The following is a 47,962-nucleotide window of genomic DNA, read 5'->3' on the forward strand; positions in this document are numbered from 1 at the left end:
GCGCAGGAACCTGCGGCCGTACGCGGTTCGCGTCGGGCGCGGGACTCGGTGGCGCCGCGTCCGCGTCCGGCGCCGCCGCCGGGACTTCCGCCGTGCGGCGCGCCGACGGCGGAAGGTGCGGGTCGGCGGGACCGGTCAGGCGGGTGGCGGGGTTCGGCGGCGGGGGGACCGGGCGGTGGCGGGGCGGCGGCGGGGTCGTGGCCTCGCCGTCCCGCGCCTGTGGCTGCTGCTGCCGGGGGTGGAGAGTGGGGAACGGAGACGCCGGGGGTTCTCCGTTGTCCACTCCGGTGCTCACCCGGCGCCCCCTCGTATGACCTGTACCTGCGCGGCTTGCGCGTCACTCTACGGGGTAGCTGGGGCCTACGGTTCCCACGGGCCGCGCACCGCGGCCCTACCGCTCGGTAGGACCGTTCTGGCAAGCTGCCGCACATGTCAGAGCGCGCAGCCGACCGCACCCGGTACGACCGGGCCACCGCCCACCTCGACGCCCCGCTGGCCGTCGTCGACCTCGCGGCCTTCGACGCCAACGCCGCCGACCTGGCGCGGCGGGCCGCGGGCAAGCCGATCCGGATCGCGACGAAGTCGGTGCGCTGCCGTGCCCTGCTGGAGCGCGCCCTCGACCACGACGGCTTCTCCGGGCTGATGTCGTTCACGCTCGCCGAGTCGCTGTGGCTGGCCAGGGCCGGCTTCACCGACGTCCTGCTCGCCTACCCCTCGGCGGACCGCGCCGCCTACGCCGAGCTGGCCGCCGACCCCAAGCTGGCCGCCGCGGTCACGGTGATGGTGGACGACGTGGCGCAGCTCGACCTCATCGACGCGGCCCGCGGCGCCGGCACCGAGACGGTCAAGGTCTGCCTCGAACTCGACACCAGCCTGCGCAAGCTGGCCGGCCGGCTGCGCATCGGGGCGCTGCGCTCCTCGCTGCACGACCCGGAGCCGCTGGCGGCGCTGGCCCGTACGATCACCGCCCGGCCGGGCTTCCGGCTGGTCGGCATCATGGCGTACGAGGGGCACATCGCCGGGGTCGGCGACGCGGTGCGGGGACGTCCTGTGCGGTCGCTGGCGATACGGCTGATGCAGTCCGCGGCCCGTAAGGAGCTGGCGGCGCGCAGGGCCGAGGCGGTACGTGCGGTGCGGGCCGTCGAGCCGGGCCTGGAGTTCGTCAACGGCGGCGGCACCGGAAGCGTGCAGAGCACCGCCGCGGAGGCGGCGGTCACCGAGATCGCGGCGGGTTCCGGCCTCTATGTGCCGCGGCTCTTCGACAACTACACGTCTTTCCACGGCCGCCCCGCCGCGCTCTTCGCGCAGCCGGTGGTGCGCCGCCCGGGCGTCGGGGTGGTCACCGTGCTCGGCGGCGGCTACCCGGCGTCCGGAGCGCCGGGCAGCGACCGGCTGCCGGTGCCGTACCTGCCCGAGGGGCTGCGCTACGACCCCCAGGAGAGCGCCGGCGAGGTGCAGACCCCGCTGCTGGGGTCGGCCGCGGACGACCTGCTGATCGGCGACAAGGTGTGGTTCCGGCACGCGAAGGCCGGGGAGATGTGCGAGCGGTTCGCCGAACTGCACCTGATCGACGGCGACGAGGTGACGGCGGTGGTGCCGACCTACCGCGGCGAGGGCAAGACCTTCCTGTGACCAGGACCGGGTCCGCCGCCGCCGCGGCAGTGGCGACGGCGGGACTCAGACCCCGGTGCCGGTGCCCCCGGAGCTGCCGCTGCCGTGGCTGGTGTCGGACTTGATGCCCTGGGTGATCTGGTCCATCACCTCGACGCCCGGCGCGTCGGCGGTGATGTCGAAGCCGAAGCGGACCAGTACCAGTTGCTTGGTGGTCGGAGAGGGGAAGACCAGCGACTCGACGTAGCCCTTGGTGCCGGACGCGGTGACGACCTTCCAGCGCACCATGTAGCCCTGCTGGCCCGCGACGGTCACCGGGCCGGCCTTCAGCTGCTGGTGCGAGGTGGTCGCACCGTAGGTGTCCTTGCTGTAGGAGGCGGCGGCGTTCTTCGCGATGTCCTGCTTGGCCGCGTCCTCCGCCGTGGTGGCGGTGATCCCCTCGCCGATCGTCGGCTCCGCCGAGACCCCGCCGAGGGAGCAGTTCCCCGGTGTGGTGCCGGGGCACTTGTAGCTGCCGATCGACAGGCTGGCCCGGTCGTCGCCGGAGCTGCCGGTCCAGCCGTCGAGCACCGGCAGGCTGACCGCGTCGTAGCCGTCGACGGCGGACTTGCCGTCACCGCGCGGCGAGTCGTCGGAGCCGCCGTCGTCACCGCCGCTGCCGCCGTCCGACGGCTGGGGCGCGGGTCCCGGAATCCTGCCGCCGGTGTGGGTGGGCGCCGGCGACGTCTTCGCGTCGTCGCCCTTGTTGTCGTCCTTGCCCAGGACGAGGACGCCGGCGACGATCGCGCCTATCAGGACCAGCGAGGCGACCAGGGCGATCACCACCGTCCCGGTGCGCTTGCCGCCGGAGCCGCCTGTGCCGTCACCCGGGTAACCCGGGTATCCCGGATAGCCGGGGTTGGCCGGGTCGGACGGGTAGCCGGGGTACACCTGCGGGGCTGCCGCCGGGACCGGTGCGGTCCTGGTGTACTCCGTCCACACCGAACCGTCCCACCAGCGTTCCATCGCCGGGCCGTTGCCTGTGTGCCCGGGTTCTGGATACCAGCCGGGCGGGGTCGTCGTCGTCACGGCGGTCACCCTATGGCCCCCGCATGAGAATCCCGTAAGTGGGCGGGTCCGCGAGGTCCCGCCCTAGTCACGGGGTGCCGGACGGCGGGTCAGGCCGAGCAGGTCACGGGCCGGTCCTGCCGGGAGGTGCCCGGCGGGCCACACCGCGCGCAGTTCCCTGCGCAGGTCGAGCCCGGCCACCGGGACGGCGACCAGCCGGTGGGCGGACAGCTCGTCGGCGACGGCGAGTTCGCTCAGCACGGCGGGGCCGGCGCCGCCGACGGCCGCGGTCTTCACCGCGGTGGTGGAGGCCAGCTCCAGCAGCGCCACGGCGTCGCCGCCGTGCGCGGCGAGGCCCGCGTCGAGCACCTGCCGGGTGCCGGAGCCCTTCTCGCGCAGCAGCAGCGGGGTGGCGGCCAGTTCGGCGGCGGGCAGCGGCCTGCGGCGGGCCGCCCACGGGTGTCCCGGCGCGACGACGACCAGCAGCCGGTCGTGCCCGATCACGGCGGCGTCGAGGTCCGCGGGCACGTCGAGGCCCTCCACGAAGCCGAGGTCGGCCTCGCCCGCGGCGACCTGGCGGGCGACCAGGACGGAGTTGCCCGCGGCGAGCGACACGGCGGTGCCGGGGTGCCGCACGTGCAGTGCGGTCAGCCAGCCGGGCAGCAGGTACTCGGCGACGGTCATGCTCGCCGCGACCCGCAGCCGCGAGTCCCGCCGCCCGCGCAGCGCCCGCGCCCCCGCGTCGAAGTCCGCTGCGGCCTCCAGCACCTTCCGCGCCCACTCGGTGACCAGCGCGCCCGACTCCGTGAGCCGCGACCCGCCGGGCGAGCGCCGTACCAGCGCGACTCCGAGCTGCCGCTCCAGCGCCCGCATCCGCCCGCTGGCGGCCGGCTGGCTGATCCCCAGCTCCCGCGCGGCCCGCCCCAGGCTCCCCAGCCGCGCCACGGCGACGAGCAGTTCCATCCCCCCGAGATCCGGCACCCTCCCGGCCAGTCCCCCGGCCACCCGGCCTGCGGAGTCGGCGGCGTCCCGGCCGGCGGCGGGGCTGTCGCCGGGGAGCGGGAGCGGGGACCGGGTCATAAGTCCAGCTTATGAGGTGATCGTCGGGAGGGGCCTACCGGGCAGGGGCGGGGCGGGTGATCGTGGTGGGCATGGTCACTGTTGTCTCCGCCCGGCCGGGCGTGCGCACCGCGGGCGTCCGCTTCTCCTCCAGGAACGTCGGGCCGAACTGGTACGCCGCCGTCATGGGGACCTCGATCGTCGGCAGTGCGGGGGCGGCGGTGCCCGGCAGCCCGGGGTGGCTGCGGGCGGGGTGCACCGGGGTGTGGGTGCTGGCGGCCGCACTGCTCGGGCTGGTGCTCGCCGCACGCGCCGCGCACTGGGCCGGGCACTTGGACGAGGCGCGGCGGCAGTTGCTCGACCCGGCGGTCGCACCCTTCTACGGCTGCCTGCCGATGGCGCTGCTCTCGGTCGGCGGCGGCGCCCTGACGCTGGGGCCGCGGGTGATCGGCGAGCACGCCGCCGTCACCGCGGACGCGGCCTTGTGGACGGCGGGGACCGTGAGCGCGCTGCTCGTCGCGGCGGGGGTGCCGTATCTGATGGTGACCCGGCACCGCATCGGCGCGGCGGACGCCTCGCCCGTATGGCTGCTGCCGGTGGTCGCGCCGATGGTGGCCGCCGCGCTCGGGCCTGCCCTGGTGCCGCACCTGCCGGCCGGCGCCCGGCAGGCCCGCGAGGCGCTGCTCCTCGGCTGCTACGCGATGTTCGGCCTGAGCCTGCTGGCCACGCTGATGCTGCTGCCGCTGGTGTGGGGGCGGCTGCTGCGGTACGGGCCGCTCCCGGTGGCGCTGACGCCGGCGCTGTTCCTGGTGCTCGGGCCGCTCGGCCAGTCCACGACGGCGGCCGGTGCGCTCGCCGACGCAGGCCCGTACGCGGTCGCGCCGCAGTATGCGACGGCGCTGCGCGGCTTCGCCGTCCTCTACGGTGTGCCGGTCATGGGCTTCGCCCTGCTGTGGCTCGCCATGGCGGCGGCCATGGCGCTGCGCGCGGCCCGCAGGGGCCTGCGGTTCTCGATGACCTGGTGGGCCTTCACTTTCCCCGTCGGCACCTGCGCGACGGGCGCCGCCGCGCTGGCCCGGCACACCGGGCTGCATGCCGCGTCCTGGCTGGCGGTGGTTCTTTACGTCGCCCTGGTCGCCGCCTGGGCGGCGGCGGCCGCCGGCACCCTGCACGGCCTGCTGACCGGCACGCTCCCGGCCCCCGCCGCGGCCCCCGCTCCTCAGCCCGCGGTCGCCGCGGCAGGCACGCCCCAGCCCGCGCCCGCCGACGGTCAGCCCGCGGTCGCCGCGGCCAGTGCGGCGGCCAGGACCGTGGGGGCGGTCGCCAGCGAGGGGCCGTACCAGGTCAGGTGACGACCGCTCATCAGGGCGGCGGGCACTCCGGGGAAGGCCTCGGGGCCGTCGTCCGCGGTGAAGCGGTAGGGCTCGTCGGGGAGGACGACCATGTCGGGGCGGGCGGCCAGCAGGTCGGGCAGCGGGATGCGCGGGTAGCGCTCCGCGTGGCCGGCGTGGACGTTGGCGACGCCGAGCCGCGCGAGCAGATCGCCGGCGAAGGTGTCGCGGCCGAGCACCATCCAGGGGCGGCGCCAGATCGGTACGACCGCGCGCAGCGGCCGCGCCGGCGGCGCCGGCGCGTCCCGCCAGGCGGCCTCGGCGGCGTCGAGCCAGTCCGGGCGGGCCAGGCCGCAGCCCTCGGTGAGCACCCGGTCCAGCTCGGCAAGGGCCTGCGGCAGCGACCGCACTTCGGTGACCAGGACCTCGACCCCCGCCGCGCGCAGCGCGTCCAGGTCGGCGGGGCGGTTCTCCTCCTCGTTGGCGACCACCAGGTCGGGCGCGAGTGCGGCGACGGCCGCGACGTCGGGGTTCTTGGTGCCGCCGATCCTGGCCACGTCCAGGCCGGCCGGGTGGGTGCACCAGTCGGTGGCGCCGACCAGCAGCTCCGGCGCGGTCGCGGCGACCGCCTCGGTGAGCGACGGCACGAGCGACACGACACGGCGTACGGCGCAGCCGCGCCCCCGGTTCAGGTGAGCCATCGGCCCACCGTACGGGCCGCTGTCGGTGGTGCGTGCGATGCTTTCGCGGTGACCGACCAGAAACAGGGCGGCAAGTTGCTGCTGCTCGACACCGCGAGCCTGTACTTCCGCGCGTATTTCGGCGTTCCCGAATCGGTGAAGGCGCCCGACGGCACCCCGGTCAACGCCGTGCGCGGGCTCATGGACTTCATCACCCGGCTGGTCACCGACCACTCCCCCACCGACCTGGTCGCCTGCATGGACGCGGACTGGCGCCCGCAGTGGCGGGTGGACCTGATCCCGTCGTACAAGGCGCATCGCGTCGCCGAGGAGGTCGAGGGCGGCGGGGACGTCGAGGAGGTGCCCGACACCCTGTCGCCGCAGGTGCCGGTCATCGAGGCGGTGCTGGACGCGCTCGGTATCGCCCGGGTCGGGGTGGCCGGTTACGAGGCCGACGACGTCATCGGCACGCTGGCGTCCGCCGCCGCGGGGCCGGTCGCGATCGTCACGGGCGACCGCGACCTCTTCCAGCTGGTGGACGACGCGCGCGGGGTGCGGGTGCTGTACCCGCGCAAGGGCGTCGGGGACTGCGACGTGATCGACGAGGCCGTGATCGAGGAGCGGTACGGCGTACGGGCCGGGCAGTACGCCGATTTCGCCGCGCTCAGGGGCGACCCGAGCGACGGCCTTCCCGGCGTGAAGGGCATCGGCGAGAAGACCGCGGCGCAGCTGGTGACGGAGTACGGCGACCTGGCCGGGGTCCGGGCGGCCGCGGGCGAGCCCTTCTCTCGACTGACGCCGGCGCGGCGGCGCAACATCATCGCCGCGGCGGACTACCTGGACGTCGCACCGAAGGTCGTCGCCGTCGCGAAGGACGTCCCGCTCCCCGCTTTCACCCCGGCCCTCCCCCGCACCCCTGCGTCGCCCGCCGACCTGGACGCCCTGGCGGCCCGCTGGGGCCTCGGCGGCTCCCTCACCCGCCTGGTCGACGCGCTGGCGCTCAGGGGCTGACACTCCACCCGAAGAGGTAGGTATCGGCGCAGTTCACCCGCTATACGCGGCATGTATAGCGGGTGTGTAGAGTGACCATCCGCACCCCACGGCGCACAGCGCTCACACAGTCGACGCACCGACCCCCGGAGGTTCCGCCATGCCGAAAACGTCCCGTCCGGTCCGGCGGACCGCACTGACCGCCGGGCTCGCGGCGGCGGCCCTGGCCTTCACGCTGACCGGGTGCGCGACCTACGACGCGCAGACGCCGAAGAGCGCGCGGGAGGCCGCGTACAAGGCGGCCGACGACGGCAAGGCGGGCGCCGGGAGCCAGGGGGCGCTGCCGGCCGGGGCGGTGGACTGCCGCGAGGCCAAGTGCATAGCCCTGACCTTCGACGCCGGGCCGAGCGAGCACACCCCCGCCCTGCTGAAGATCCTGGCGGAGAAGAAGGTACGGGTGACCTTCTTCCTGCTCGGCCACAACCACGTCGACAAGTACCCCGACCTGGTGCGGCAGATGGGGCAGAACGGCAATGTGCTGGGCAACCACACCTGGACCCACCGCCGGCTGACCGACCTCAAGCCCGCGGAGATACGCACCGAGCTGGACCACCTGGACACCGAGGTGGAGAAGCTGACCGGCAAGCGGCCCACGCTGATGCGGCCGCCGCAGGGGCGCACCGACGAGAAGGTGTCGAAGGTCTGCAAGGAGCTGGGCCTGGCGCAGGTGCTGTGGAACGACACCGCGAGCGACTACGCCACCACCGACTCGGCGCTGATACACAAGCGGATACTCAAGGACGCCCACCGCGACGGCATCATCCTGCTGCACGACCTGTACAAGGGGACGGTGCCCGCCGTCCCCGGCATCATCGACGCGCTGCGGGCGCAGGGCTACACCTTCGTGACGGTGCCGGAACTGCTCGCACCCGCAGCGCCCGAACCGGGCAAGGTCTACCGGCCCTGACTCCTCTCCCCCGCACCGCGGTTGACGGCGGCGAGCACCGCACGCACGGACGCGGTCAGCTGCGAGGTGTCGCGCCCCGCACCCCAGGTGACGGCGTCGCCGGTCCTGCACCTGGCGTAGGCGACGGCGGGGCTGTCGGGTCCTGAACCGGTGGCGTGCTCGGCGTAGTCGAGGATGTCCACCGCGATGCCGGCCCCGGCCAGCGCGGCGGCCAGCGCCGACAGCGGGCCGTTGCCCGCAGCGTGCAGATCGACGGGCGGGCGGCCGTCGCGGCGCAGCACGCCGCGGAAGTCGTGGGCGCCCGGGGCGGTCTGCGCGGTGTGCCAGTCCGTGACGGTCAACGGGCCGTCGGCCGGGGCGAGATAGGCCTGCTCGAACAGCTCCCACAGCTCCTTCGCGGTGACTTCCGCGCCGCTGGCGTCGGCGGCGCGCTGCACCGTGCGGGAGAACTCGGCGCGCAGCGGCGCGGGCAGGTCCAGGCCGTGGTGGGTGGCCAGCAGGTAGCCGATCCCGCCCTTGCCCGACTGGCTGTTGACCCGGATCACCGCCTCGTAGTCGCGGCCGATGTCCGCCGGGTCGATCGGCAGGTACGGCACCGCCCACGGTGCCTGGCCCGCGGGCACCCCGGCCTCGGCGGCCCGCCGGGCGTGCTCGTCCAGGCCCTTCTTGATGGCGTCCTGGTGGGTGCCCGAGTAGGCGGTGTGCACCAGGTCGCCGACGTAGGGGTGGCGGCCCGGCACCGGCAGCCGGTTGCAGTGCTCGACCGTGCGGCGGATCTCGTCGATGTCGGAGAAGTCGAGCATCGGGTCGACGCCCTGGGTGTGCAGGTTGAGGGCGAGGGTCACCAGGTCGACGTTGCCGGTGCGTTCGCCGTTGCCGAACAGGCAGCCCTCGACGCGCTGCGCGCCTGCCAGCACCGCGAGTTCGGCGCACGCGACGCCCGTACCGCGGTCGTTGTGCGGGTGGACGGAGAGGATCACCGCGTCCCTGCGCTCCAGTTGGCGGTGCATGTACTCGATCTGGTCGGCGTAGACGTTGGGGGTGGCGATCTCCACGGTGGCCGGCAGGTTGTGGATGACCGGCCGGTCGGGCGAGGCGTCCCACAGCCTGGTCAGCCCGTTGCAGACCTCCAGGACGTAGTCCGGCTCGGTCAGGTTGAAGACCTCGGGCGAGAACTCGAAGCGCACGCCGGGCTGCCGCTCCGCCAGCCGGGCCATCCGCACGGCCGACTCCTCGATCAGCGCCCGCAGTTCGCGCCGGTCCCGGCCCAGGACGACGTCGCGCCAGACCGGGGCGGTCGCGGTGTAGAGGTGGACGACGGTACGCGGCAGGCCGCGGATCGAGGCGAAGGTCGTCTCGATCAGGTCGGCACGGGCGGCGGTGAAGACCACGACGGTCACGTCGTCGGGGACGGCGCCGCTGTCCGCCAGATGGCGTACGAACTCGAAGTCCGTGCGGCTGGCCGAGGGGTAGCCGACCTCGGTCTCCTTGTAGCCCATCGCGACCATCAGGTCGAACATCCGGCGCTTGCGGGCCGGGTCCATCGGCTCGGCCAGCGCCTGGTTGCCGTCCCGCAGGTCGACCGGCACCCACAGGGGCGCCCGGTCGATCCGCCGGGTCGGCCACCGGCGCGCGGTGCCCGCCGGGATCTCGACCCGCTCGTGGGCGGGCCGGTAGCGGTGCGACGGCATCGCGCTGCCGCGCTGCGGGTTCCACCGGGGTGCGCCGGGCGGCACCGGGCCGCGCGGGGTGCGCAGGGTGGGGAAGGCGGTGGCCTGGGGTGGGGTGCTCATGGGGTGTGCGTCCGTTCCTGGGTGCGTGCCGGGACGACCGGCAGCACCGAACCCCGCGGCGGGGTGCCGGTCGCTTCAGGCCCCGCCACGGCATCCGAGAAGGAGACCCCGCTGCGTCATGGCGGGTAGAGTAGCCATGAAACAAGTCCTCAGACAACCTGAGAGGTGAAACGGCCATGCCGCTCGGTTCACTGCGGCCAAGCCCGCTGGTCGAACAGGCCACCGAGCATCTGCGCGAGCAGATCCTCGGCGGGCAGTGGCCGGTGGGCACCCGGCTGCCCGGCGAGACCGCGCTCGCCACGTCGCTGGGCGTCGGGCGGTCGACCGTGCGCGAGGCGGTACGGGCACTCGCGGAGGCCGGCCTGGTCAAGTCGCGGCAGGGCGCGGGGGTCTTCGTCATCTCGACCGAGCCGCAACAGGACTTCGGGGCCAGGCTCCGACGAGCGGCTCTCGCCGAGGTCTACGAGGTGCGGGCGATGCTGGAGGTGCAGGCGGCGCGGCTTGCCGCGCACCGGCGCACGGACGAGGACGTCGCCGTGATGGTCGCCGCGCTCGCCGCGCGGCGGCTGGCGTCCGGCGGTGACGACGCGGCGTTCGTGGACGCGGACATCGCGCTGCACGCGGCGATCGTGGCGGCGGCGCGCAATCCTGTCCTCACGGACCTCTTCGCCGAGTTCGCGCCCGTCCTCCGGGAGGCCCTCGTCGACCTCGTCGACCTGCTCGCCCTGCGGGCGGCCGACCCCGCCACGGGTGAGGCGGCGCATGCGTCACTGGTCTCGGCGATCGCCTCCGGCGAGGCGGAGGAGGCTGCCGGCATCCTCGACGCGGAACTCTCCGCGACGCTCACCCGCCTCCGCACGTAGCCCCTGCGGGGAGCTCGCAGGAGGGTGCCCCTTGCTGTGACGGTGCGCCTCTCCCCCGGTGGTGGGTTGCGCACGCAGTTCCCCGCGCCCCTTCGGCGATTGCCCCTTGCGGTGCGTCGCTGACCTGCGGCTGCGTCGTGGCCGGTCGCGCAGTTCCCCGCGCCCCCGGGTGATTGCCCCTTGCGGTGCGCTGCTTGTCTGCCGCGCCAACGTGGCTGAGCGCGCAGTTCCGCCCCCAGAGCTTCGCCTGGGGGTACCCCCAGCGCCGCCTGAAGAACGGTCACCCTCTGCACAGAGGGCAACCCACAAGGGGCGCGGGGAACTGCGCGACCAGCCCGAACGGCGGGAAAGAAGCGACGCCACGGCAAGGGGCAATCACCTGGGGCGCGGGGAACTGCGCGACCAGCCACAGCGCACCGGAGGATGCGAGCCCACCGCAGGGGGCAGGACCCCCCGAAGCCGCGCAGCGCCGCGCAGGGGAAGGGCCGGGCTGGGTGCCCGGTCCCTTCCCCCGGGAGGGGGCTAGTCCTTCAGGAGGGTGAAGTCGGCCGTGGTCGTGGCCGCCTTGACGATGCGAATCGTCGTCGTGGTCGGCTGGAAGCCGTCCTTGGCGATGATCAGCTGCAAGGGGTTGTTGCGGACGTCGAGCCAGAGCGCGTACGTACCGTCCTTGGCGGTCTTGAGGGTGTAGTGGGTCGCCCACGTGTTGATCTGCACCGTCGCGCCGCTCAGCGGCGCACCGCCCGCGGACACCGTCCCGGTGATCTTGCCCCAGGTGGCCGGCGGCTTGACGGTGAGCGAGACGCTCACCGGCGGGAGCGGGTACGGCGTGTCGGAGCCGAGCCCGAGCGCCGCGGTGTACGTGCCGGGCTGGCTGATGTCCGGCGCCGACGCGTCGAGCGTGACCGTGACGGTCGCGCTGGCACCCGGCGCGAGGGTGACCGTGTCGGTGCTCTCGGTCAGCCAGCTGACGTCCGCCGTGTCGACCTGGTCGTAGCCGGGCAGGACCTCCGCGGTCTTCGCGGGGGTCTGGCCGGCGAGGCCGCCGACGGCGTAGAAGCCGGTGGCGCCGCCGCCGCGGTAGAGGGAGGCGGTGGCGTTGGGCAGGGCGGTCCAGGTGTTGTCGTCGGGCTGGTAGGCCCAGGTCTGGTTGGTGAGTGCGGCGCCCCCGTTGATCGCGCCGCCCTTGACCAGCAGCAGCCCGTTGGCGGAGGTGTACGCGGCGCCCCACGCGTCGGTCGGCTGGTCGGCGATCGGCGACCAGCTGTCGGCCGCCGGGTCATAGACGTAGCCGTGCGTGAGGGTGCCCGCGTCGATGGTGCCGCCGGCGCAGTAGAGCTTGCCGCTGATGGCACCGCAGGACTCCCAGGCGACGTCCTCGGGGTAGGAGGCGGCGGTGGACCAGGCGTTGGTGGCCGGGTCGTACGCCGTCACGTCCGTGGTGCCGCAGGCGTCGGCGGTGCAGCCGCCGACCGAGTAGAGCTTGCCGTTCAGCACCGCGGTGCCCGCACCCGCGTAGGGCTTGGGTGTACTGGCCCCGGTGCTCCAGGTGTTGGTGGCGATGTCGTAGATCTCCAGCTTGGCGTCGGGGTTGCCGTTGGCGCCCCAGCCGCCGGATGCGTAGAACTTGCCGTTGATGATGCCGTGCGCCGGCGCCTCGCGGGTGTCGGCGGCCGAGGCCAGCTTCTTCCAGGCGCCGCTGTCCGCGCTGTACGCGTACAGATCGCTGGTGTCGGCGAGCCCGGTGTAGCCGAACGCCGAGTAGACGGTGCCCTGGTAGCTGGCGACCGCGTTGTCGCCGGTGGAGACCGGCAGGTCGGGCACCGGCTGCCAGGCGTCGCCCGCGGCGGGCTCGGCCGCGGCGGCGGCCCTGGAGGTGGCGCCGGCCTTGGTGCCGTGTGCGGCCAGCGACAGCGGCGAGTAGTCGCCCTTGACGAGGTTGAGCGGGGCGCCCGCCTTGGCGACGACGACTCCGCCCGGGGTCTCGCCCAGGGTCAGCGTGGCCGGTGCGGTGCCGGTGTTCTTGACCGTGACGTTCTGGGTCGTGCTCTTGCCCCAGGCGACGGTCTTGTCGATCGCGGCCGGAGTGACCTTCAGCCGGCCGGCCTTGAGGCTCAGGTCGCGCCGGACGGTGCCGTCCGGCGGGATGTCGGCGGTGGCGGAGGCGGCGGTGTAGTGCGAGGCCGCCGCGCTGACCGGGTGCTTGCCGGTGAGGTGCGAGAAGGTCCAGTAGAAGCCGTCGGGCTCGTTCGGGTCGTCAGGCGTGGCCGTGGTGGTGGTGTGGTCGGCCGGCCGGTCGGTGCTGGTGACCGTCGCGCCGTTGACGCCGGCCTTGGTGTTGGCGTCGGTGACGGTGCCGACCACCAGGCCGCCGGGCACCGGGTCGTAGGTGCGCTTGCCGACGAAGACGTTGTCCAGCTGCCACCAGTACGCCCAGGTGCCGGTGTAGTGGAAGCGCAGCCGTACGTCGCTCTTGCCCGCGTAGTCGGTCAGCGGGATCTCGACGTGCGCGGGACCGGACACCGACGTGGTGGTCTTCTTCCACACGTTGGACCAGGTGGTGCCGCCGTCGGCGGAGACGTCCACGGTGGCGGTGGAGTTGGAGAACTCCTTGTAGTCGGTGTCGAAGCCGAGGATCGGCGCGCTCTGGCCGGTCAGGTCGTACGACGGCGACAGCAGCGAGGTGTCCTGGTGGAGGCTCTGGCCGATGTCGTCGCTGTCGATGATGGCGAAGCCGCCGCTGCCGCCGGTGCGGTTGCCGCGGCTGCCCGGGTCGTCGAAGGCCCAACCGCCGCTGGTGCCGTCGGCGTTGACGACGCTCCAGCCGGTCGGCGGGTCCGTGGTGGAGGTGAAGGGCTCGGTGGCGCCGGCCAGGTTCACCGCGTAGCCGGGCGCCTCGGTGGACGAACTGTCCACGGGCACGACCACGTTGAGGGTCTGGTCGGCGGCGGCGACCTGCACGGTCTTGCTGACCGCCTGGTAGCCGGGGTAGTTGGCGGTGACGTGCAGGGTGTAGTCGGCGTTCTGCGGCAGCGTCAGGGTGTACGCGCCGGTCACCGGGTCGGTGAAGACCGGGCCGCCGGGGACGCCGTCCGCGGTGATGGTCGCGTAGAGCGGCCAGCCGTGCCCTGAACCGTCGTTGACCCGGCCGGAGACGGTCCTGGTCGGGACCGCGTCGAGGGCGAAGGACTCGGTGACGGTGGCGCCGTCCGCGAGGTCGACCGCGGTCGCGCTGCCGGTCGCGTAGCCGTACGCGGCCGCCGTCAGGTCGTAGCTGCCGGGCGGTACGTCCAGGGTGTAGGTGCCGTCGGCGCCGGTGGTCGCGCTGTGGTCACCGGCCTTGACGGTCGCGCCGGCGATCGGGGCGCCGGTGGCGTGGTCGGTGACGGTGCCGGTGAAGACGCCGTGCGGGCCGCTGGTGAAGGCGGTGAGCCCGTTTGGCGTGCCGAGGCCGGTGGGGCCGTCCCAGCCGGGACCCGCGGTGCACAGGGCGTCGGGGTCGCAGGAGCCGTTGTCGCCCTCGGTCACGTCGTTGAGCGCACCGGGCTTGGCGTACGGGTAGGCGTTGGGGTACGTGCCCGCGCCGGGGGGGCCGGCCGCCGCGTAGACGCCGGCGATCAGCGGGGACGACGCGCTGGTGCCGCCGTACACCGCCCAGCCGTCGTTGCCGTAGGTCTGGTAGACCGCGACGCCGGTGACCGGGTCGGCGACCGCCGCGACGTCGGCCTCCGCACGCTTGCCGCAGGCGGTGTCGGTCTGGAAGGCCGGCTTGGGCTCGTAGAGCGAGCAGCCGGAACCGGGGCCGCCGTAGGCGTTGTTCCACACCGACTCGCTCCAGCCGCGGGAGCTGCCGGTGTCCCGGGTCAGCGCGGTACCGCCGACCGCGGTGACGTACGGGGAGACGGCCGGGTAGCTGACGCCGTAGCCGTCGTCGCCGCTCGACGCGACGACCGCGACGCCCGGATGGTTGTAGTACGGGTCCATGCTGGTGGCTTCCGACGGGTCCTCACCGCTGCCGGGAGTGCTGTCGTAGCCCGTGCCGTAGGAGTTGGAGACGTACTTCGCGCCCAGCACGACCGCCTGGTCCACGGCGGCGCCCAGGTCGTCGAAGTACGCCGAGTCCGCCTCGACCAGCAGGATGTGCGCCTTGGGCGCGGCCGCCGAGACCATGTCGAGGTCGAGCGAGATCTCGCCCGCCCAGTCCGGGTCGGGGTCGGGGAGGTCGCTGCCGCCCCGCTGGCTGACCTTGCTGAAGCAGCCGTTGGCGGTGGTGCACTCCGGCAGCCCGTACTGCTGGCGGTAGACCGCGAGGTCGGCCTCCGCGGTCGGGTCGTCGTAGGCGTCCACGATGGCCACGGTCTGTCCTGCGCCGCCGTCCGGCGGCAGTGCGTACGCGCTCTGCAGATCGGTGGCGCCGAAACCGTCGGGGGTGGTCGCGAGCGGCTGGACACCGGCCCTGGCCGGAACGTCGGTCCTGCGCAGCGCGAAGCAGGAGAACTCCCCCGGCTTGGCGTCCGCACACTGGCGTACGACGTCCGGGCGGCTCGACGGTGCGGCCGACGCCGGGGCGGCGGTGGGCAGTTGCAGGCCTACGACGGCGAGGGCGGCCGACGCGAGTGAGGCCACCACACCGGCGGTGCGGCGGCTGCGTCTGGGAACGGGTATGCGCAAGGGGTTCTCCCTGGGGGCAGTGACGCACGGGGACCGCGGCGCGGCGGCGGCCGCGGCGGGTCGCGGTCGATCGGACCGCTGGCGTATACCTGTGCCACACAAGCACCAAGGATTCGTCAAACCGTTGTCGAATACCTGACATCGGGGGTCCCGCTGTGCGGAGTCGCCTTCCCGTCATCCGGACGGCCGGCGGGCGTCTCCCCCCGGATGACCGCCGGGTACGCCGGGTAACTCGCCCGGCAGATCGTCGAGCCAGCCGTGCCGGGCGGCGTGCCACACCAGCTGGATGCGGTTGTCGACGCCGGCCTCGCGCTGCATCGCCGCGACGTGCCGCTGCACGGTGCGCACCGCCACGCCGAGCGAGCGGGCCATCGCCGCGTCGGTGCTGCCGCTCACCAGCATGGCCAGGATCCTCGACCGCAGGGCGCTGCGCGGCTGTTGGGCGTCCGGGCGGCGCACCAGCGGTACTCCGCCCGCCCACACCGCGTCGAACAGCGCGGTCAGCGTGTCCAGCAGCGGGCTCGGCAGCACGACCAGCATCACCGGGTCGGCGTCGTCCCCGTCGGGCGGCGGCAGCAGGGCGACCTCGCGGTCGGCGATACCGAGGCGGGCCGGCAGCCGGCCCGCCACCCGGGCCGACATCAGCGGGTCGCCGGGCGGCCCGAACGCCCCGGCCGCTTCGAGCCCGGCCCGCTCGAACACCACCCGCCGCCGTACGCCGCCGGGCAGCGGCTCGCGCGGCGCCACCGCGGGTCCCGGCACGAACGAGGCGACCTCGTGCCGGGCCGAGCCGCGGAAGTCCTCGACCCTGCGCCGGATGGCGGCCGCCCCCGCCACGACCTGCACGGCCTCGTCGGCGCGGTGGCCCTGGTGGACGCGCTGGTACTCGACGTCGAGCCGGTCGAGTAACTCCGTTCCGAGCCGCAGTTGTTCCTGTGCGCGCGACAGCAGCGGCCGGAATCCGGCGTGCGGCGCGACGGGATACCACTGCCCGTCCCGGCCGCGGCGGGCCAGGCCGCGGGCCGCCAGCTCCCCGCAGGCGGCCTGCCCCCGGTCCGCCGACACGCCCATCTGGCGGGCCAGTTCGGCGGCGGCCACGCCCCGGGTCGACACCAGGAGCGAGTACGCCCGGTCCGCGTCCGGGCTCAACCCCAGGGCCTCAAACGGACGTTCGGTCATGTCAGCGCACTGTAGCGCCTCCCGCTCGGGTGCACCCGGACGTCGGCGCAAGCCACCGCCTGCCGCGGAGGGCAGGCCACGAGGGGCGCGGGGAACCGCGCGCGGCAGTTCCCCGCGCCCCTGGGGGCGCCCCTTGCGGAAGGGGCGCCCCCAGGGGGGCGTTCAGTTCAGGGAGGCCAGCTCCCGGTCGACCGCGGCCTGGTGGAGTGCGGCGTCCTCGCGGGCGCGGCGCGGGCTCCAGCGGCCGGCCATCAGGAAGACGAACGGCAGGAAGAGCACCTGCCCGCCGACGCAGATCCACCACCAGGTGCGCCACTGCGACGGCCCGTCGTGCGCGGCCTTCTGGACCTTCGTGCCGTACTCCTGGAGCACCGCCAGCTGCGGCTGGGCTTTCTGGACGGTGGCCAGGTCGGCCGGGCCGACCTCCTGGACGGCGCGGGCCATGACGTCCGCGGGCGCCTTGCCCGCGGGGTACTTGCCCAGCTCCGCGAAGACCTCCGGGTGCGCCCCGACGATCGCCAGCGCCGGCGCGGCCTGCGTCTGCGCCGCGGCGACCTGCGCCCCGTGGTCGACCAGCGGCGTCACCGAGGTGACCAGCACCGGGATGAAGGCGGCGGAGACCGCGACCACGATCCGTATCGTCCAGCCCCACACCGCCAGGCCGGTCGCCGTGGCGGCCGGGTTGTGCTTCTCCACGGTCTCGGTGAAGCCCGCCATCCACGGGCCGTAGGCCACCCCGCTGAAGACGCCGATGCCGACGAAGAGCCAGGCGAAGGTGTAGTAGTCGGTGGTCGGATGGGTCGCCCGGGTGGCGAAGACCGCCGTCATCACGATCGAGCCGACCGCTCCGACGATCATGAACGGCTTGCGCACCTTGAGCCGGTCGGACAGCAGGCCGACCACGACCAGGGCGATGGCGTTGGCCGCCCAGTACCAGTTCGCGACCGCGTTGGCCCGCTGCTCGCTGTAGCCGTAGGTGGTCGCGAAGTAGACGACGAAGTTGCCGACGGCGGCGAAGTACAGCAGCAGGAAGAGGGCGATGGCCAGGCCGGATCCTGCGATGTCCACGCGCAGCATCTGCCGCCACTCGCCGCGCCGTGCGGCCTGCGGGTCGATGCCCTTGGCGCGGGCCTCGACCAGGGCGCGGTCCCGCAGGGTGACCATGATCTGGTCGCGCAGCCCCGGGGACAGCTCGCGCAGCGCGAAGATCGCCACCACGAAGACCACCAGGCCGGCGATCGCGGAGTAGCGCAGCTCGTCCTGCCAGCTGGAGGTGTCCAGGGTCTGGCTGGTGACCGTGGTGACGACCAGGCTGCCGACGACCGGCCCCATCGTCCAGGCGCCCATCGCGGTGGCCCGGCCGAGCTGCGGCGAGAAGTCCCTGATCAGCGCGGGCGTTGCCACCAGCACGATGCCCTCGACGATGCTGACCAGCGCGAACAGCACCAGGTAGACGCCCTTGCTGCCGGCGCTCGGCAGCCCGAAGAAGACCAGCAGCGAGGCGATCAGCAGCCCGTAGACCACCATGTTGGCCCGGCCCCAGCGGTCGGCGAGTCCCGCGACGAGCGAGGCGAAGGCGCCGACCGCGTTGCCGATCACCGAGACCCACACGAAGTAGCGGTAGGTCATGTCGAAGTGGGTGATGATCGACGTGGCGACCGCGTACTGGATGTAGAGCATGTAGTAGAGCACGACCGTGGTGACCACCACGATGGCCAGGTACGCCATCCGGGGGCCGGTGGCCGGGTAGGCGGCAAGGTCGCGGCGGTAGAGCCGCTGCAGCAGTGTGGGGGCGTCGCCACCCGCGGCCTGTGGTCCCGGTCTGTTGGCGTCGAACGACGTCGGTGTGGCGGACATGCGGCTCCTCCTGGAGGTACGGGAAAACCGGGTGGAGTGACGGAGTGTGGCCAGAGGTTAGTACCGACCGGTCGGTATGCCTAGGGGTCTGCACGAGGTCATTCACACGGAAGCCGGCGGACCCCCTGGTGGGAGTCCGCCGGCGTCGTACCGCGGTGGAGGTGGGGCAGGTGTCAGCTGGCGGTGCAGGTCAGCGTCGGTGCGCCGACCGTTCCCGACGAGGTGCCCTGGAGGCCGAAGCTGGTCGAGGCGGCGGGCGCGACCGCCCCGTTGTAGGAGAGGTTCACGGCGGTGACCGCGGCGCCGGACTGGGTGATGGTGGCGCTCCAGCCCGAGGTCTCCTGCTGGTTGCCGGGCCAGGTCCAGGCCACCTTCCAGCCGGTGGTCGCCGCGGTGCCGGTGTTGGTCACCGTGACGGTGGCCGTGAAGCCGGCGTCCCATTGGTTGTCCACGTGCAGGGCGGCGGTGCAGCCCTTGTTCCCGCCGGTGCCGCCGGTGGTGCCGGCCGACGTGCCCGTACTCGTGCCCGTCGAGGTGCCGGTGGACGTGCCCGTCGACGTACCGGTGCTCGTACCCGTGGAGGTCCCGGTGGACGTACCGGTGCTCGTACCGGTCGACGTACCCGTGCTCGTACCCGTCGAAGTGCCGGTGGACGTACCGCCGTTCGTGCCGCCCGTCGAGCCGCCGAAGGTCGGGGCCTTGATGCTGCTCAGGTAGCCGTCCTTGACGGTGTCGACGGTCTGCCAGTCGTCCTTGAGGATGCCGCCGGTGTCACCGGAGTCGGGGTTCCAGGACCAGAAGGTCCAGCTGATGCTGTTCCCGCCGTTGCCCGAGGTCGGCTGCATGTAGCTGACCAGGGCCTTGAGCCACTGCTGGTCGATGGTGGACTGCAGGGTGGTGCCGAACTCGCCGACCCACACGGGGGCGATGTTCTGCTTGAACAGGTAGCCCCAGTACTTGTCCCACAGCGCCGGCATGTTCGCCGGGAAGGTCGGGTCGGAGAACCAGGTCTGCTGGGCGACGCTGGTGGCGTAGTCGTGGGCCGAGTAGACCACCCGGTTGGCCACGTTCAGCTCCACCGGGTACTGCCCGGCGCCCATCAGGTTGCCGCCCCACCAGCCGGAGGTGCCGTTGAAGGTCTGGATGCCCTCGACGAAGATCAGCAGGCTGGGGTTGACGCCCAGGACCGCGTTGCCCGCCCGCTCGGCCGCGAGCCGCCAGTCGATCGTGGTGTCGCCGCAGCCCCAGCAGGCCGGGTCGTGCGGCTCGTTGTGCAGGTCGATGCCGACGACGGCGGTGTTGCCCTGGTAACGGGTCGCCAGCGCCTTGAGGTTGGTGATCCAGGTCGACTCCGGGACGCTGCTGGTGTACCACAGCGCGGACTGCGCGCTGGAGTCCGGGCGGTGCCGGTCCAGGATCACCCGCAGGCCGACCGAGCCCGCGTAGTTGACGATCTTGTCCATGATCTGCAGCGGGGCGAGCCCCTGCAGGTCGGTGTTCATGTTGTAGAAGGTGATGCTGTTGGCCGTCGCACCCGGCTTGAAGATGTCGTCGCTGTAGGGCAGCCGGATGGTGTTGTAGCCCAGCGTCTTCATCTGGTCGATCATGCTCTTGTAGTCGCGCGACCAGAGGCCGTGCACCACTTCGTTGGAGGTCTCGAAGCCGAACCAGTTGATGCCCGCGATGCGCACCGCCTGGTTGTTGGAGTCCAGGATCTGCCGGCCGCTGGTGTGCCAGTAGCCCGTACCCGCGTCGGCGGCGGGCGCCGCGGCGGCGTCGGCGTGGCTCTGCCCCGCGAGCGACAGCAACGCGAGCATCGCCGCCGCGACCACGGCGGCCAGCACCACGCGCAGCCGGGCCAGGCCTCTCAGCGGACTTCGGACGTCCGGATTGGGAACCACGGTGCGCTTCCTCTCGGTGGGGGGATGGAACGCTTCAGTTCGTGGCGTGACGGGTGGTCAGGAAGCCTGTGGGAGCGCTCCCATTCGCAACTGTATGGAAGCGACGACACCCGAGGGCCGTCAAGGGGTCGCGCAGCCTTCAAGTTGTGAAGCGGCGAAATCCCGTGGCGCGGAACCCCTCGATTAGGCTTACCTAAGTACGATCGAGGGGCGCACGTCGACAGCGGTGCGACAAGGACCGGCGGCCGTACGAACGCGGCGGCAGAGAGCGGGGCTCATTCATGGCGGACTCGGCGGACAGGGCGGATCGGCCCGCGCGCAGGACTCCCACACCCCGGCACGCCACCGTGGTGCACACCGAGCGGCTCACCCCGCACATGATCCGGGTGGTGCTGGCGGTCGGCCCGGACGACCGGCCGGAGATCGGCGCCTACACCGACCACTACGTCAAGCTGCTCTTCGCACCGCCGGGCGTGGCCTACCCCGAGCCCCTGGACCTGGAGGCGGTACGCCGCGACCTGCCGCGCGAGCAGTGGCCGCGGACCCGCACGTACACGGTACGGGCCTGGGACGCGGCGACCGGCGAGCTGACCGTGGACTTCGTCCACCACGGCGACGAGGGCCTGGCGGGGCCGTGGGCGGCGGCCGCACGGCCGGGCGACGGCCTCTACTTCCTCGGTCCCGGCGGTGGTTACGCCCCCGACCCGGCGGCCGACTGGCACCTGCTGGCGGGCGACGAGAGCGCGCTGCCGGCCGTCGCCGCGGCCGTGGAGCAGTTGCCGCCCGGCGCGGTGGCCAGGGTCTTCGTGGAGGTCGCGGGACCTGCGGAGGAGCAGAAGCTGCTGGTGCGCGGCGACGTGGAGGTCGTCTGGCTGCACCGGGCCGGCCGGCCGGTCGGCGAGGCGCTCGTGGCGGCGGTCACCGCGCTGGACTTCCCGCCCGGTGACGTGCAGGTCTTCATGCACGGGGAGGCGGGCTTCGTCAAGGAGCTGCGCCGCTTCGTCCGGCTGGACCGCGGTATCGCGCGCGAGCGGCTGTCGGTGTCGGGCTACTGGCGGCGCGGCGCCGACGAGGACGGCTGGCAGTCGTCCAAGCGCGAGTGGAACGCCGAGGTGGAGCGCGAGCAGGAGGCCGGCGGCCCGGCGTAGGGCGGGTCCACAAGGTCCCGCCCTGGCGACGGCCGTTACGGACGCGGCGGCCGGTCACCGTACGAGGTGACCGGCCGCCGGGCTCACACCGACTGCTGGTAGGAGCGGAAGGTGCGGGTGGACAGCCACACCGCGGCCACCGCGAGGGCCAGCAGCGCCCCGCCGCGGCTGAGCACGTCGCCCCAGTCCGGGTCCGCCGACATCGCCGAACGCCCCGCGACCAGCGCCCAGTTGACCGGGTTGCCGTCCGCGACGTGCCGCATCCAGGACGGCATCAGGCCGGGCGCCATGAAGGCCGAGGACAGGAAGGTCAGCGGCAGCAGCAGGAAGCTGTTGATCCCGATGATGCTCTCCCGCTGCCTGACCAGCATGCCCACCGCGTTGGAGGCGGCACCGAAGACCGTGCCGAGCAGCACCGACGCCAGCAGCAGCACCAGCAGCCCGCCGATCCCGCCCGGGTAGTCGGCGCCGCCGAGCTTGCCGAGCAGCACGATCAGCACCGACTGGGCCGCGGTGCTGCAGCCCTGCTGCATCACGTTGGCGTTCATCAGCGCGGTCCGGCTGACCGGGGTGGTCAGGAACCGGTTGAGGGTGCCGCGTTCGATCTCCTCCAACGTGCCCATGCCGGCCCACATGTTGGAGGACACCGCGCTCATCACGACCACGCCGGGCACCAGGTAGTCCAGGTACGACCCGGCGCCGAAGCCCGGCAGTTCGACCACCTTGCGGAAGAGCGAGCCGAACAGGAAGAGCCAGATCACCGGTTGGACCAGGGTGACGACCAGGAAGACCGGCTGCCGCAGGATCGCCATCAGCTGGCGCTGCGTCATGTACCAGGTCTGGTGCAGGGTTTCGGTGCTCATCGGGCGCCTCCCGCGCTCGCCGCCGGCTGGACCGCCGTCGCGCCCGTGCCGCCCGTGCCGGTGTCCGCGTCGGCGAACCGCCGCCCCGCGTACCGCAGATAGACGTCGTCGAGCGACGGCCTGGCCACGGTCACGGACGCCACCGCGGCGCCCTGCTGCTCCAGCACCGCCAGCACGTGCGGTACGGCGGCGGGTCCGTCGTCGGCGCGGGCGCTGAGCCGCCGTCCTTCCACCGTCACCTCGCGTACCGCGGCGAACTCGCCGAGCGCGGTGGCCAGCAGCCGGGCGTCGACCTCGTCGGGGGTGTCGCGCAGCTCCACGTGGACGGCGTCGCCGCGCAGTTCGCCCTTGAGCTCGTCGGGGGTGCCCTCGGCGACGACCCGGCCGCGGTCGACGATCGCGATCCGCTCGGCGAGCCGGTCGGCCTCCTCCAGGTAGTGCGTGGTGAGCAGGATGGTCAGGCCCTCCTCCCCGGCGAGCCGGGAGATCTCCTCCCACATCGCGGTACGCGCCTCCGGGTCGAGCCCGGTGGTCGGCTCGTCGAGGAACAGCACCTGCGGGCGGTGCATCAGGCCGAGCGCCACGTCGAGGCGGCGCTGCATGCCGCCGGAGTACGTCCGCACCAGGCGGCCGCCGGCCTCGGCGAGGTCGAAGCGTTCGAGCAGCTCGTCGGCGCGGCGGCCGAGCGCGGCACCGCGCTGCCCGTACAGCCGCCCCTGGAGCAGCAGGTTCTCCCGGCCGGTGGCGACCGGGTCGGCGCCGGACTTCTGCGCGACGACGCCGATGGCGCGGCGGACCCGGTCCGGGTGGCGCAGGGCGTCGTGCCCGGCGACCAGGGCGGTGCCTGCGTCCGGGCGGGCCAGGGTGGTGAGGATCTTGACGGTGGTGGACTTGCCGGCGCCGTTGGGGCCGAGCAGCCCGAAGACGGTGCCGGCGGCGACGGTGATACCCATGCCGTCGAGGGCTCTCACCCCGCCGGGGTAGGTCTTGGTCAGGCCGTCCGCCTCGACGGCGGGCGCTGCGGTGGTCATGGTGGTGGTCCTCCGGGTCAGGTGTGCCGGGCGTGCCGGGTCACCGGAGCGCCTGCGGGGAGGAGCCGGGCTATCGTGGGTGTGCCGCACCTCGATCGCCCGACGTCCGCTGCCGCGGGTGTCCGGTCGGTGGTTCGCGTTCCGGCGTCCGCTGTTGCAGCAGCGGGCGCCGGTGTCTTTCCCTCTGGTCAGGTCGTACTGCCGGGGCGGTCCTCCTTCTCGGTGGAGGTGACGGGTACGGCCGGCTGCCCGCCGTCGGCGGTCGCCGCGGGGTCGGAAGCGGGGTCGAAGGCGGGGAACCGCTCCTCCAGCTCGGACCAGCCCTCCGGCATGTCGCCGGTCTCGTGCCAGCTGCGCCACTCGTCGGCACCGGTCAGGCGGCCCGCGGCCACCTCGTCGAGCAGATGGCGCACCCAGCCGGCCTCCGCCTCGACCATCCGCGCCCGGTAGTCGGTCTCCAGCATGAACAGCCGCGGCAGCTCCGCGTCGAGCTTGGCCAGCACCCCGCGCAGGGCGGCGGCTTGGATCTCCAGCGCCGCGGCCCGCTCGGTGAGCAGCTCCACCGCCTCGTCCGGGTGCAGCGCCCCGATCAGCGAGAGCCCGGCCTCGAACGCCGGGTACTCCTGCGCCGGTACGGCCACCACGTCGGCGAGCCAGTCGTGCATCTCGACCCGGCCCTCGTCGGTGAGCCCGTAGAGGGTGCGCTCGGGGCGGTTGCCCTGCCGCTGGACGTCGGCGACGGTCACGAAGCCGTGCTTCTCGAGGTTCTGCACCACGGTGTAGAGCGAACCGTAGTTGATCTTGATGCTGTGTTCCTTGCCGCGCTGCCGCAGCACCCGGGCGATCTCGTACGGGTGCATCGGGCGCTCGCCGAGCAGCACCATGACCGCCAGGGCCAGCGGGTTGGAGAGCTTGCGCCGCTTCGCCACAGTCCTCACCCCCGTCATTCCTCGCTGGCGTATATCCGTGGCCGAACATATCGCGTCTCGTCGGGCAGGGCAACCGCGATGTATCGCGAAATTGCGAGGCTGCGTGAGCACTTCGGCCCGCGCCCGACATGGCCGCGTCATTCAGCCGAAACACCGGCTCCCTAATTTCTGTCGATCGACAGGAATACCTGACCCAGGGGGGCCGGCCCATGACCGCCACCGCACCATCGGACGCCCGTTCGCAGCCGCCGGACCAGCACAGCCCCGAGGACACCGCGGGGCTCGCCGACTTCGGCTACCGCCAGGAACTGCACCGCAGCCTGGGACGCTACGCGTCCTTCGCGGCCGGATTCTCCTTCATCTCGGTGCTGACCACCGTCTTCCAGTTCTTCGCCTTCGGCTACTCCTTCGGCGGTCCGCGCTTCTTCTGGACCTGGCCCGCCGTCCTGATCGGCCAGCTGCTCGTCGCCGCCTGCTTCGCCGAACTCGCCGCCCGCTACCCGATATCCGGCGCCATCTACCAGTGGTCCAGCCGGCTGAGCAACGCCGTCTTCGGCTGGTACGCCGGCTGGATCATGGTGCTCGGGCAGATCGTGGTCGTCGCCGCGGCCGCGCTCGCGCTCCAGGTCGTCCTGCCCGCGGTCTGGTCCGGCTTCCAGCTGATCGGCACGGACACCTCGCCGGTGTCCTCCGACGGCGCGGCCAACGCGGCGCTGCTCGGCATCGTCCTGCTGGTGCTCACCACCGTGGTGAACCTGCTGGACAACAAGGTCATGTCGCTGGTCAACCGGATCGGGGTGACCGCGGAGATCGCCGGCGCGGTCCTCATCGTCGTCCTGCTGCTCACCCACGCCGACCGCTCCCCCGCCGTCACCGTGCACACCGGGGGCGGCGGGTCCGCCCTGCTGGTCGGCTCCTTCGCCGCGGCCTACGTCATGATCGGCTTCGACAGCGCGGGCGAGATGAGCGAGGAGACCCGGCATCCGCGCCGGGTCGCGCCGCGCACGATCCTCACCGCGCTGGCCGCGGCCGGGGTGCTGGCGTCGCTGCTCGTGCTGGCCGCGGTGCTGGCCGCACCCAGCCTCACGGACGGCCGGCTCGGCACGGACGGCCTGTCGTACGTCCTCACCAGCCGGCTCGGCAGCGGGCTCGGCCGCGTCCTGCTCTGCGACGTCGCGCTGGCGGTCGCGGTGGCCACGCTGGCGATCCAGACGTCGGCGACCAGGATGCTCTTCTCGATGGCCCGCGACCGCGCGCTGCCCTTCTCCGCCACGCTCTCCCGGGTCTCCCCCCGCACCGGCCAGCCGCCGGCGCCCGCGCTGGTCGTCGGCGTGCTGTCGGCCGCGCTGCTGCTGATCGCCTTCACCTCGCCCGAGGCGTGGCTGGCCATCGGCACGACCTGCATCGTGATGCTCTACCTCGCGTACTCGATGGTGACCGGACCGCTGCTGCTACGCCGCCTGCGCTCCCCCCTCCCGCCCGCCACCGACGAGTCCGGCGCCCCCGTCTTCTCCCTGGGCCGCTGGGGCGTCCCCGTCAACGCGGCCGCCCTCCTCTACGGCCTGGCGATGACCGTCAACCTCGCCTGGCCGCGGGCCGCGGTCTACGACCCCTCGGGTTCCCACTGGTACTTCCAGTGGTTCTCCCCGCTGTTCCTGCTGGTCACGCTGGTCATCGGCTTCTCCTGGCGGACCGTGCGGGCGCGGCGCGGCCGCTCGGCGCAGGAGGCACTCCCGCCGTCGGCGCTCCCGTCGCCGACTCCCTAGGGACCCGCCCCAGGGCCGGCGCGAGTTTTGCCGCTCCCCCTGCGTGGGATCACGCAGGGGGAGGGGATCACATGGACACATCGGACCTCATCGCCGTGGTCTCGGGCGTGCTGGGCAACCTGATCGCCGTCGTCATCGCGGTACTCAGCCTGCGGAGGTCGGACAAGGCCCTCGCCCAGGCCCGGAGCGCGACCGAACAGGGCCTGCGGCGGGCCGATCTCGCACTGGAGCAGGCACAGGAACTCGCACGGCAGGCCTCGGAGGCGCACTGGCGGGTCGAAGGGGGCGCGACGTCGATCGCCTGGCGCGAACAGGTCTTCGCCCTGCACGACCGCGGCCTCAGCCCCGGCCAGATACGGCGGATCATGCACCTCGAAGACGGCGGCGACGAGTGGGAGCAGGGCAACGGGCAGATCGACGAGATCGTCCGCGACCTCACCCGCCCCCGCCCCGCTGCGGACGGTGCGCCCGCGCCGGCGTAACCGGTCCCGGTCCGTTTCTGCTCCACCGAGGGGACCCTCTACGGTGGGACACGGACGAGAGGACTGCTGCCCCATGAACACCTTTCCCACCGACCGGACTTTGCGGATCGGCACCCGCAGCTCACCGATGGCGCTGGCGCAGGCCCACCTCGTGGCCGACCTCCTGCGCAAGGAGGAGCCGGGCCTCCAGGTCGAACTGGTGCCGGTCACCACCGAGGCGGACCTGTGGCAGGGGGACCTGGCCAAGCTCGGCGGGAAGGGGCTGTTCGTCAAGCAGATCGACGCGATGGTCCAGCAGGGCGACGTGGACATGGCCGTCCACTGCATGAAGGACGTGCCCGGGGACGTCGCCGTGCCCGAGGGCCTGGTCTTCGCCGCGTTCCTGCCCCGTGACGACGTACGGGACGTCCTGCTCTTCCCCGAGGGCTCCGCGCTGCGGACGCTCGACGACCTCCCGGCGGGGGCCGCCCTGGCGACCTCGGCGGTACGCCGCAAGGCGCAGGTCGCCCGCATGCGTCAGGACCTCGAGGTCGTACGGGTACGGGGCGCGGTCGGGACGCGGATCGACAAGCTCGACGGCAGGAAGCCGGTCGACACCGTGCTGGACGCCATGATCGTGGCGACCTCGGGGCTGGAGCGGCTGGAGCTGACCCACCGCGGCCGCCAGGTCTTCACCGTCGACGAGATGCTGCCGGCCGTGGGAGCCGGAGTGCTCGGCCTGGAGTGCCGCGACGGCGACGGCCCGATGACGGGGCTGCTGGCGCGGCTGAACCACGGCAGGACGATGGCCGAGGTCACCGCGGAGCGGGCGATGCTCCACGGCCTGCAGGGCCACTGCAACAGCCCCATCGCCGGGTACTGCGTCACCGGGCAGGACGGTCGGCTCTCGCTGCGCGGCATGGTCTTCTCCGAGGACGGCTCGGCTTTCGTCCGCGCCCACGTCCGGGGCGAGAGCAGCGACCCGGCGGCCCTCGGCGCCCGGGCCGCGGCCGAACTGCTCGGCCAGGGCGCACGCGAGATCATCGACGGCATCCCCCACTGACCTCCTGCCGGAGGGTCAGGCGCCCGCCAGCCGCAGTGCGGCGTCGGCGGTCGCGGACGCGATCCGCGGGCTCGGGCGGGGAATGAGGATGACGGCCTCGATCAGGGCGAAGAGCAGGTCCGCCCGGACCGCCAGCTCGTCCGCGGGCAGCGCGGCGCCCGCCTCCGTCGCGGCCAGGAGCGCGGTGTACGCGGACTTCAGGTCGGCGCGGGCGTCGCGGAAGGGCGCGAAGCGCTCGGCCCGCACCTCGGGCAGGAGGTAGAGGACGCCGAGGTTGTACGGGGCGGCGCACAGCAGCTCCACGTCCGCCCGGCACAGCTCCCACAGCCGCCGCTCGGCCGGTCGCGAGGTGTCCGCCAGGAGCGTGCGGGCGAGCGCGAGGGACGGGGTGACCGTGCCCTCCAGCAACTCGGCGAGCAGATCCTCCTTGCCGCCGACGTAGTGGTACATCGACGCCTGCCGCATACCGGCGCGTTCGGCGACCGCGCGGGTCGTCGTCGCGGTGTAGCCGCGGGTGGTGAAGAGTTCGGCGGCCGCGGTCAGGAGCTCCTGCCTGGGACTCATCCCGCTGTCGGGCCGCTGCTGCGCCCTGGGCCGCCCGACGCGCCGTCCGCTGGTATTCACCCGGCGATCGTCGCACAGTGCCGGACGCCGCCCACGCCGGGCGGCACCGGTGAGCGGCCGGTAACCCGCGCGCAACACCCGTGCAACCGCCCGGAATCCGCCGCCGCCTAATTTCTGTCGCACGACAGAAATAGGAGGTGCACGGTGGCGACAGGGACGACGTACGGCGCCCGGGACCATGCCCGGGCGCAGGACGGCAAGCGTGCGGCCGCGATGCCGCTGGTGCCGGCGCCCGACGGGCTGGTGTGGGCCGAGACGGTCGCCGGCGGCAACTACACGCACAAGTCGCTCGCCCGCGGCACCGAGTTGCGGCTCGCCGACCCCACCGGCACCGCGTGCGCGCACCTGCTGCTGTTCGCCGAGGGCCGCCCGTGGGAGCGGCTGAACGTCGCGGACACGGTGAAGGTGCAGTGGAACGCCTACCTGGGCGCCGGCCGGCTGCTGCTGTCCGACCAGGGCCGGGTGCTCGCCTCGCTGGTCGCCGACACCAGCGGCCGGCACGACACGCTGTGCGGCACGTCGTCAGCGGCGCGCAACACCGCGCGCTACGGGGACGGTTCGCCGCAGGGCGGCACTCCGGCGGGACGCGAGCTGTTCGTCCTGGCCGCGGCCAAGCAGGGGTTGGAGCCGCGCGACCTGCCGCCGTCCCTGTCGTTCTTCCAGGGCGTGCGGGTCGACCCGGACGGCTCGCTGGAGTTCATCGGCTCGGCGGGTCCCGGCACCGCGGTGACGCTGCGGGCCGAGCAGCCGCTGACCGTCCTGCTGGCGAACGTGCCGCACCCGCTGGACCCGCGGCCGCAGTACGTGTGCGGACCCCTTGAGGTCCGCGCGAAGGCCGGGGCGCCGACCGGGCCGCAGGACCCGCTGTGGGACGCCACACCCGAGGGCCGCAGGGCGTTCCTGAACACCGCCGAGCACCTGACCGCCAGGGGGCTGTGATGACCACCGTGACCGTACCCGCACGCGCCCCCTGGTCGGCGGTGATACCCGCCGGCGGCCTGCTCACCGTCACCGACCTGCACGGCAACCAGGCGGTGGACTTCCTGGTCTACGACGCCCACGACACCGCCGTGCGCTACAGCGCGCCCGACACCATCCAGGCGCAGGGCAACATCTTCCTGACCACCGGCAGCGTGCTGCTGTCCACCGAGCACACCCCGCTGATGACGGTCGTCGCCGACGGCTGCGGCGGGCACGACACGATCGCCGGCGCCTGCTCGAAGGAGTCCAACACCCTGCGCTACGGCCACCACACCTGGTCGCAGCACGCCTGCGTGGACAACTTCCTCGCCGAGGGCGCCCGTTGGGGGCTCGGCAAGCGCGACCTGGTCAGCAACATCAACTGGTACATGAACGTGCCGGTCGAGGACGACGGCACGCTGGGCATCGTGGACGGCCACTCGGCGCCCGGCCTGGAGGTGGCGCTGCGGGCCGAGACCGACGTGCTGGTGCTGGTCTCCAACTGCCCGCAGATCAACAACCCCTGCAACGGCTTCGACCCGACTCCGGTACGGATGACGGTCGTCACCGGCGAAGCGGCGGACACGGAGGCCCGCGGATGAGCTTCGACACGCTGCTGGTGGCCAACCGGGGCGAGATCGCCGCCCGGGTCATCCGCACCGCCCGGCGCATCGGCCTGCGCACGGTCGCCGTCTTCTCCGACCCCGACCGCGGCGCCCCGCACGTGCATCTGGCCGACACCGCGGTGCGGTTGGGACCCGCGCCCGCCGCGGCCAGCTACCTGGACGTCGACGCGGTACTCGCGGCCGCCGGGCAGACCGGTGCGGGTGCGATCCACCCCGGGTACGGATTCCTGTCGGAGGACGCGGACTTCGCCCGCCGCTGCGAGGCCGCGGGCCTGGCCTTCGTCGGCCCCGAGCCGCAGCACCTCGACGTCTTCGGCGCCAAGCACACCGCGCGCGCCGCGGCCGAGGCCGCCGGGGTACCGCTGCTGCCCGGCACCGGGCTGCTGCCCGACCTGGACGCGGCGCTGGCCGCCGCCGACGGGCTCGGCTACCCGGTGATGCTCAAGGCGACCGGCGGCGGAGGCGGCATCGGCATGCGCGCCTGCCGCTCGGCAGCCGAACTGGCCGCCGCCTGGGAGCCGGTGCAGCGCGCGGCAGCCGCCGGATTCTCCTCCGCCGGGGTCTTCCTCGAACGGCTCGTGGAGCGCGCCCGCCACGTCGAGGTGCAGGTCTTCGGCGACGGTCGGGGACGGGTGGTCGCGCTCGGCGACCGCGACTGCTCCCTGCAGCGCCGCCACCAGAAGGTGCTGGAGGAGGCCCCTGCGCCCGGCCTGCCCGCCGCGGTGCGACGCCGGCTGCACGACAGCGCACGGGCGTTGTGCGCCTCGGTCGGCTACCGCTCCGCGGGCACCGTGGAGTTCGTCTACGACGCCGAGCGCGCCGAGGCGTACTTCCTGGAGGTCAACACCCGACTCCAGGTCGAGCACCCGGTCACCGAGGAGACCTACGGCGTCGACCTGGTCGAGTGGATGCTGCGGCTCGCCATGGACGGCACGGCGCCCGCCGAGCCGGGCGAGCCCGCGGGGCACGCCGTCGAGGCGCGGATCTACGCGGAGGACCCGGCACGCGGGCACCGCCCGAGCGCCGGGGTGCTCACCCGGGTCGCCTTCCCGCCCGGGGTGCGCGTCGACACCTGGGTCGGGACCGGCACCGAGGTCACCACCTCCTACGACCCGATGCTGGCCAAGGTGATCGCGCACGGCGCCGACCGCGACGAGGCACTGGCCAAACTCGCCGACGCGCTGGCCGCGACCCGCGTCGACGGCATCGAGACCAACCTCGGGCTGCTGCGGGCCGCCCTGACAGACCCCGACCTGCGGGCCGCCACGCACAGCACCGCCACCCTGGACGGCGTCACCGACGGCTCGCGGCGGATCGACGTGGTCCGCGCCGGCACCATGACCACCGTCCAGGACTGGCCGGGCCGCACCGGCCTGTGGCACGTCGGGGTGCCGCCGTGCGGGCCGATGGACGACCTGTCCTTCCGGCTGGGCAACGAGGCGCTGGGCAACGACGAGGGCGCCGCCGGGCTCGAATGCACCCTGCAGGGACCGGCGTTGCGGTTCAGCCACGCCACCACGGTCTGCGTCACCGGAGCGCCCGCTCCGGTCACAGTCGACGGGCTGCCGGTGCCGCAGTGGGAGCCGGTGACCGTGCCGGCCGGTGCGGTGCTGGACGTCGGGGCGCCGCAGGAGGCCGGCCTGCGCACGTACGTCCTGCTGGCCGGCGGGCTCGACACGCCCGAATTCCTCGGCAGCACCGCCACGTTCACCCTCGGCAGGTTCGGCGGGCACGGCGGGCGGGCGCTGCGGGCCGCCGACGTCCTGCACGGCGGCGGCACCGCGGACGGGCGGCCCGTACCGCCCGGGCGGCGCCCCGCGATCGGCACCGAATGGGCCATCGGCGCCGTCGAAGGGCCGCACGCGGCACCGGAGTTCTTCACCGAGGACGACATCAGGGACTTCTACGCGGCCGCCTGGAGCGTCCACTTCAACTCCGCCCGCACCGGCGTGCGCCTCGTCGGCCCCAAACCGCGCTGGGCACGCGGCGACGGCGGCGAGGCGGGCCTGCACCCGTCCAACATCCACGACACGCCCTACTCGGTCGGCGCCGTCGACTACACCGGCGACATGCCGGTGCTGCTCGGCCCCGACGGCCCCTCGCTCGGCGGCTTCGTCTGCCCGGCCACCGTCGTGACCGGGCAGCGCTGGAAGCTGGGCCAGCTGCGGCCCGGCGACACCGTCCGCTTCGTGCCGGTCACCGACGACGCGGCGGCCGCGCTGCGCACCTCCCCCGCGACCGCGCCCGTGCCCTCCAGGCCGGTGCTGGGCGACGGCGGTGTGCTCGACCGCTCGGCGGCCACCGCGGCACGCCCCGCGGTGACCTACCGCCGCAGCGGCGACGACAACCTGCTGGTCGAGTACGGGCCGATGCAGCTCGACCTCGCGCTGCGGATGCGGGTGCACGCGCTCGCCGAACACCTCGCCGCCCAGCGGATGCCGGGAGTCGTCGACCTCACCCCCGGCATCCGCTCGCTGCAGATCCACGTCGACCCGGCGGAGCTGCCGACGGCCAAGCTGCTCGACCTGGTCCACGAGGCCGAGGACGCGCTGCCGCCGACCGGCGAGCTGGTGGTGCCCAGCCGCACCGTCCACCTCCCGCTGTCCTGGGACGACCCGGCCACCCGGGAGGCCATCGCCCGCTACATGGCCGGCGTCCGCGACGACGCCCCCTGGTGCCCGTGGAACATCGAGTTCATCCGCCGCATCAACGGGCTCGACTCCGTCGAGGACGTCTACCGCACGGTATTCGACGCGGAGTACCTCGTACTCGGGCTGGGCGACGTGTACTTGGGCGCACCCGTCGCCACGCCGCTCGACCCGCGGCACCGGCTCGTCACCACGAAGTACAACCCGGCCCGCACCTGGACCGCGGAGAACTCCGTCGGGATCGGCGGGGCGTACCTGTGCATCTACGGCATGGAGGGGCCGGGCGGCTACCAGTTCGTGGGCCGTACGGTCCAGGTCTGGAACGGCCGAACCGACCGCGAACAGCCGTGGCTGCTGCGCTTCTTCGACCGGATCAGGTGGTATCCGGTCGGCGCGGAGGAACTCCTGGACCTGCGGGCCGACATGGCGGCGGGGCGCCTGCGGCTGAAGGTGGAGGAAGGGGAGTTCGCGCTGGCCGACCACCAGCGGTTCCTCGCCGAGAACGCGGAGCCGATCGCCGAGTTCCGGCAACGGCAGTCCGCGGCGTTCGCCGCGGAGCGGCTGGCGTGGGAGGAGGCCGGGGAGTTCGCCCGGGCCGAGGCGGTCGCGGCGCCGGCCGCCGCGCCCGACGCGGTGCCCGTCCCGCCGGGCGGGTGCGCCGTCGAGGCGGAGTTCGCCGCCGGCGTCTGGCGGCTCGCGGTCCGCCCGGGCGACACGGTGGAAGCGGGCCAGAACCTGCTCACGCTGGAGGCGATGAAGATGGAGTCGCCGGTCCTCGCGCCCGTGGCCGGCCGCGTCTCCACGATCCACGTCACCCCGGGCGACCAGGTCTCCCCGGGCACGGTTCTGCTGACGCTGGCCCCATGAACACCGCCTGCGGCGGGGCGTTTTGGGGGGTGCCACTTGCCGTGGCGGCGCCTTTTCCGGTGCGTGGTGGCCGGTCGCGCAGTTCCCCGCGCCCCCTGGTGGGTGCCACATCCTGTGGCGTTCACGTTCCGGTCCGCCTTGGCCGGGCGCGCAGTTCCCCGCGCCCCCGGGTGGGTGGCCTCTGCGCAGAGGGTGAGCGTTTTCAGGCGGCGCTGGGGGTACCCCCCGGGCGATGCTCTGGGGGCGGAACTGCGCGACCAGCCACGACGCAGCCGCAGGCAAGCAATGCACCGCAAGGCGCAATCACCCAGGGGCGCGGGGAACTGCGCGACCAGCCACGACGGCGCCGGCGACGAAGCACGCACCGCGGGGGGCAGGACCTCAGGGGCGCGGGGAACTGCGCGACCAGCCACGACGGCGTTGAAGGCGACAGGCCACCGCAAGGGGCAAAGCGCAAGGCAGAACCGCAGGGTTGAGGAGGGCACGGACATGGGTGACGCGGAGCGTCGGGTGGACGCGGCGTACAAGGAGATCGCCCGGGCCGGGAGGCCGGAGGTGTGGATCGCGCTGCGGCCCGAGGAGGAGGTCGCAGCCGAGGCGCGGGAAGTGGACGCGCGGGTCGCCGCAGGCGACCCGCTCCCGCTGGCCGGGACGCTGCTCGCCGTGAAGGGCAACATCGACGTCAAGGGGCTGCCGACGACCGCGGCCTGCCCTTCGTACGGGTACGAACCCGAGGCCGACGCCCCGGCCGTGGCCGCGCTGCGCGCGGCGGGCGCGATCGTGCTGGGGTCGACGAACATGGACCAGTTCGCCACCGGCCTGGTCGGCACCAGAAGCCCCTACGGCGCGGTGCGCAACGCCCTCGACCCGGAAAGGGTGAGCGGCGGCTCCAGCTCGGGCTCGGCCGTCGCCGTGGCGCTGGGCCTCGTGGACCTGGCGCTGGGCACGGACACCGCGGGCTCGGGCCGCGTCCCCGCGGCCTTCAACGGCATCGTCGGGCTCAAGCCGACCCGCGGCCTGGTGTCCACGCAGGGCGTCGTGCCGGCCTGCGCGAGCCTGGACTGCGTGAGCGTATTCGCCCGTACGCTCCCCGCGGCCCGCAGGGCGCTGGCGCTGCTGGCGAGCCCGGTGCCACCGCCGCGCCGCCCGGGGCCGTGGCGGGTCGCGGTGCCGCCGACCGCGCAGCTCGGCGAGCTGGACGACGGCTGGGCGGCGGCGTTCGAGGCGACGAAGGCGCGGCTGGTACAGGCAGGCGCCGAGCTGCGGACGATCGACCTGACGCCCTTCAGTGAGGCGGCGTCGCTGCTCTACGACGGCGCCTTCGTCGCCGAGCGCTACACCGCCGTGGGCGAGTTCGTGGACCGCGGCGCCGCGGACCTGGATCCGACCGTGGCCCGCATCATCCGCGCGGCCCGCGACCTGCCGGCGCACCGGCTGTTCGCGGACCGCGAGCGGCTGGCGGTGCTGCGCGAACGCGCGACGACGGCGATGGCGGACGCCGACGCGCTGCTGCTGCCGACCGCGCCCGGCCACCCCACCCTGGCGGAGGTCGCCGCGGACCCGGTCGGCGCCAACACCCGGCTCGGCCGCTTCACGAACTCGGCGAACCTGCTCGACCTGTGCGCGGTCGCGGTGCCGGCGGGCGAGGTGGCGGGGCTGCCGTTCGGAGTGATGCTGCTGGGCGCGGCGGGCAGCGACGAGCGCGTCGCGGAGATCGCCGCGCTGCTCGATCCGCCGCTGCGGCTCGCGGTGGTGGGGGCGCACCTGTCGGGGCAGCCGCTCAATCCGCAACTGCTCGCGCTGGGCGGCCGCCTGGTGGCGGCGACGACGACGGCGCCGTCCTACCGGCTGTACGCCCTGGACACCGTGCCGCCCAAGCCGGGTCTGGTGCGCGTGGCGGAGAAGGGTGCGGCCGTCGAGGCCGAGGTGTGGGAGCTGGCGCCCGCCGCGCTGGGCGCGCTGCTGGCCGCGCTCCCCCGCCCGATGGCCCTGGGCAGGGTCGCGCTGCGCGACGGCTGCGAGGTGACCGGCTTCCTGTGCGAGCCGGAGGCGCTCGCGGGCGCGGAGGACATCACCGCGTTCGGCGGCTGGCGCCGCTACCTGGACCGCGACCGCACCTGAACCCGGGGGTTCGTACCGCGGGTACGTACACTGGCCCGCACCACAGACCCACGGGGAGAGGACCACCGCCGCATGCGCCACCGCACGATACTCACCGCAGGCGCGCTCACCGCCGTCCTGGCGGCCACCGCGCTGTCGGGCTGCTCGTCGGACAAGAAGTCCGACGACGCGGCGTCCAGCCCGCCCGCCTCGACCGCCACCGGCGGGACGAGCACGGCCGCGGACGGCGGCGGCAGCGCCCCTGCGAGCAGCTCGGCCGCGCCCTCCAAGCCGGCCGGCAAGGTGGAGGGGCACCTGGACTTCACCGGTGACGACACCGGCGGCGCCGACTTCACCGGCGGCGTCAAGTGCGAGATCAAGGGCGGCAAGCTGATCGGGGTGACCACGCCCGACGTGCTCGCCAAGACGCAGATCTTCCCGTCGTTCATCGCGACCACGGCCGACAGCCCCACCCAGGTGGCGCTCTTCGCCGCCCCGGACAAGAAGACCTACTCGGGTCGGGTCTCCAAGTCCGAGGGCGTGACCGCGCAGAAGGACGGCGGCACCTGGACGGTGAAGGTGCAGAACCTGAAGATCGCCAAGGACTACGGCGGCTCGGGTGGCGTGGTCACCCTGAACGGTTCGTTGACCTGCACGAACACGAACGGCTGACCACGCCCCCGCTCACCCGACCGACGAGTACGCCACGACGCCCCGCAGCAGCCCGTCCACGGCCTTGCGCGCATTGCGCCGAACCGGGCTGGCGTCGGGCGCCGCGTTGCCGATCTGGCCGAGCACGTCGATGAGCTGCTTGCACCAGCGCACGAAGTCACCGGCCGGCATGTCCGCGTCGGTGATGACCGCGTCCAGGCTGTGGCCCGACGCCCAGCGGTAGGCGGGCCACGCGAAGCCCAGGTCGGGCTCGCGCTGGCCGACGCCCTCGGTCTGGTTGATCTTGTGGTCCTCCTCCAGGGCGTCGAGGCGGCCCCAGATCCGTACCATCTCGCCCAGTGCCGCCCGTGCGTTGCCGCTGGGCAGCTTGGGCGCGGCGGCGTCGTCGGCCTGCCGGGACTCGTAGACCAGCGCCGAGGCACAGGCGGCCAGCTCGGCGGGGCCGAGGCCGTCCCACACCCCGTCGCGCAGGCACTCGCTGGCCAGCAGGTCCAGCTCGCCGTAGAGCCTGGCCAGCCGGCGGCCCTCGGGGGTGACCTGGTCGCCCTTGAGGTAGTCGAGCTCGGTCAGGACGGCGCAGACCCGGTCGAAGGTCCTGGCGATGGTGTTGGTGCGGCCCTCGATGCGGCGCTCCAGCTGCTGGGTGTCGCGGCGCAGCCGGTGGTAGCGCTCGGCCCAGCGGGCGTGGTCCTCGCGGTCGTCGCAGCCGTGGCAGGGGTGGGCGCGGATCGCGGCGCGCAGCCGGGCGATCTCGGTGTCGTCGGCGGCGGCCGACCGGTCCTTGCGGTGCCGGGAGGGTGCCGCCCAGCCGGCGGTGCCGGCCTTGCTGCGCATCGCCGAGGCGAGGTCGCGGCGGGACTGCGGGCTGCGCGGGTTGAAGGACTTGGGGATGCGCATCCGGTCGAGCGCCTCGACGGGCACCGGGAAGTCCATCTGGGCCAGCCGCTTGACCTGGCGCTCCGCGGTGAGCACCAGCGGGCGCGGCCCGTCGTGGTATTCGCCGTCGCGCGGGTGGTGGCCGCCGACCCGGCCGGCCGGCACCCCGGGTTCCAGGACCAGTGCGAGGCCCGCGTACTTCCCCGCGGGGACGTGGATGATGTCGCCCGGCTTGAGCTTCTCCAGCGCGTCGGACGCGGCGGCCCTGCGCTGGACCGCGCCCTGCCGCGACAGGTCGGCCTCGCGGTCCTTCAGCTCCCTGCGCAGCCGCATGTACTCGTCGAAGTCGCCGAGGTGGCAGGTCATCGACTGCTGGTAGCCGTCGAGTCCCTCCTCGTTGCGCTGCACCTGCTTGGAGATGCCGACGACCGAGCGGTCCGCCTGGAACTGCGCGAAGGACGTCTCCAGCAGCTCGCGGGAGCGGTGCCGGCCGAACTGCCCGACGAGGTTGACCGCCATGTTGTACGACGGCTTGAAGGACGAGCGCAGCGGATACGTACGCGTGCCGGCCAGGCCCGCGACGGCGCCGGGGTCGAAGGCGCGCTGCCACAGCACCACGGCGTGGCCCTCGACGTCGATGCCGCGCCGCCCGGCGCGGCCGGTCAGCTGGGTGTACTCGCCGGGGGTGATGTCGGCGTGGGTCTCGCCGTTCCACTTGACGAGCTTCTCCAGCACCACCGAGCGGGCCGGCATGTTGATGCCGAGCGCCAGGGTCTCGGTCGCGAAGACCGCTTTGACCAGGCCCTTGACGAACAGCTCCTCGACGACCTCCTTGAAGGTCGGCAGCATCCCGGCGTGGTGGGCGGCGATGCCGCGCTCCAGGCCCTCCAGCCACTCGAAGTAGCCGAGGACGTGCAGGTCCTCGTCCGGGATGGCGCGGGTGCGCTCCTGGACGATGGTGCGGACCCGGGCGCGGGCCTCCTCGTTGTTGAGCCGCAGTCCGGCGTGCAGGCACTGCTGCACGGCGGCCTCGCAGCCGGCCCGGCTGAAGATGAAGGTGATGGCGGGCAGCAGGCCCTCGGAGTCCAGCCGGTCGATGACCTCGGCGCGGCTCGGCGTCCAGACCCGGCTGCGGGCCCTGCGCTCGCGCTCGCGGTCGGCCTCCCTGCCGCGCTTGGCCCGCGGGTGGTAGCTGCGCTGGTTCTCCATCCGGGCGAGCCGTTCGAGGTCCGCGTTGACCTCGCGGCGGCCGCGGTTCGCGGTGGACCCGGCCTTCTCCTCGAACAGGTCGTACATCCGGCGGCCGGCCAGGACGTGCTGCCACAGCGGGACCGGGCGGTGCTCGGAGACGATCACCTCGGTGTCGCCGCGTACGGTGTCCAGCCAGTCGCCGAACTCCTCGGCGTTGGAGACGGTCGCGGACAGTGACACCAGCGTGACGGACTGCGGGAGGTGGATGATCACCTCTTCCCAGACGGCGCCGCGGAAGCGGTCGGACAGGTAGTGCACCTCGTCCATGACCACGTAGCCGAGGCCGTCCAGGGCGGCGGAGCCCGCGTAGAGCATGTTGCGCAGCACTTCGGTGGTCATGACGATCACCGGTGCGTCGCCGTTGACACTGTTGTCGCCGGTGAGGAGGCCGACCTTCTCGGCGCCGTACCGCTTGGCCAGGTCGTTGTACTTCTGGTTGGACAGCGCCTTGATCGGGGTGGTGTAGAAGCATTTGCGGCCCTCTGCGAGGGCGAGGTGGACGGCGAACTCGCCGACGATGGTCTTGCCCGATCCGGTGGGCGCCGCGACCAGGACGCCGCTGCCTGCCTCCAGGGCCTGGCACGCCTCTATCTGGAACGGGTCGAGGCCGAACTCGTACAGCTCGCGGAACTGGGCGAGTGCGGTGGCGTTCTCTGCGGCGCGGCGACGGCTGGCGGCGTAGCGCTCGGCTGGCGACATGTCTTCTGTCATCTCGTTGACGAGCCTACCCGGCGGCACTGACACACCGCGTGATCTTTAATTTCTTCGGGGGCAGCGTTGCCAGGCGGCGACCCGGCTCAGACCAGCAGCCGCAGCGCCCCCGGCACGGTCTCGGCCTGCACCGGCAGCGGGCCGACCCGCTCGCCGTCGGCGTACGCGGTGACGTCCTCGGCGGCCAGCCGGACCCGGGCGGCGCGGTGCACGGTGACCACCGGGTGCCGGGGGTGGGAGCCGCTGTAGACCAGCGGGAAGACCCGCAGCAGGGTGCGGCGGGTACACGGGCCGACGACGCATACGTCGAAGAGGCCGTCGTCCATCTCGGCGTCGGCGCACATCCGCATGCCGCCGCCGTAGGAGGAGCCGTTGCCGACCGCTATCAGCGTGGCCTCCAGCTCCCGCTCGGGCGCGTCGTCGAACTGCACGCGGTAGCGGATCGGGCGCAGCGCGGCCAGCTCGACGAGCATCGCCGCGTCGTAGCGGAAGCGGCCCTTGGGCCAGCTCATGCGGTTGCCGCGGTCGTTGACCCGGGAGTCGAAGCCGGAGGCCATGACGGTGCCGAACCAGCGCTCGCCGATCCTGCCGAGGTCGAGGCGGCGGGTGCGGCCGTCCGCCAGCGCCTCGGCGATGGTGGCGCCCGCATCGGCGGGCCTGCGCACCGGCAGGCCGCTGACCCGGGCGAAGTCGTTGCCGGTACCGGCCGCGACGATGCCGAGCGGGGTGTCGGTGCCCGCCACCGCCTGGAGGGCGAGCGCGACCATGCCGTCGCCGCCGACCGCGACCAGTGCGCCGGTGCCGCCGTCGACGGCCTTGCGTGCACGGTCCAGGGCGTCGGCGGCGTCCGCGCCGACGACGGTGCGGACCGTCAGGCCGGCCGCGCGCAGGGCGTCGGCGGCGGGCGCCGCCGCCCGCGCACCGCGGCCGCGGCCGGCGGTGGGGTTGACGAGCAGGGTGATGTCACTGGTCACAGGTGCGGGCCGGCGGCGTCAGGTCGCGTCGTCGTAGTCGTCGCCGCGCCCGTCGTCGAGGGCGGAGTCGGCGTCGACCTGCTCGGGGATGTGGTCGAGGGTGGAGGCCTCGTCCGGGTCGAGCGCGGAGTCCGGGTCGGCCGCACGGCGCCGGGCGCGGCGGGAGTCGTTGAAGAAGCAGATGCCCAGGGCCATGAAGTACAGCAGCACGATGGGCGCGGCCAGCAGGCACATGGTGAGCGGGTCGCCGGTGGGCGTGGCGACGGCGGCGAAGACGGTGATGCCTATGACCATGCCGCGCCACCAGCCGAGCATGCGCTTGCCGCTGACGATGCCGGTGAAGTTCAGCAGCACCAGCACCAGTGGCAGCTCGAAGGCGAGCCCGAAGACGATGATCATCCGGACCACGAGGTCGAGGAAGTCGTCCAGCGGCAGCAGGTTGGTGGTGTCGTCCGGCACGAAGCCGATCATGATCCTGGCGGTCTGCGGCAGGATCTCGTAGGCCAGGACCGCGCCGCCGAGGAAGAGCGGCACGCCCGCGCCGACGAAGCCGAGGGTGTAGCGCTTCTCGTTCTTGTGCAGGCCGGGGGCGAGGAAGCCCCACAGCTGGTAGAGCCAGATCGGCGAGGCGCCGACCACGCCGGCCATCAGCGAGACCTTCAGCGCGATGGAGAAGCCGCCCATCAGACCGCTGACGGTCATCTGGGCGCAGGCCTGGGGGTCCTTGTCGCCCGGCGAGCTGCCGTCGAGACAGCGGACGTTGTCCGGGATGCGCTGCTGGAGCAGGTGGATGATCTGCTTGTAGAAGAAGGCTGCCACGATGGTGATGACGATGATCGCCAGCACCGACTTGAACAGCCGGTTGCGCAGCTCACGCAGGTGGTCCGCGAGCGGCATCCGCCCCTCGGGGTCCTTCTCCTGCTTGCGGGCAGTCTTGAGCACCCACGTCCTCGTCTCGTACGGGCAGCCGTCGGCAGCGTGTCTCGGCTTGGTCGATCGCCTGGGGCCTGGCGACTACCGGCGGGCCGCCGGTAACCGGTGGCCGGTCAGCTGGTGGGGGTGCGCTCCTGGTCGGCGACCGGGCGGGCGCTGGCGGTGTCGCCGGGCGCGGCCTGGATGGTGCGGGCGGGCGCCTGCTCCTGCGCGGCGGTGCCGGACTTGGCCGGAGGCGTCGGGTCGTCGTTCTTCATCGCCTTGGCCTCGCTCTTGAGGATGCGCGCCGACTTGCCGAGCGACCTGGCCATGTCGGGGAGCTTCTTGGCGCCGAAGAGGAGGATGACGACGAGAAGGATCAGGACGAGCTCAAGGGGCTTGAGGTTGCCGAGCATGATGTGTCTACCTTCTCACCGGGTTGGCGGCGTGGTCCGTGCGGTACGTCTGCGGCGAGCGTGATCGGAGGAATTCCGGCCGTCGCACACGCAAGGATCGTATCGTGCACCGGTGAACGCCGGAATATGCCCCGGAATCCACCAGGTTGCGGCCCTATCGCGGTCCGCTCCTGGCGGTGCCGGGAAGACGCAGGTCGCCGGGTCAGCGTACCTTCACCTGCGTTCGGGCGGCAGGCTCAGCGGCGGTTGATCTCGCCGGCCCGCTTCGCCACCGGGGCCGCGGCCCGCTGCAGCCGGTCGCCCGCGGCGGCCAGCGCCTCGCTGCTGGCGGCCACCTGGGCGGCCAGTTCGCGTACCGCGGTGAAGACCCGGGCGGCGAACACCGCGAGCACCAGGAGTCCCGCCGCCGCCAGGCCGACACTGAGGAAGATCCACCACATGGACCGGCAGCCTACCGCTGGAGCCGCATCGTACGGACGCCGCCGACGGTCAGCAGCTCCACGATCCGCTCCCCCGCCGGCTTGCGCACCGCCTCGCCGCACTCGGGGCAGGTGAAGGAGTAGAAGGTGGTGCGCGCGCTGCCGCCGATGGCCAGCCGCAGGTCGTCCGCGCCCAGCTGGAAGCTGGTCCTGCAGTGCGGGCAGCCGGCCCGGAAGACGACCGGGCCGGCGGCGGGCGGTGGGCAGATCGCCGTCATCGTCGGTCCCTCACTCACCGTAGGCGGCCAGGGCGAGTACGGCCGCGTCGCGCGCGTCGCCGGCCAGCGCGGCGGGCGACACGATCCGGCCGTCGCGCCCCAGCCGCAGCGCCAGCCGGCGCAGCGAACCGGGGTCGGGGGTGCGCAGCGTGATCCGCAGGCCGCCGTCGGGCAGTTCCTCGGCGCTGTCGTGCGGGTAGTACTCCGCGACCCAGCGCCCGCCGGGCCCCACCTCGATGACCACCTCGGGGTCGTCGCCCGCGGGCTGCACCAGGCCCTGCGACAGGTCGCGCGGCTCGATCCGCGGCGGGTCGGACGGCTCGTCGAGCAGCCGGATCTCGGCGACCCGGTCGAGCCGGAAGGTCCGCCGGTCCTCCGAGAGGCGGCACCAGCCCTCGACGTAGGTGTGGCCGACCGCGAACAGCCGGATCGGGTCGACCTCCCGCTCGGTGAGCGTGTCGCGGGCCGGCGAGTAGTAGCGCATCCACAGCCGGCGGCGCTCGGTGATGGCCCGGTCGACGGTCGCGAAGACGCTGCCCTCGGACTCGAAGGTCACCGACAGCTGGGCGCTGGCACCGGCCGCCTCACCGGCCGCGGCCTCCAGCTTGGTGCCGGCCCGCAGCAGCGCCTGCCGGTCGCTGTCCCGCAGGCCGGGCAGGTTCGCCACCGCGCGGGCGGCCACCAGCAGCGCGGTGGCCTCGTCGGCGGCCAGCCGCAGCGGCTGCGCGACGTCGTCGGCGGTGCCGGGGTTGTGCCACCAGATGCGCTCGCCGTCGGTGTCGATGTCCAGCAGGTCGCCGCCGCGGAAGCTGGTGCCGCACAGCGGCAGCACGTTGAGGTCGCCGATCAGCTCGGCCTCGCTGACCCCGAAGGCCCGCGCGACCTCGCTGACCCGGGCGCCGGGCCGCTCGCGCAGATAGGTGACCAGCGACAGCATCCTGCGGGTCTGGTCGATCGCGTTGCTCATTCGGTGTCCCGCCTGCTCATGCCGTCCCCTGTGCTGCTCATCCCCGGCCCCCGCTCAGCCCTTGGCCACCGCGCGCAGCCGGTCGAGCACCTCGGTACGCAGCTCTTCCGGTGCCATCACGACCACGTCGGGGCCGAACTCCGCGAGCCAGGCGTCCAGCCCGTGCCCGTAGGGCACCTCCAGCTCGTCCCAGTCGGCGTCGACCGGGGTGGTGGCCACCGCCCTGGCCCGCAGCGGGTAGCCGCTGTCGCGGCGCAGCCGGATGGTGGCGGTGGTGGTCGCGCCCTCGCCGGCCCAGCGCGCGACGGTCTCGCGGACGTCCACGTGCGCGGGCACCTCGGCGGTGAAGGCGCCGCGCGCCTTGACCCGGCCGCTGATCCGGGAGAGCCGGAAGACCCGCACCGCGCCGCGGTCCCGGTCGTAGCCGGCCAGATACCAGTGGCCGCGCCAGCACTCCAGCGCCCACGGCTCGACCTGCCGCGGCTCCGGGCGCACCGCGTTGGCCTTGCGGTAGTCGAAGGCGACGGCCCGCCGCTCGCGGGTGGCCAGCATCAGCGCCTCGAACGCGGGCTCCGGGGTGGGGATGCGCGGCTCCAGCGCGCTGTGGGTGTCCTCGTACGGCACACCGGCCGCGCGGAGCTTCTGCAGCGCCCCGCTGGCCGCCTCGGCGAGCCTGGCCTGCTGCCAGACCTTCGCGGCCAGCGCGAGGGCGGCGGCCTCCTCGGGGTCCAGCGCGATGTCGGGCAGCCGGTTGCGGTCGCGGCGCGCGAGGTAGCCGTACTCGCCTTCGAGGTTCTCCACGGTGTCGATGACCAGGCCCAGCTCGCGCAGGTCGTCCTTGTCGCGCTCGAACATCCGGTTGAAGGCGTCGTCCGAGGTGACCTCGTGGTAGGCCTCGATGGAGGCACGCAGCTCACGCTTGCTGACCGGCCGCCGGGTGTTCATCAGGCACAACGCCAGATTCATCAGCCGCTCAGCCTTGGCGATCGCCACACCGCACCCCTCCCACTCGCACACGAACCGTATCGAAAAGCGGTCCCCCCGGTGGTGTCCGGGGGGACCACTCCATCAGACAGCGACCAGGTCGCAGACGAAGATCAGCGTCTCGCCCGGCTTGATGGCGCTGCCGGCGCCGCGGTCGCCGTAGGCGAGGTGGGCCGGGATGGTCAGCTGGCGACGCCCGCCGACCTTCATGCCCTGGACGCCCTGGTCCCAGCCGGCGATGACCTGGCCGACGCCCAGCTGGAACTTCAGCGGTCCGCCGCGGTTCCAGCTGGCGTCGAACTCCTCGCCCGAGGAGAACGCCACGCCGACGTAGTGGACGGAGACGGTGTCCCCCGCCTTGGCGACCGGCCCGTCGCCCTCCCAGATGTCCTTGATCTCCAGGTCGGCCGGCGGCTCGCCGCCCGGGAAGTCGATCTCGGGCTTCTCGATGCTCACTTCGATGCTCCTTGTGCGGTTGCGGGCAACCGGGACAGTCTTACAGAACCGCGATGATGTCCACCGAGAAGACCAGTGTGGCGTTGGCCGGCACCGGTCCGTTGGCCTGGTCCTTGTACGCCAGGGCCGGCGGGGTCACCAGCATCACCCGGCTGCCGACCTTCTTGCCGGTCAGGCCCTGGGTCCAGCCGGGGATGACGCTGGACAGCGGGAACTGCGTGACCTGGTTGCGGGAGTAGCTGGAGTCGAACTCCTTGCCGCCGTCCCACAGCACGCCCTTGTACTGGACGACCAGCGTGTCACTGGCCTTGACCGCCTTGCCGTCGCCCTCCAGCACGTAGTTGGAGACCAGCTTGGTGGGCGCCTTGGTCTTGGGTACGGTGACCGACGGCGCCTTGCCGTCGGTGTTGGTCCCGACCTTCGGCAGGTTCGCGTCGGTCTGCGGCACGACGGTGCCCTTCGCGGAGTCCTTGCCGGTGTAGACGTTGAGCACGTCGATGACGAAGACCAGCGTGTCGGTGCCCTTGATGCCGGCCTGGGCGTTGCCGGAGGTCCCGTAGCCGAGGGCCGGCGGGATGGCGGTGATGACCCGGCTGTTGGGCTTGGCGCCGGCGACGGCCTGCTCGAAGCCCGGGATGACCGCCTGGCTGCCGGTCTGGAAGGCGTACGGGGTCTTCCCGAAGTTCGTGTCGAACACCTTGGCGGTGCTCCACACCTGGCCGAGATAGTTCACCTGAACGATGTCACCGGAGGCCACTCCCGCGCCCTTGCCCGCGATCAGCGTCTTGACGGCGAGGTCGGTGGACGGGGTGCCGGTGCCCTTCGCCACGGTCGGCTTGCTGTTGAACGCGGTGCCGCTGGTGACTGCCGGTACCGGGCCGCTCACGATCTTGGTGCTGGGGGTCGCGCTGGGCGTGGCGCTCGCGGACGCGCTCGGCGTCTCCGAGGGCGAGGAGGAGCTGGAGGCCGCTGAATCGCTCTTCTTGGTGTCCTTGCCGCAGCCGGCGGCGGTGAGCATGAGCGCGGGCACGGCGAGCAATGCGGAGCGTCGGCGCACGGATTCCCTCGGTTCGAATAGGAGTCGGGGTCGGAGTGTCTTGATACCGCCCCACACCCTACGGCGTGCCGCAGGCCCCGTACGAGTTCCGTACGGGGCCTGTGGGTCTGCTGTGACGGCCCGGACTTGACGGCGGGGCCGCCGGCGGGCACCCGGGCGCCTACATCCCGGCGATCAGCTTCTCCACCCGGTCGTCCACCGACCGGAAGGGGTCCTTGCACAGCACGGTCCGCTGCGCCTGGTCGTTGAGCTTGAGGTGCACCCAGTCGACGGTGAAGTCGCGGCGCTGCTCCTGCGCACGGCGGATGAAGTCGCCGCGCAGCCGCGCCCTGGTGGTCTGCGGGGGCACCGACTTGGCCTCGAAGATCTTGAGGTCGTTGCAGATCCTGGCCGCCTGCCCCTTGCGCTCCAGCAGGTAGTACAGGCCGCGGCGGCGGTGGATGTCGTGGTACGCGAGGTCTATCTGCGCGACCCGGGGGTGCGACATGGTGATGTTGTCGCGGTTCCGGTAGCGCTCGATGAGCTGGTACTTCATGACCCAGTCGATCTCGGTGCCGATCCTGCTCAGGTCACCGCTGCCGATGGACTCCAGGGTGCGGCCCCACAGCTCGAGCACCTGCTCGATGACGCCGCTGCGGATGCCGCGGCGCTCGCAGAACTCGACGGCCTTGGAGTAGTACTCCTGCTGGATGTCCAGCGCGGACGCCTCGCGGCCCGACGCCAGCCTGACCTTGCGGCGGCCGGTGATGTCGTGGCTGACCTCGCGGATGGCCCTGATCGGGTTCTCCAGGGTCAGGTCGCGCATCACCGTGCCGGCCTCGATCATCCGCAGCACCAGGTCGGTGGCGCCGACCTTGAGCAGCATCGTGGTCTCGGACATGTTGGAGTCGCCGACGATGACGTGCAGCCTGCGGTAGCGCTCGGCGTCGGCGTGCGGCTCGTCCCTGGTGTTGATGATCGGCCGGGAGCGGGTGGTGGCCGAGCTGACACCCTCCCAGATGTGCTCGGCGCGCTGGCTCACGCAGAAGACGGCGCCCCGCGGGGTCTGCAGCACCTTGCCCGCGCCGCACAGCAGCTGCCGGGTGACGAGGAAGGGAATGAGGATGTCCGCGAGGCGGGAGAATTCCCCGTGCCTGGCCACCAGGTAATTCTCGTGGCATCCGTAGGAGTTGCCGGCCGAGTCCGTGTTGTTCTTGAACAGGTACACATCCCCGGCGATGCCCTCTTCGTGCAGCCGGCGTTCCGCGTCGACCAGAAGGCCTTCGAGGATGCGCTCGCCTGCCTTGTCGTGGGTGACCAGTTCGGTGACGTTGTCGCACTCCGGAGTGGCGTACTCCGGGTGCGAGCCCACGTCGAGATAGAGGCGGGCACCATTGCGGAGGAAAACATTGCTGCTCCGGCCCCATGACACGACACGGCGGAAGAGGTACCGCGCCACCTCGTCAGGGGACAGACGCCGCTGTCCCCTGAACGTGCATGTGACGCCGTACTCGTTCTCCAGCCCGAAAATGCGGCGGTCCATGTCTGAACATTACGCCTGATGCGTGGTGCTGAAACGGGGTTCGACGGCACGGTTCGGATCTTTTTCCTGCCGGGTTTCGAGGTTTGACGCCGTCAGGAATCGGCCGGTCGACAAAAGTACGGCCGTGGCGACGACCGCTCCGGTGCCCGCCACGGCGAATCCGGCGGCCGCCCCGCCGTGTTGCGCGGCCACTCCGGCGGCGGCGGTGCCCAGGGACGCGCCGACGCCGACCGCGGTCACCATCCAGGAGAAGGCCTCGGTCACCGTGCCGGCCGGGGCGTGCCGGTCCACCACCAGGAAACCGCAGGCCAGCGTGGGGGCGAGGAACAATCCCGACAGGACGGCGAGCAGCAGCATCCAGGGCACGCCGGGGACCAGGATCAGCGGCGGATAGCAGGCGGCCAGCGCCACGCTCAGCACCCGCATCCGCCGCTCCGGCTGCCCGGGCCAGTTCCTGGCCCCGTAGGTCAGCCCGCCGGTCAGCCCGCCCACGCCGTTGGCGGCCAGGACGTACGCGGCCACCGATCCGCCGCCGTGCGCGTCGCCGTAGACCACGGCGGCCAGCGAGATCGCGCCGAGCGCGACGCCGACGAAGAAGAACGCGCAGAGCAGCACCGCGAGGCCCACCGAGCGCAGCGCGCCCAGCCAGTGCGCCTCGCGCTCGGCGGCCCGCCAGCGGCGCGAGGGCGCCGATGTGACCACCACCAGGGTGCCGGCCACCCCGAGCAGCCCGGTGACGACCACGGCGGCCGCGTGGGAGGCGGCCGAGACGAGCAGCGTGACCAGCAGCGGGCCGAGCGCGAACAGCACCTCCTGGGCGGCGGCGTCCAGCGCGTACGCCCGCTGCACGCGGTCCTCGCGGCCCAGCACGTCAGGCCACAGCGCCCGCAGCCCGCCTTCGAGCGGCGGGGTGGCGATCCCGGCCAGCACGACCGCCGCGGTCGCCAGCGGCAGCGGATCAGGGCCGGTGGCGACGAGCAGGGCGCAGCCGGTGGCGGACAGCAGGGCCGCGCCCGCCATCACCCGCGGCTGCCCCCGCCGGTCGACCGCCCGCCCCAGCAGCGGCTGCCCGACGGCGACGGAGCAGCCGTACACCGCGGACAGCGTGCCGGCCAGCCCGTAGCCGGCTCCCTGCGAGCGCAGGAAGAGCACGATCGCGAGCGCGGCCATGGCGTTGGGCAGCCGCCCCAGCAGGGTGCCCCCCAGCAGCCGGGCCGCGTGGCGCGTCCGCAGCAGGTCCGCGTACCCGGTGGCCATTGCCGCCCCCTCCACCCGCACTAGTGTTACGTATAACGTCCGCGCACATACGTACCATGTCGCCATCCGCCCGGTCCACCCGGCCGCCGCAGAAAGGCCACCGCCGTGCCCGCATATGACGCGAATCCGCACTCCGGCGCACAGCGGGGCGCCGCGAGGCCGGGGCCTGCCGGCG

General features: G+C 73.1%; 38 protein-coding genes. 14 read left to right on the plus strand and 24 right to left on the minus strand.

The genetic code is table 11. The features are described 5' to 3' along the window. The first annotated feature begins 429 nt into the window (after nucleotides 1-429). Nucleotides 430-1,632, plus strand: coding sequence for an amino acid deaminase/aldolase (locus NFU81_RS31395; protein ID WP_251497560.1), 1,203 nt, complete (start codon nucleotides 430-432; stop codon nucleotides 1,630-1,632). A 45-nt stretch (nucleotides 1,633-1,677) separates the two neighbouring features. Here the strand turns inward: NFU81_RS31395 and NFU81_RS31400 are convergent, their stop codons facing one another. Further along, complete coding sequence (locus NFU81_RS31400; RefSeq protein WP_251497563.1) at nucleotides 1,678-2,679, minus strand: DUF2510 domain-containing protein; 1,002 nt, start codon at nucleotides 2,677-2,679, stop codon at nucleotides 1,678-1,680. Between the two features lie 63 nt (nucleotides 2,680-2,742). After that, nucleotides 2,743-3,621 carry a LysR family transcriptional regulator gene (locus NFU81_RS31405; RefSeq protein ID WP_251497659.1) on the minus strand — a complete coding sequence of 293 codons (879 nt, stop codon included), beginning with the start codon at nucleotides 3,619-3,621 and terminating at the stop codon, nucleotides 2,743-2,745. A gap of 188 nt (nucleotides 3,622-3,809) precedes the next feature. Between NFU81_RS31405 and NFU81_RS31410 the strand changes: the two genes are divergently transcribed. Beyond that, entirely contained in the window at nucleotides 3,810-5,069 is a 1,260-nt protein-coding gene (locus NFU81_RS31410; RefSeq protein ID WP_251497566.1) for a TDT family transporter, read from the plus strand. On the opposite strand, the gene NFU81_RS31415 is transcribed toward NFU81_RS31410, so the two are convergent. Continuing rightward, on the minus strand, nucleotides 4,988-5,749 hold the full coding sequence (locus NFU81_RS31415) for a helical backbone metal receptor (RefSeq protein ID WP_251497569.1): 762 nt from the start codon (nucleotides 5,747-5,749) through the stop codon (nucleotides 4,988-4,990). The two genes, NFU81_RS31410 and NFU81_RS31415, sit on opposite strands and share 82 nt — an antisense overlap. 48 nt (nucleotides 5,750-5,797) lie before the next feature. Here NFU81_RS31415 and NFU81_RS31420 point away from each other — a divergent pair, with 48 nt between their 5' ends. Together NFU81_RS31420 and NFU81_RS31425 are read left to right on the plus strand one after the other, a co-directional pair. Beyond that, nucleotides 5,798-6,739 carry a 5'-3' exonuclease gene (locus tag NFU81_RS31420; RefSeq protein ID WP_251497572.1) on the plus strand — a complete coding sequence of 314 codons (942 nt, stop codon included), beginning with the start codon at nucleotides 5,798-5,800 and terminating at the stop codon, nucleotides 6,737-6,739. Between the two features lie 139 nt (nucleotides 6,740-6,878). Continuing rightward, the gene (locus tag NFU81_RS31425) at nucleotides 6,879-7,685 is read left to right on the plus strand and encodes a polysaccharide deacetylase family protein (protein WP_251497575.1); all 807 of its coding nucleotides are present in this window, start codon (nucleotides 6,879-6,881) and stop codon (nucleotides 7,683-7,685) included. Here the strand turns inward: NFU81_RS31425 and leuA are convergent. Next, complete coding sequence (leuA, locus tag NFU81_RS31430) at nucleotides 7,673-9,478, minus strand: 2-isopropylmalate synthase (RefSeq protein WP_251497578.1); 1,806 nt, start codon at nucleotides 9,476-9,478, stop codon at nucleotides 7,673-7,675. The two genes, NFU81_RS31425 and leuA, sit on opposite strands and share 13 nt — an antisense overlap. Before the next feature lie 176 nt (nucleotides 9,479-9,654). Between leuA and NFU81_RS31435 the strand changes: the two genes are divergently transcribed. Then, nucleotides 9,655-10,341 (plus strand): FadR/GntR family transcriptional regulator, encoded by a 687-nt coding sequence (locus NFU81_RS31435; protein WP_251497581.1) that lies wholly within the window; start codon nucleotides 9,655-9,657, stop codon nucleotides 10,339-10,341. A 522-nt stretch (nucleotides 10,342-10,863) separates the two neighbouring features. Here the strand turns inward: NFU81_RS31435 and NFU81_RS31440 are convergent. From NFU81_RS31440 to NFU81_RS31455, 4 genes are all read right to left on the minus strand, one after another. After that, the gene (locus NFU81_RS31440; RefSeq protein ID WP_479688511.1) at nucleotides 10,864-14,928 is read right to left on the minus strand and encodes a carboxypeptidase regulatory-like domain-containing protein; all 4,065 of its coding nucleotides are present in this window, start codon (nucleotides 14,926-14,928) and stop codon (nucleotides 10,864-10,866) included. A 258-nt stretch (nucleotides 14,929-15,186) separates the two neighbouring features. Further along, complete coding sequence (locus tag NFU81_RS31445) at nucleotides 15,187-16,191, minus strand: helix-turn-helix transcriptional regulator (protein WP_251497587.1); 1,005 nt, start codon at nucleotides 16,189-16,191, stop codon at nucleotides 15,187-15,189. A 162-nt stretch (nucleotides 16,192-16,353) separates the two neighbouring features. After that, a complete protein-coding gene (locus NFU81_RS31450) occupies nucleotides 16,354-18,048 on the minus strand; it encodes an MFS transporter (RefSeq protein WP_251497590.1) in 1,695 nt (564 codons plus the stop codon). A gap of 173 nt (nucleotides 18,049-18,221) precedes the next feature. Further along, nucleotides 18,222-19,865 (minus strand): cellulase family glycosylhydrolase, encoded by a 1,644-nt coding sequence (locus tag NFU81_RS31455; RefSeq protein WP_251497661.1) that lies wholly within the window; start codon nucleotides 19,863-19,865, stop codon nucleotides 18,222-18,224. A 365-nt stretch (nucleotides 19,866-20,230) separates the two neighbouring features. Here NFU81_RS31455 and NFU81_RS31460 point away from each other — a divergent pair, with 365 nt between their 5' ends. Continuing rightward, nucleotides 20,231-21,097 carry a siderophore-interacting protein gene (locus NFU81_RS31460; RefSeq protein ID WP_251497593.1) on the plus strand — a complete coding sequence of 289 codons (867 nt, stop codon included), beginning with the start codon at nucleotides 20,231-20,233 and terminating at the stop codon, nucleotides 21,095-21,097. Between the two features lie 83 nt (nucleotides 21,098-21,180). Here NFU81_RS31460 and NFU81_RS31465 read toward each other — a convergent pair whose 3' ends face one another. The 3 genes from NFU81_RS31465 to NFU81_RS31475 form a co-directional block, all read right to left on the minus strand. Beyond that, nucleotides 21,181-21,960, minus strand: coding sequence for an ABC transporter permease (locus NFU81_RS31465; protein WP_251497596.1), 780 nt, complete (start codon nucleotides 21,958-21,960; stop codon nucleotides 21,181-21,183). Continuing rightward, a complete protein-coding gene (locus tag NFU81_RS31470) occupies nucleotides 21,957-22,991 on the minus strand; it encodes an ATP-binding cassette domain-containing protein (RefSeq protein WP_251497599.1) in 1,035 nt (344 codons plus the stop codon). Before NFU81_RS31470 ends, NFU81_RS31465 begins: the two co-directional genes overlap by 4 nt. 188 nt (nucleotides 22,992-23,179) lie before the next feature. Next, a complete protein-coding gene (locus tag NFU81_RS31475) occupies nucleotides 23,180-23,938 on the minus strand; it encodes a PadR family transcriptional regulator (RefSeq protein ID WP_251497602.1) in 759 nt (252 codons plus the stop codon). Nucleotides 23,939-24,129: 191 nt separating this feature from the next. Here NFU81_RS31475 and NFU81_RS31480 point away from each other — a divergent pair, with 191 nt between their 5' ends. The 3 genes from NFU81_RS31480 to hemC all read left to right on the plus strand — a co-directional run bounded on the left by NFU81_RS31480 (nucleotide 24,130) and on the right by hemC (nucleotide 27,210). Continuing rightward, on the plus strand, nucleotides 24,130-25,686 hold the full coding sequence (locus tag NFU81_RS31480; protein ID WP_251497605.1) for an amino acid permease: 1,557 nt from the start codon (nucleotides 24,130-24,132) through the stop codon (nucleotides 25,684-25,686). A gap of 71 nt (nucleotides 25,687-25,757) precedes the next feature. Then, nucleotides 25,758-26,168, plus strand: a complete 411-nt coding sequence (locus NFU81_RS31485) for a hypothetical protein (RefSeq protein WP_251497620.1) — start codon at nucleotides 25,758-25,760, stop codon at nucleotides 26,166-26,168. A 73-nt stretch (nucleotides 26,169-26,241) separates the two neighbouring features. Continuing rightward, nucleotides 26,242-27,210, plus strand: a complete 969-nt coding sequence (gene hemC / locus NFU81_RS31490) for a hydroxymethylbilane synthase (protein WP_251497622.1) — start codon at nucleotides 26,242-26,244, stop codon at nucleotides 27,208-27,210. Between the two features lie 15 nt (nucleotides 27,211-27,225). On the opposite strand, the gene NFU81_RS31495 is transcribed toward hemC, so the two are convergent. Next, the gene (locus NFU81_RS31495; protein WP_251497664.1) at nucleotides 27,226-27,774 is read right to left on the minus strand and encodes a TetR/AcrR family transcriptional regulator; all 549 of its coding nucleotides are present in this window, start codon (nucleotides 27,772-27,774) and stop codon (nucleotides 27,226-27,228) included. 204 nt (nucleotides 27,775-27,978) lie between these two features. On the opposite strand from NFU81_RS31495, the gene NFU81_RS31500 reads away from it, so the two are divergent. From NFU81_RS31500 to NFU81_RS31520, 5 genes are all read left to right on the plus strand, one after another. After that, complete coding sequence (locus tag NFU81_RS31500; RefSeq protein WP_251497624.1) at nucleotides 27,979-28,773, plus strand: urea amidolyase associated protein UAAP1; 795 nt, start codon at nucleotides 27,979-27,981, stop codon at nucleotides 28,771-28,773. Beyond that, nucleotides 28,773-29,396 (plus strand): urea amidolyase associated protein UAAP2, encoded by a 624-nt coding sequence (locus tag NFU81_RS31505; protein ID WP_251497626.1) that lies wholly within the window; start codon nucleotides 28,773-28,775, stop codon nucleotides 29,394-29,396. Before NFU81_RS31500 ends, NFU81_RS31505 begins: the two co-directional genes overlap by 1 nt. Then, nucleotides 29,393-32,935, plus strand: a complete 3,543-nt coding sequence (gene uca / locus NFU81_RS31510; protein ID WP_251497629.1) for an urea carboxylase — start codon at nucleotides 29,393-29,395, stop codon at nucleotides 32,933-32,935. The genes NFU81_RS31505 and uca overlap by 4 nt, the downstream gene beginning before the upstream one ends. A 489-nt stretch (nucleotides 32,936-33,424) precedes the next feature. Next, nucleotides 33,425-35,056, plus strand: a complete 1,632-nt coding sequence (gene atzF, locus NFU81_RS31515) for an allophanate hydrolase (protein WP_251497631.1) — start codon at nucleotides 33,425-33,427, stop codon at nucleotides 35,054-35,056. A 72-nt stretch (nucleotides 35,057-35,128) separates the two neighbouring features. Beyond that, nucleotides 35,129-35,707, plus strand: a complete 579-nt coding sequence (locus NFU81_RS31520; protein ID WP_251497633.1) for a hypothetical protein — start codon at nucleotides 35,129-35,131, stop codon at nucleotides 35,705-35,707. A gap of 12 nt (nucleotides 35,708-35,719) precedes the next feature. Here NFU81_RS31520 and NFU81_RS31525 read toward each other — a convergent pair whose 3' ends face one another. From NFU81_RS31525 to NFU81_RS31580, 12 genes are all read right to left on the minus strand, one after another. Next, nucleotides 35,720-38,545 (minus strand): DEAD/DEAH box helicase, encoded by a 2,826-nt coding sequence (locus tag NFU81_RS31525; protein WP_251497635.1) that lies wholly within the window; start codon nucleotides 38,543-38,545, stop codon nucleotides 35,720-35,722. 86 nt (nucleotides 38,546-38,631) lie between these two features. Next, nucleotides 38,632-39,519: a diacylglycerol kinase gene (locus NFU81_RS31530; protein ID WP_251497638.1), complete on the minus strand. Its 888-nt coding sequence runs from the start codon at nucleotides 39,517-39,519 to the stop codon at nucleotides 38,632-38,634. An 18-nt stretch (nucleotides 39,520-39,537) separates the two neighbouring features. After that, the gene (gene tatC / locus NFU81_RS31535; protein ID WP_251497640.1) at nucleotides 39,538-40,461 is read right to left on the minus strand and encodes a twin-arginine translocase subunit TatC; all 924 of its coding nucleotides are present in this window, start codon (nucleotides 40,459-40,461) and stop codon (nucleotides 39,538-39,540) included. A gap of 104 nt (nucleotides 40,462-40,565) precedes the next feature. Beyond that, nucleotides 40,566-40,847, minus strand: a complete 282-nt coding sequence (gene tatA / locus NFU81_RS31540; RefSeq protein ID WP_251497642.1) for a Sec-independent protein translocase subunit TatA — start codon at nucleotides 40,845-40,847, stop codon at nucleotides 40,566-40,568. A 236-nt stretch (nucleotides 40,848-41,083) separates the two neighbouring features. Beyond that, nucleotides 41,084-41,287, minus strand: a complete 204-nt coding sequence (locus tag NFU81_RS31545) for a hypothetical protein (protein WP_251497644.1) — start codon at nucleotides 41,285-41,287, stop codon at nucleotides 41,084-41,086. An 11-nt stretch (nucleotides 41,288-41,298) separates the two neighbouring features. Next, on the minus strand, nucleotides 41,299-41,544 hold the full coding sequence (locus tag NFU81_RS31550; RefSeq protein WP_251497646.1) for a CpXC domain-containing protein: 246 nt from the start codon (nucleotides 41,542-41,544) through the stop codon (nucleotides 41,299-41,301). Nucleotides 41,545-41,554: 10 nt separating this feature from the next. Further along, nucleotides 41,555-42,511 carry a helix-turn-helix transcriptional regulator gene (locus NFU81_RS31555; RefSeq protein ID WP_251497648.1) on the minus strand — a complete coding sequence of 319 codons (957 nt, stop codon included), beginning with the start codon at nucleotides 42,509-42,511 and terminating at the stop codon, nucleotides 41,555-41,557. Between the two features lie 54 nt (nucleotides 42,512-42,565). Then, the gene (locus NFU81_RS31560; protein WP_251497650.1) at nucleotides 42,566-43,504 is read right to left on the minus strand and encodes a helix-turn-helix transcriptional regulator; all 939 of its coding nucleotides are present in this window, start codon (nucleotides 43,502-43,504) and stop codon (nucleotides 42,566-42,568) included. 75 nt (nucleotides 43,505-43,579) lie between these two features. Further along, on the minus strand, nucleotides 43,580-43,951 hold the full coding sequence (locus tag NFU81_RS31565) for an FKBP-type peptidyl-prolyl cis-trans isomerase (protein ID WP_251497651.1): 372 nt from the start codon (nucleotides 43,949-43,951) through the stop codon (nucleotides 43,580-43,582). A 40-nt stretch (nucleotides 43,952-43,991) separates the two neighbouring features. Continuing rightward, nucleotides 43,992-45,008, minus strand: a complete 1,017-nt coding sequence (locus tag NFU81_RS31570; protein ID WP_251497654.1) for an FKBP-type peptidyl-prolyl cis-trans isomerase — start codon at nucleotides 45,006-45,008, stop codon at nucleotides 43,992-43,994. A gap of 160 nt (nucleotides 45,009-45,168) precedes the next feature. Next, a complete protein-coding gene (gene pafA, locus NFU81_RS31575; RefSeq protein WP_033178209.1) occupies nucleotides 45,169-46,530 on the minus strand; it encodes a Pup--protein ligase in 1,362 nt (453 codons plus the stop codon). A 9-nt stretch (nucleotides 46,531-46,539) separates the two neighbouring features. Continuing rightward, a complete protein-coding gene (locus NFU81_RS31580) occupies nucleotides 46,540-47,787 on the minus strand; it encodes an MFS transporter (protein WP_251497656.1) in 1,248 nt (415 codons plus the stop codon). Between the last annotated feature and the right edge of the window lie 175 nt (nucleotides 47,788-47,962).

This window comes from Actinacidiphila cocklensis (assembly GCF_907177275.1).
GTDB classification, from domain to species: Bacteria; Actinomycetota; Actinomycetes; order Streptomycetales; family Streptomycetaceae; genus Actinacidiphila; species Actinacidiphila cocklensis.

Excerpts from the sequence above, each read along its gene's own strand:
- NFU81_RS31395 (WP_251497560.1), top strand. The coding sequence starts at position 430 with ATGTCAGAGCGCGCAGCCGACCGCACCCGGTACGACCGGGCCACCGCC.
- NFU81_RS31405 (WP_251497659.1), bottom strand. The coding sequence starts at position 3,621 with ATGGAACTGCTCGTCGCCGTGGCGCGGCTGGGGAGCCTGGGGCGGGCC.
- NFU81_RS31410 (WP_251497566.1), top strand. The coding sequence starts at position 3,810 with ATGGTCACTGTTGTCTCCGCCCGGCCGGGCGTGCGCACCGCGGGCGTC.
- NFU81_RS31415 (WP_251497569.1), bottom strand. The coding sequence starts at position 5,749 with ATGGCTCACCTGAACCGGGGGCGCGGCTGCGCCGTACGCCGTGTCGTG.
- NFU81_RS31425 (WP_251497575.1), top strand. The coding sequence starts at position 6,879 with ATGCCGAAAACGTCCCGTCCGGTCCGGCGGACCGCACTGACCGCCGGG.
- leuA (WP_251497578.1), bottom strand. The coding sequence starts at position 9,478 with ATGAGCACCCCACCCCAGGCCACCGCCTTCCCCACCCTGCGCACCCCG.
- NFU81_RS31435 (WP_251497581.1), top strand. The coding sequence starts at position 9,655 with ATGCCGCTCGGTTCACTGCGGCCAAGCCCGCTGGTCGAACAGGCCACC.
- NFU81_RS31445 (WP_251497587.1), bottom strand. The coding sequence starts at position 16,191 with ATGACCGAACGTCCGTTTGAGGCCCTGGGGTTGAGCCCGGACGCGGAC.
- NFU81_RS31450 (WP_251497590.1), bottom strand. The coding sequence starts at position 18,048 with ATGTCCGCCACACCGACGTCGTTCGACGCCAACAGACCGGGACCACAG.
- NFU81_RS31455 (WP_251497661.1), bottom strand. The coding sequence starts at position 19,865 with ATGCTCGCGTTGCTGTCGCTCGCGGGGCAGAGCCACGCCGACGCCGCC.
- NFU81_RS31460 (WP_251497593.1), top strand. The coding sequence starts at position 20,231 with ATGGCGGACTCGGCGGACAGGGCGGATCGGCCCGCGCGCAGGACTCCC.
- NFU81_RS31465 (WP_251497596.1), bottom strand. The coding sequence starts at position 21,960 with ATGAGCACCGAAACCCTGCACCAGACCTGGTACATGACGCAGCGCCAG.
- NFU81_RS31470 (WP_251497599.1), bottom strand. The coding sequence starts at position 22,991 with ATGACCACCGCAGCGCCCGCCGTCGAGGCGGACGGCCTGACCAAGACC.
- NFU81_RS31475 (WP_251497602.1), bottom strand. The coding sequence starts at position 23,938 with ATGACGGGGGTGAGGACTGTGGCGAAGCGGCGCAAGCTCTCCAACCCG.
- NFU81_RS31480 (WP_251497605.1), top strand. The coding sequence starts at position 24,130 with ATGACCGCCACCGCACCATCGGACGCCCGTTCGCAGCCGCCGGACCAG.
- NFU81_RS31485 (WP_251497620.1), top strand. The coding sequence starts at position 25,758 with ATGGACACATCGGACCTCATCGCCGTGGTCTCGGGCGTGCTGGGCAAC.
- hemC (WP_251497622.1), top strand. The coding sequence starts at position 26,242 with ATGAACACCTTTCCCACCGACCGGACTTTGCGGATCGGCACCCGCAGC.
- NFU81_RS31495 (WP_251497664.1), bottom strand. The coding sequence starts at position 27,774 with ATGAGTCCCAGGCAGGAGCTCCTGACCGCGGCCGCCGAACTCTTCACC.
- NFU81_RS31505 (WP_251497626.1), top strand. The coding sequence starts at position 28,773 with ATGACCACCGTGACCGTACCCGCACGCGCCCCCTGGTCGGCGGTGATA.
- uca (WP_251497629.1), top strand. The coding sequence starts at position 29,393 with ATGAGCTTCGACACGCTGCTGGTGGCCAACCGGGGCGAGATCGCCGCC.
- atzF (WP_251497631.1), top strand. The coding sequence starts at position 33,425 with ATGGGTGACGCGGAGCGTCGGGTGGACGCGGCGTACAAGGAGATCGCC.
- NFU81_RS31520 (WP_251497633.1), top strand. The coding sequence starts at position 35,129 with ATGCGCCACCGCACGATACTCACCGCAGGCGCGCTCACCGCCGTCCTG.
- NFU81_RS31525 (WP_251497635.1), bottom strand. The coding sequence starts at position 38,545 with ATGACAGAAGACATGTCGCCAGCCGAGCGCTACGCCGCCAGCCGTCGC.
- tatA (WP_251497642.1), bottom strand. The coding sequence starts at position 40,847 with ATGCTCGGCAACCTCAAGCCCCTTGAGCTCGTCCTGATCCTTCTCGTC.
- NFU81_RS31545 (WP_251497644.1), bottom strand. The coding sequence starts at position 41,287 with ATGTGGTGGATCTTCCTCAGTGTCGGCCTGGCGGCGGCGGGACTCCTG.
- NFU81_RS31550 (WP_251497646.1), bottom strand. The coding sequence starts at position 41,544 with ATGACGGCGATCTGCCCACCGCCCGCCGCCGGCCCGGTCGTCTTCCGG.
- NFU81_RS31555 (WP_251497648.1), bottom strand. The coding sequence starts at position 42,511 with ATGAGCAACGCGATCGACCAGACCCGCAGGATGCTGTCGCTGGTCACC.
- pafA (WP_033178209.1), bottom strand. The coding sequence starts at position 46,530 with ATGGACCGCCGCATTTTCGGGCTGGAGAACGAGTACGGCGTCACATGC.
- NFU81_RS31580 (WP_251497656.1), bottom strand. The coding sequence starts at position 47,787 with ATGGCCACCGGGTACGCGGACCTGCTGCGGACGCGCCACGCGGCCCGG.